General features: G+C 59.0%; 53 protein-coding genes and 1 other annotated feature. Of the genes, 28 read left to right on the forward strand and 25 right to left on the reverse strand.

Annotation, left to right across the window (positions count from 1 at the left end; translation table 11 throughout):
• The 6 genes from ribD to PL599_RS17245 all read right to left on the reverse strand — a co-directional run.
• Positions 1-507 (reverse strand): bifunctional diaminohydroxyphosphoribosylaminopyrimidine deaminase/5-amino-6-(5-phosphoribosylamino)uracil reductase RibD (gene ribD, locus PL599_RS17220; protein ID WP_271359392.1); only part of this gene is annotated, 507 nt, incomplete at its 3' end.
• A gap of 2 nt (positions 508-509) precedes the next feature.
• A complete protein-coding gene (gene nrdR / locus PL599_RS17225; RefSeq protein WP_003496675.1) occupies positions 510-989 on the reverse strand; it encodes a transcriptional regulator NrdR in 480 nt (159 codons plus the stop codon).
• Between the two features lie 12 nt (positions 990-1,001).
• Complete coding sequence (glyA, locus tag PL599_RS17230; RefSeq protein WP_269824218.1) at positions 1,002-2,291, reverse strand: serine hydroxymethyltransferase; 1,290 nt, start codon at positions 2,289-2,291, stop codon at positions 1,002-1,004.
• Positions 2,292-2,484: 193 nt separating this feature from the next.
• Positions 2,485-3,816 carry a L,D-transpeptidase family protein gene (locus PL599_RS17235; RefSeq protein ID WP_077982516.1) on the reverse strand — a complete coding sequence of 444 codons (1,332 nt, stop codon included), beginning with the start codon at positions 3,814-3,816 and terminating at the stop codon, positions 2,485-2,487.
• 366 nt (positions 3,817-4,182) lie between these two features.
• Positions 4,183-4,692 (reverse strand): transcriptional regulator LdtR, encoded by a 510-nt coding sequence (ldtR, locus tag PL599_RS17240; RefSeq protein ID WP_026363448.1) that lies wholly within the window; start codon positions 4,690-4,692, stop codon positions 4,183-4,185.
• Between the two features lie 234 nt (positions 4,693-4,926).
• Positions 4,927-5,364, reverse strand: a complete 438-nt coding sequence (locus PL599_RS17245) for a DUF6163 family protein (RefSeq protein ID WP_077982517.1) — start codon at positions 5,362-5,364, stop codon at positions 4,927-4,929.
• A 174-nt stretch (positions 5,365-5,538) separates the two neighbouring features.
• On the opposite strand from PL599_RS17245, the gene hemB reads away from it, so the two are divergent.
• The 5 genes from hemB to PL599_RS17270 all read left to right on the forward strand — a co-directional run bounded on the left by hemB (position 5,539) and on the right by PL599_RS17270 (position 8,748).
• Positions 5,539-6,552: a porphobilinogen synthase gene (hemB, locus tag PL599_RS17250; protein WP_077982518.1), complete on the forward strand. Its 1,014-nt coding sequence runs from the start codon at positions 5,539-5,541 to the stop codon at positions 6,550-6,552.
• 97 nt (positions 6,553-6,649) lie between these two features.
• Positions 6,650-7,108, forward strand: a complete 459-nt coding sequence (locus PL599_RS17255; protein ID WP_077982519.1) for an RDD family protein — start codon at positions 6,650-6,652, stop codon at positions 7,106-7,108.
• A gap of 177 nt (positions 7,109-7,285) precedes the next feature.
• A complete protein-coding gene (locus tag PL599_RS17260) occupies positions 7,286-8,044 on the forward strand; it encodes an arginyltransferase (protein ID WP_077982520.1) in 759 nt (252 codons plus the stop codon).
• A gap of 96 nt (positions 8,045-8,140) precedes the next feature.
• Positions 8,141-8,362 (forward strand): AbrB/MazE/SpoVT family DNA-binding domain-containing protein, encoded by a 222-nt coding sequence (locus PL599_RS17265; protein WP_059752528.1) that lies wholly within the window; start codon positions 8,141-8,143, stop codon positions 8,360-8,362.
• On the forward strand, positions 8,359-8,748 hold the full coding sequence (locus tag PL599_RS17270; protein WP_059752524.1) for a type II toxin-antitoxin system death-on-curing family toxin: 390 nt from the start codon (positions 8,359-8,361) through the stop codon (positions 8,746-8,748). The genes PL599_RS17265 and PL599_RS17270 overlap by 4 nt, the downstream gene beginning before the upstream one ends.
• Before the next feature lie 66 nt (positions 8,749-8,814).
• Here PL599_RS17270 and parC read toward each other — a convergent pair whose 3' ends face one another.
• Entirely contained in the window at positions 8,815-11,067 is a 2,253-nt protein-coding gene (parC, locus tag PL599_RS17275; protein WP_077982522.1) for a DNA topoisomerase IV subunit A, read from the reverse strand.
• Positions 11,068-11,296: 229 nt separating this feature from the next.
• Here parC and PL599_RS17280 point away from each other — a divergent pair, with 229 nt between their 5' ends.
• The gene (locus PL599_RS17280) at positions 11,297-12,487 is read left to right on the forward strand and encodes a hypothetical protein (RefSeq protein ID WP_137410085.1); all 1,191 of its coding nucleotides are present in this window, start codon (positions 11,297-11,299) and stop codon (positions 12,485-12,487) included.
• Positions 12,488-12,530: 43 nt separating this feature from the next.
• On the opposite strand, the gene PL599_RS17285 is transcribed toward PL599_RS17280, so the two are convergent.
• The 4 genes from PL599_RS17285 to aspS all read right to left on the reverse strand — a co-directional run bounded on the left by PL599_RS17285 (position 12,531) and on the right by aspS (position 18,194).
• Complete coding sequence (locus PL599_RS17285; RefSeq protein ID WP_077982524.1) at positions 12,531-14,012, reverse strand: SulP family inorganic anion transporter; 1,482 nt, start codon at positions 14,010-14,012, stop codon at positions 12,531-12,533.
• Between the two features lie 75 nt (positions 14,013-14,087).
• Positions 14,088-14,143: a sequence feature (sul1 is cis-regulatory element that is thought to sense ions involved in sulfur or methionine metabolism; They are found in Alphaproteobacteria), on the reverse strand.
• Positions 14,144-14,220: 77 nt separating this feature from the next.
• Entirely contained in the window at positions 14,221-15,672 is a 1,452-nt protein-coding gene (gene creD, locus PL599_RS17290; protein ID WP_170985475.1) for a cell envelope integrity protein CreD, read from the reverse strand.
• 255 nt (positions 15,673-15,927) lie between these two features.
• Positions 15,928-16,404: an FUSC family protein gene (locus PL599_RS17295; RefSeq protein ID WP_137410083.1), complete on the reverse strand. Its 477-nt coding sequence runs from the start codon at positions 16,402-16,404 to the stop codon at positions 15,928-15,930.
• Between the two features lie 2 nt (positions 16,405-16,406).
• Positions 16,407-18,194, reverse strand: a complete 1,788-nt coding sequence (aspS, locus tag PL599_RS17300; RefSeq protein ID WP_173988660.1) for an aspartate--tRNA ligase — start codon at positions 18,192-18,194, stop codon at positions 16,407-16,409.
• Positions 18,195-18,385: 191 nt separating this feature from the next.
• On the opposite strand from aspS, the gene PL599_RS17305 reads away from it, so the two are divergent.
• The 5 genes from PL599_RS17305 (at position 18,386) to PL599_RS17325 (ending at position 24,450) form a co-directional block, all read left to right on the forward strand.
• Positions 18,386-19,657: an MFS transporter gene (locus tag PL599_RS17305; protein WP_077982527.1), complete on the forward strand. Its 1,272-nt coding sequence runs from the start codon at positions 18,386-18,388 to the stop codon at positions 19,655-19,657.
• Between the two features lie 82 nt (positions 19,658-19,739).
• On the forward strand, positions 19,740-20,900 hold the full coding sequence (gene rnd, locus PL599_RS17310; RefSeq protein WP_077982528.1) for a ribonuclease D: 1,161 nt from the start codon (positions 19,740-19,742) through the stop codon (positions 20,898-20,900).
• Between the two features lie 479 nt (positions 20,901-21,379).
• Complete coding sequence (locus tag PL599_RS17315) at positions 21,380-22,408, forward strand: adenylate/guanylate cyclase domain-containing protein (protein WP_217004566.1); 1,029 nt, start codon at positions 21,380-21,382, stop codon at positions 22,406-22,408.
• Between the two features lie 96 nt (positions 22,409-22,504).
• On the forward strand, positions 22,505-23,863 hold the full coding sequence (locus PL599_RS17320; RefSeq protein ID WP_271359404.1) for an esterase-like activity of phytase family protein: 1,359 nt from the start codon (positions 22,505-22,507) through the stop codon (positions 23,861-23,863).
• A gap of 239 nt (positions 23,864-24,102) precedes the next feature.
• The gene (locus PL599_RS17325) at positions 24,103-24,450 is read left to right on the forward strand and encodes a YunG family protein (RefSeq protein WP_077982532.1); all 348 of its coding nucleotides are present in this window, start codon (positions 24,103-24,105) and stop codon (positions 24,448-24,450) included.
• Between the two features lie 58 nt (positions 24,451-24,508).
• Here the strand turns inward: PL599_RS17325 and PL599_RS17330 are convergent, their stop codons facing one another.
• The 5 genes from PL599_RS17330 to PL599_RS17350 all read right to left on the reverse strand — a co-directional run bounded on the left by PL599_RS17330 (position 24,509) and on the right by PL599_RS17350 (position 30,875).
• Positions 24,509-25,081 (reverse strand): histidine phosphatase family protein, encoded by a 573-nt coding sequence (locus PL599_RS17330; protein WP_269824216.1) that lies wholly within the window; start codon positions 25,079-25,081, stop codon positions 24,509-24,511.
• A gap of 85 nt (positions 25,082-25,166) precedes the next feature.
• Positions 25,167-26,690 carry an exopolyphosphatase gene (gene ppx / locus PL599_RS17335; RefSeq protein WP_077982535.1) on the reverse strand — a complete coding sequence of 508 codons (1,524 nt, stop codon included), beginning with the start codon at positions 26,688-26,690 and terminating at the stop codon, positions 25,167-25,169.
• Positions 26,687-28,990, reverse strand: coding sequence for an RNA degradosome polyphosphate kinase (locus PL599_RS17340; protein ID WP_416172492.1), 2,304 nt, complete (start codon positions 28,988-28,990; stop codon positions 26,687-26,689). Before PL599_RS17340 ends, ppx begins: the two co-directional genes overlap by 4 nt.
• Positions 28,987-29,715, reverse strand: coding sequence for a DnaA regulatory inactivator HdaA (hdaA, locus tag PL599_RS17345; RefSeq protein ID WP_191217764.1), 729 nt, complete (start codon positions 29,713-29,715; stop codon positions 28,987-28,989). The genes PL599_RS17340 and hdaA overlap by 4 nt, the downstream gene beginning before the upstream one ends.
• Positions 29,716-29,717: 2 nt before the next feature.
• The gene (locus PL599_RS17350; RefSeq protein WP_077982969.1) at positions 29,718-30,875 is read right to left on the reverse strand and encodes an AI-2E family transporter; all 1,158 of its coding nucleotides are present in this window, start codon (positions 30,873-30,875) and stop codon (positions 29,718-29,720) included.
• A gap of 240 nt (positions 30,876-31,115) precedes the next feature.
• Here PL599_RS17350 and PL599_RS17355 point away from each other — a divergent pair, with 240 nt between their 5' ends.
• From PL599_RS17355 to PL599_RS17375, 5 genes are all read left to right on the forward strand, one after another.
• On the forward strand, positions 31,116-31,910 hold the full coding sequence (locus PL599_RS17355; protein ID WP_077982537.1) for a class I SAM-dependent DNA methyltransferase: 795 nt from the start codon (positions 31,116-31,118) through the stop codon (positions 31,908-31,910).
• A 123-nt stretch (positions 31,911-32,033) separates the two neighbouring features.
• Positions 32,034-33,107: a phosphoribosylformylglycinamidine cyclo-ligase gene (gene purM / locus PL599_RS17360; RefSeq protein ID WP_173988653.1), complete on the forward strand. Its 1,074-nt coding sequence runs from the start codon at positions 32,034-32,036 to the stop codon at positions 33,105-33,107.
• Entirely contained in the window at positions 33,104-33,778 is a 675-nt protein-coding gene (gene purN / locus PL599_RS17365) for a phosphoribosylglycinamide formyltransferase (RefSeq protein ID WP_269824214.1), read from the forward strand. The genes purM and purN overlap by 4 nt, the downstream gene beginning before the upstream one ends.
• 131 nt (positions 33,779-33,909) lie before the next feature.
• Positions 33,910-34,845, forward strand: a complete 936-nt coding sequence (locus tag PL599_RS17370; RefSeq protein ID WP_269824213.1) for an omptin family outer membrane protease — start codon at positions 33,910-33,912, stop codon at positions 34,843-34,845.
• A 224-nt stretch (positions 34,846-35,069) separates the two neighbouring features.
• On the forward strand, positions 35,070-35,456 hold the full coding sequence (locus PL599_RS17375; protein ID WP_269824212.1) for a hypothetical protein: 387 nt from the start codon (positions 35,070-35,072) through the stop codon (positions 35,454-35,456).
• A gap of 35 nt (positions 35,457-35,491) precedes the next feature.
• Here PL599_RS17375 and PL599_RS17380 read toward each other — a convergent pair whose 3' ends face one another.
• Together PL599_RS17380 and PL599_RS17385 are read right to left on the reverse strand one after the other, a co-directional pair.
• Positions 35,492-36,118: an NUDIX domain-containing protein gene (locus tag PL599_RS17380; protein WP_269824211.1), complete on the reverse strand. Its 627-nt coding sequence runs from the start codon at positions 36,116-36,118 to the stop codon at positions 35,492-35,494.
• A gap of 55 nt (positions 36,119-36,173) precedes the next feature.
• Positions 36,174-38,393, reverse strand: coding sequence for a molybdopterin-containing oxidoreductase family protein (locus PL599_RS17385; RefSeq protein ID WP_269824210.1), 2,220 nt, complete (start codon positions 38,391-38,393; stop codon positions 36,174-36,176).
• A gap of 41 nt (positions 38,394-38,434) precedes the next feature.
• Between PL599_RS17385 and PL599_RS17390 the strand changes: the two genes are divergently transcribed.
• On the forward strand, positions 38,435-39,298 hold the full coding sequence (locus PL599_RS17390) for a 23S rRNA (adenine(2030)-N(6))-methyltransferase RlmJ (RefSeq protein ID WP_269824209.1): 864 nt from the start codon (positions 38,435-38,437) through the stop codon (positions 39,296-39,298).
• 5 nt (positions 39,299-39,303) lie between these two features.
• On the opposite strand, the gene PL599_RS17395 is transcribed toward PL599_RS17390, so the two are convergent.
• The gene (locus PL599_RS17395) at positions 39,304-40,251 is read right to left on the reverse strand and encodes a lysylphosphatidylglycerol synthase domain-containing protein (RefSeq protein WP_271359411.1); all 948 of its coding nucleotides are present in this window, start codon (positions 40,249-40,251) and stop codon (positions 39,304-39,306) included.
• 207 nt (positions 40,252-40,458) lie between these two features.
• On the opposite strand from PL599_RS17395, the gene PL599_RS17400 reads away from it, so the two are divergent.
• Together PL599_RS17400 and PL599_RS17405 are read left to right on the forward strand one after the other, a co-directional pair.
• Positions 40,459-41,232 carry a ribonuclease T2 family protein gene (locus PL599_RS17400; RefSeq protein ID WP_269824208.1) on the forward strand — a complete coding sequence of 258 codons (774 nt, stop codon included), beginning with the start codon at positions 40,459-40,461 and terminating at the stop codon, positions 41,230-41,232.
• Positions 41,233-41,344: 112 nt separating this feature from the next.
• The gene (locus PL599_RS17405; protein ID WP_269824207.1) at positions 41,345-41,941 is read left to right on the forward strand and encodes a glutathione S-transferase; all 597 of its coding nucleotides are present in this window, start codon (positions 41,345-41,347) and stop codon (positions 41,939-41,941) included.
• A 115-nt stretch (positions 41,942-42,056) separates the two neighbouring features.
• On the opposite strand, the gene PL599_RS17410 is transcribed toward PL599_RS17405, so the two are convergent.
• Positions 42,057-42,713: an outer membrane protein gene (locus tag PL599_RS17410; protein ID WP_077982547.1), complete on the reverse strand. Its 657-nt coding sequence runs from the start codon at positions 42,711-42,713 to the stop codon at positions 42,057-42,059.
• A gap of 349 nt (positions 42,714-43,062) precedes the next feature.
• Here PL599_RS17410 and PL599_RS17415 point away from each other — a divergent pair, with 349 nt between their 5' ends.
• From PL599_RS17415 to PL599_RS17435, 5 genes are all read left to right on the forward strand, one after another.
• Positions 43,063-43,851 (forward strand): SDR family oxidoreductase, encoded by a 789-nt coding sequence (locus PL599_RS17415; protein WP_269824206.1) that lies wholly within the window; start codon positions 43,063-43,065, stop codon positions 43,849-43,851.
• Positions 43,848-45,893 (forward strand): excinuclease ABC subunit UvrC, encoded by a 2,046-nt coding sequence (gene uvrC, locus PL599_RS17420; RefSeq protein ID WP_165691164.1) that lies wholly within the window; start codon positions 43,848-43,850, stop codon positions 45,891-45,893. The genes PL599_RS17415 and uvrC overlap by 4 nt, the downstream gene beginning before the upstream one ends.
• 103 nt (positions 45,894-45,996) lie before the next feature.
• Positions 45,997-46,584: a CDP-diacylglycerol--glycerol-3-phosphate 3-phosphatidyltransferase gene (gene pgsA / locus PL599_RS17425; RefSeq protein WP_077982549.1), complete on the forward strand. Its 588-nt coding sequence runs from the start codon at positions 45,997-45,999 to the stop codon at positions 46,582-46,584.
• Positions 46,584-46,838: a molybdopterin converting factor subunit 1 gene (moaD, locus tag PL599_RS17430; protein ID WP_269824205.1), complete on the forward strand. Its 255-nt coding sequence runs from the start codon at positions 46,584-46,586 to the stop codon at positions 46,836-46,838. The genes pgsA and moaD overlap by 1 nt, the downstream gene beginning before the upstream one ends.
• A 4-nt stretch (positions 46,839-46,842) precedes the next feature.
• Positions 46,843-47,298 (forward strand): molybdenum cofactor biosynthesis protein MoaE, encoded by a 456-nt coding sequence (locus PL599_RS17435; RefSeq protein WP_137410066.1) that lies wholly within the window; start codon positions 46,843-46,845, stop codon positions 47,296-47,298.
• Positions 47,299-47,409: 111 nt separating this feature from the next.
• On the opposite strand, the gene PL599_RS17440 is transcribed toward PL599_RS17435, so the two are convergent.
• Positions 47,410-48,306: a branched-chain amino acid ABC transporter permease gene (locus PL599_RS17440; RefSeq protein WP_269824204.1), complete on the reverse strand. Its 897-nt coding sequence runs from the start codon at positions 48,304-48,306 to the stop codon at positions 47,410-47,412.
• A gap of 61 nt (positions 48,307-48,367) precedes the next feature.
• Here PL599_RS17440 and PL599_RS17445 point away from each other — a divergent pair, with 61 nt between their 5' ends.
• Positions 48,368-48,919, forward strand: a complete 552-nt coding sequence (locus PL599_RS17445; RefSeq protein WP_077982553.1) for a CGNR zinc finger domain-containing protein — start codon at positions 48,368-48,370, stop codon at positions 48,917-48,919.
• Entirely contained in the window at positions 48,916-49,428 is a 513-nt protein-coding gene (locus tag PL599_RS17450) for a hypothetical protein (RefSeq protein ID WP_137410063.1), read from the forward strand. The genes PL599_RS17445 and PL599_RS17450 overlap by 4 nt, the downstream gene beginning before the upstream one ends.
• 297 nt (positions 49,429-49,725) lie before the next feature.
• Here PL599_RS17450 and ndk read toward each other — a convergent pair whose 3' ends face one another.
• Both ndk and PL599_RS17460 read right to left on the reverse strand, forming a co-directional pair.
• Complete coding sequence (gene ndk, locus PL599_RS17455; RefSeq protein ID WP_003496769.1) at positions 49,726-50,148, reverse strand: nucleoside-diphosphate kinase; 423 nt, start codon at positions 50,146-50,148, stop codon at positions 49,726-49,728.
• A 103-nt stretch (positions 50,149-50,251) separates the two neighbouring features.
• A complete protein-coding gene (locus tag PL599_RS17460) occupies positions 50,252-50,947 on the reverse strand; it encodes a glutathione S-transferase family protein (protein ID WP_137410061.1) in 696 nt (231 codons plus the stop codon).
• A 256-nt stretch (positions 50,948-51,203) separates the two neighbouring features.
• Here PL599_RS17460 and PL599_RS17465 point away from each other — a divergent pair, with 256 nt between their 5' ends.
• Together PL599_RS17465 and PL599_RS17470 are read left to right on the forward strand one after the other, a co-directional pair.
• Positions 51,204-52,250 carry a GGDEF domain-containing protein gene (locus PL599_RS17465; RefSeq protein WP_269824203.1) on the forward strand — a complete coding sequence of 349 codons (1,047 nt, stop codon included), beginning with the start codon at positions 51,204-51,206 and terminating at the stop codon, positions 52,248-52,250.
• A 69-nt stretch (positions 52,251-52,319) separates the two neighbouring features.
• Entirely contained in the window at positions 52,320-54,203 is a 1,884-nt protein-coding gene (locus PL599_RS17470; RefSeq protein WP_269824284.1) for an ABC-F family ATP-binding cassette domain-containing protein, read from the forward strand.
• Between the two features lie 221 nt (positions 54,204-54,424).
• Here the strand turns inward: PL599_RS17470 and PL599_RS17475 are convergent, their stop codons facing one another.
• Both PL599_RS17475 and PL599_RS17480 read right to left on the reverse strand, forming a co-directional pair.
• Positions 54,425-56,365, reverse strand: coding sequence for an EAL domain-containing protein (locus PL599_RS17475; RefSeq protein ID WP_137410060.1), 1,941 nt, complete (start codon positions 56,363-56,365; stop codon positions 54,425-54,427).
• Between the two features lie 112 nt (positions 56,366-56,477).
• Positions 56,478-57,554, reverse strand: a complete 1,077-nt coding sequence (locus PL599_RS17480; protein WP_269824202.1) for a GGDEF domain-containing protein — start codon at positions 57,552-57,554, stop codon at positions 56,478-56,480.
• Between the last annotated feature and the right edge of the window lie 117 nt (positions 57,555-57,671).

The raw sequence follows: 57,671 nt of genomic DNA on the forward strand, positions 1-57,671 counted from the left end.
GCCCTGCCTGCCGATCATGCCGTCAGCAGAAACCGCAAGCTTCAGAATCACATGCGGGCGTTTTTTTACCTGTCTTGTGAGGTAACCGGCGAGCGCCCTTTTACCTTCGTCCCGCAACAGGCCGGTTTCCACGACAATGCCGGCATCGCGCAATATCTGATAACCGCGGCCGGAAACGCGCTCATCGGGATCATCCACCGCCACCACGACACGGGCGACGCCGTATTCCACCAAGGCATTGGCGCAGGGCGGGGTTTTGCCCCAGTGGGAACAGGGTTCGAGCGTCACATAGGCGGTCGCGCCGCGCGCCGCCTCTCCGGCGATTGCCAGCGCCTGCCGTTCGGCATGCGGGCGGCCGCCAACGGCGGTCACGGCCTCGGCGATGATTCGCCCGTCTTTGACGAGAACACAGCCGACGGAGGGATTGGTGAGCGTTTGGCCCTGATGGCGAAGCGAAACCTCGATGGCGCGGGCCATGAACCTTTCGTCATCGACACGGGTGGTCACGGCTAGACCCCGGCGTCCGTATCGCGGGCGATCTTGGCGTTGATTTCGGCGATAACGTTCTCGAAATCCTCGGCATGGCTGAAATCGCGATAGACCGAAGCGTAACGCACGAAGGCTACATCATCGAGGCTTTTCAGTGCTTCAAGAACCTGTAGACCGATTTCTTCCGAGGGAATTTCCGTCTCACCCGAACTTTCCAGGCGGCGAACGATGCCGGAGACAGCGCGTTCGATCCGGTCGCGATCGACCGGGCGTTTGCGCAGCGCGATCTCGAAAGAACGCACCAGCTTTTCCCGGTCGAAGGGCAGCTTGCGGCCGCTTTTCTTGATGACCATCAACTCGCGCAGTTGCACGCGCTCATAGGTCGTGAAGCGGCCGCCGCAATCGGGGCAGATGCGCCGCCGGCGGATGGAGGTATTGTCCTCCGCCGGACGCGAGTCCTTGACCTGTGTGTCTTCGGAACCGCAAAATGGGCAGCGCATCGTCTTTTTTCCTTACATGTACGGGTACATCGGGAAACGGTCGGTCAGGCTGACGACCTTTTCACGCACCGCAGCCTCGACGGCGGCGTTGCCCTCGTCCGAATTGGCAACCTTCAGACCATCGAGAACCTCGACGATCAGCTTGCCGATTTCTCGGAATTCCGCTTCCTTGAAACCGCGCGTCGTGCCGGCCGGCGTGCCGAGACGGACACCCGAGGTGACGAAGGGCTTTTCCGGATCGAAAGGAATGCCGTTCTTGTTGCAGGTGATGTAAGCGCGGCCAAGAGCTGCTTCCGCGCGCTTGCCGGTGGCGTTCTTCTTGCGAAGGTCAACCAGCATCAGGTGGTTGTCCGTGCCGCCGGAGACGACATCCAGACCGCCTTCGATCAGGGTTTCGGCCAGCGCCTTGGCGTTCTTCACCACCTGTGCGGCATAATCCTTGAACTCCGGCTGCAAAGCTTCACCGAAGGCAACGGCCTTGGCGGCGATGACATGCATCAGCGGGCCGCCCTGCAGGCCGGGGAAGACGGCCGAGTTGAACTTCTTGGCCAGATCCTCGTCATTGGTGAGGATCATGCCGCCACGCGGGCCACGCAGAGACTTGTGCGTGGTGGTGGTGGCAACATGGCAATGCGGGAACGGCGACGGATGCTGGCCACCGGCAACGAGACCGGCGATGTGGGCCATGTCGACCATCAGATAAGCGCCGACTTCATCGGCGATCTCGCGGAAACGCTTCCAGTCCCAGACGCGAGAATAGGCGGTGCCACCGGCGAGGATGAGCTTCGGCCGGGTTTCCTTGGCCTTGCGCTCCACCTCGTCCATGTCGAGAAGGTTGTCGCCTTCGCGCACGCCGTAGGACACGACGTTAAACCATTTGCCGGACATGTTGACCGGCGAACCATGCGTCAGGTGACCGCCCGAATTCAGGTCGAGGCCCATGAAGGTATCGCCCGGCTGCAGGAGTGCGAGGAACACGGCCTGGTTCATCTGCGAACCGGAGTTCGGCTGGACGTTGGCGAAGTTGACGCCGAACAGCTTCTTGGCGCGCTCGATGGCGAGCTCTTCAGCGATGTCTACGAACTGGCAGCCGCCGTAATAACGCTTGCCCGGATAACCTTCCGCATATTTGTTGGTCATGATCGAACCCTGCGCTTCGAGCACGGCGCGGGAAACGATATTTTCCGATGCGATCAGTTCGATCTCGTGGCGCTGGCGACCCAGTTCCTTCTCGATCGCGCCGAAAATATCCGGATCGGCTTCGGCAAGCGGGCGGGAGAAGAAAGCATCTGTGTTCGACATGATGAAGGCTCCTGAAACAGTAATGCGATGGCGTCTTAGCGCCCTGCCCGGACAAGAGCAATACGGGCAGCGAGATTTGCCCGTCAAACTGCGACGTTGGGGCGAAAAGTGACGGTTGTTTTCGCCATCGACAAAGAAAAAGCCGCACCAGGATGGCGCGGCTCTCTCTCTATCCGAAAATGAGGGATGACCCTCAATTGCGCGGCAGCAGATCGTCGTCCACGGCACCTGCCGGCTGCTCCATGCCCGCGGTGGTGTTGAGCGCCAGTTCGGCATTGCCGTCCTTGCCGTAGATATCGTCGCGGAACTGAACCACGCCGTCCTTTGCCGACCATGCGGTGATATAGACGAAATAAACGGGAACTTCCTGAGCGAGCTTTATCGGCGTGTTGACGCGGGTGGCGATGACGCGTTCCATCTCCTGGCGCGACCAGCCGGGCGTGTCGCGCAGCAGCCAGCTCGTCAGGTCGCGCACGTTCTGCACGCGCACACAGCCGGAGGATTCGAAACGCATCAGCTTGTTGAACAGGCCCTGCTGCGGCGTGTCGTGCATATATTCGTTATTGGGATTGTGGAAGTTGATCTTCGTGGACGACATGGCGTTGATCTTGCCGGGGTCCTGACGGAACATCAGGTTCGGAGCCTTCGGCGCGAACCAGTCGACTGCGGTTGGCGACACTTCCTGTCCCTTACCGTCGATGAGGCGGATATTGTTCCGCTCCAGATAGGTCGGGTCCTTCTGCATCAACGGCACGATGTCCTTTTCGACGATCGAGCGCGGTGCGGTCCAGTAAGGGTTCAGGATGACTTCGTAAATCTTGGAGTTGATCACATGGGTCGGACGGCTGGCGCGACCGACGACGGCCGTGTTGCGCAACACGACGCGTTCATTCTCCACTGCCTCGATGGCGGCGGCCGGGATATTCACCATCAGGTGACGCTGGCCGAGATCGCCCGACATGGACTGGATGCGAACAAGGTTGGTCTGTAGCTGCGCCAGACGAATCTGCGCGGAAACATTGAGCGCCTTCGTGGTGTATTCGCCGATGACGCCATCCGCCGGAAGACCGTGACGGGCCTGAAAACGCTTCAGCGCGCCATCGACATAGGAATCGAAGGCGCTGGAGATGCCGGCTTCGCGCGGCAGGTCGCCGGACACCATCAGTCGCTGACGCAGCGCCTGCACGGAAGGATCGGAGACGCCGATCTGGAGACGCTGCTGCGACGCGGGCACTTCCGGCCAGCCGCCATTCTGCACTATCTGCTGATATTGCATGATCGCCTGCTGCATATAGACAGGCGCTTCGCGTCCAAGAACCGGATTGTTGGAAACGACACCCACGGCCGAACGCGAGGAATTGGCATCGAACTGGTCATCCCAATTGCCACGGCGCGACGAGCCCATGAGATCGTTCAGCGCGTTCTGCGCAAGAGCCGGCGCAGCGAGTGCTGCAACACCAACGGAAACGGCCGAACGCAGAAGCGTGCGGCGCGATACGGATTCGGAAACGGTTTTTTTTGTCATTCTACCTACCAGCCACTCTCTTCGGCATTATCAACAATGCCTAAATCAATATGATTAACAAACACGTACAACGTGTCTGCCGGCTGGTAGTACTCACCACCCATCTGTTGGGCGCTATTGTCTGGCAGAACAGTCGGCACTTGCCGCAACAGCAGGAGAAACAGCCGGCTCCTTCACCTTTGCCGGTCCCATATCAATATGGCCGATTCGTGTCACGGGCCTCACCTCACGAAGCTTTGTTCGCCTGAAAAACAGCGCGAAGGCCCGAACGAGGGTTATGCGTGACAGGGAAAACCGCGGAACGCGGAATCCGCAAGCCGGAAGCAAAATAATGCTCCCGGCTTAAACAGTGGAACCGTCTTGCGGTTACAGGCGGTAAGCGATCGAGTCGTTCCAGAAGCGATCGAGGCGCTGCAGCAGCTTGTTCATCTCGGAGAACTCGCCGGTGCCGATGCCGCCGACCTTTTCGATCGAGCCGACGTGGCGTTCATAAAGGCGGGCGACCGTTTCGGCGATTTCCTGGCCCTTTTCGGTCAGGCTGATGCGGACCGAGCGGCGGTCGACGCGCGAACGCTGGTGGTTGATGAGACCGAGATCGACCAGCTTCTTGACGTTGTACGAGACGTTCGAGCCGAGGTAATAACCACGCGAACGAAGCTCGCCGGCCGTCAGTTCGGAATTGCCGATGTTGAACAGCAGCAGGGCCTGAACGGCGTTGACGTCATCACGACCCTGACGGTCGAACTCGTCCTTGATGACATCGAGGAGGCGGCGGTGGAGGCGTTCCACCAGGTGCAGCGACTCCATGTAGAGCGAGCGGATGGTATCTTCATGTGCATCGGCAACAACGGCCTGCGGCTTAACTTTGCTATTGATCATGACTGCCTCACTGTTTTGTTTGGCGGTGTGTTTGTTTGTCTCCCGCCTTGAGTGAGAACCTAATCAATGCGCATAAAATTCTACTTAAAAGCTACGATTAACAAATGCTTACCTGCATTTTCCCCGGAGGGCCAAACTTGTGGCGAAGCGGGAACGCCCTGAGCGTGAACATTATAAATCAATGACTTAACGGGAAAAATTGGCGTGAAAACGGACCGAATTGCTTTATTCTTATGGTAAATCAATTCTTGCGCGTTCTTCATTCTGGCGGTGATCCAGCCAGAAAGCGACCAGGAATAGTATATAAATGGTTGCCACGAGACCGTGCATGACGGGCACCAGCGTGTTGGCACCGAAGATATGCGGCCACACCTTATACATGGCGATCTGCGCACCCGCGCCCATGACCCACATGACCGCACCCCAGGAGGCTCCGAGCCATAGACCGAGTGCTGCGACGGGGAAAATAACGGCCAGCGCGCTGCCAGCCACGCGCCAGGGCAGGTTCAGCATATCGAACCGCCCATGGCCGCCAAGCGAATAGCCTGTCAGCATCGCCCAATATTGCAGGCCGAACCAGAAACAGGAAACCGCAACCAGCCTCATGAAGACCAGAAAGAGGATTTCCGCGAGCGGGCGTTTCGGCAGAGGTTGAGAATCAGGTTCCATGGCCGGAAGATACGGTCTCGACGAACGGGCGACCAGCCCATATTGAATCTCGCCGCCCACCTTGTCAAAGCATCATCGTCGTCGCAGGACGCTGATGAGGGAAGATTGTCGCATTCGCATGGGCCACGCTTCATGATATGCAGCTTTCGAAATTTGATCGAAGGACATTCTGACATGCAGGACAAAACGCATCTGGTCGACGAGATCACCGGCCATCGCCGCATGCGGCGCAATCGCAAGGCGGATTGGACGCGCCGTCTGGTGCAGGAAAATCGCCTGACCGTTGACGATCTCATCTGGCCGGTCTTCATCGTGCCGGGCAGCAATATTGTCGAACCCATCCCCGCCATGCCCGGTGTCAACCGCATGAGCGTCGACCGGCTGGTGGAAGCAGCGAAGGAAGCCGCCGATCTCGGCATTCCCGCCATCGCCACCTTCCCGAATATCGAGATGGAGCTGCGCGACGAGACCGGCTCCAATGCCCTCGAGGCCAACAATCTCATCAATCAGGCAACGATCGCAGTTAAAAAAGCCGTTCCCAACATCGGCATGATCACCGATGTCGCGCTCGACCCTTTTACCAGCCACGGGCATGACGGTATTTTGCGTGGCGACGAGATCGTCAACGACGAGACTGTGGATCAGGTCGTCAGGGCGGCCATCCTTCAGGCGGAGGCAGGCTCGGACATTATCTCCCCTTCCGAGATGATGGATGGCCGCATCGGCGCCATTCGCCGTGGTCTCGACGCCGCCGGGCACCAGAATGTCGGCATCATGGCCTATGCGACGAAATTCTCGTCGGGCTATTACGGCCCCTATCGCGAGGCCATCTCGACGGCGGGCCTGCTGAAGGGCGACAAGAACAGCTATTACATCAGCCCCGCCAATGGCATGGAGGCTATCCGCGACGCAGCACTCGACGTGGAGGAAGGCGCCGATATGCTGATGGTCAAGCCCGGCCTGCCCTATCTCGATATCTGCTGGCGGCTGAAGGAGAATTTCGGCCTGCCGACATTCGCCTATCAGGTGTCCGGCGAATATACCCAGATCAAGGCGGCCGCCATGAACGGCTGGATCGACGGCGAGCGGGTGATGATGGAAACACTTCTCTGTTTCAAGCGTGCGGGCTGCGATGGCGTACTCACCTATTTCGCCATTGAGGCCGCACGCAAACTGGCAAAGGGCTAAAGCCCACGCTTATTGTATTCGGTCGTTTTCTTCCCATATTGTCTGCTGACACGGCACTCATGCCGCGCTGTCATGCCCTCTCAGGAGAAAACGACCGATGAGCCTCGACCAGAACCCCACCTATGCCGCACCGGATGACTGGCGCGCCTATAGCGGCGTCCTGAGCCGGCGGGTCTTCGCGTTTCTGATCGATTACGCGATCGTGCTCCTCTTGTGCATCCCGGCTGCCGTGATCGTCTTCTTCCTCGGCATTATCACGCTGGGTCTCGGCTTCTTCCTTTATCCGGCGCTGTTCGTGATCGTTGCGGTGCTCTATTTCGGCATGACACTCGGCGGCCCGTCGCAGGCCACCCCGGGGATGCGGGCGATGGGGATTGCGATGGCGCGCATGGACGGACGTCGAATCGATTTCCTGCTCTCGACCGTTCACATCGTGCTTTTCTGGGTCATCAACTCGGTTTTGACGCCGCTGATCCTGCTTGCAGGCCTGTTTACCGAGCGCTCGCGCCTCGTTCACGACTTCCTGCTTGGCACCGTTATCGTCAGAACGCGCTAATATGGCGGAAAGCCGCGTAAACGCGGCTTCCAACCCTTACAATACCTCATCCCGCAGTTGACGTTTTCCGTCATTTTGCCATTCTGTGGCATTATGCATGTCGCTTGAAGCGCCGCCGCCAGCCCCGTGAAATCGCGGCGCGCTTTCATAACAGACGCAGGAGGCGATCACGGTTCGATGAACACGCAGGCGACGCCCTCTCCCCAATTCTATCTTACGGCGCCGGCCACCTGCCCCTATCTGCCGAACCAGATGGAGCGGAAGGTCTTCACCCATCTGGTCGGCCCGCGCGCCGCGGAAATGAACGACCTTTTGACCCAGGGCGGTTTCAGGCGCTCGCAGAACATCGCCTATCGCCCGGCCTGCGAAACCTGTCGCGCCTGCGTGTCCGTGCGTATCCTCTCCGAGCAGTTCCAGCCGACCAAATCGATGCGACGCGTTCTTGCCGCCAACAGCGATGTCGTCGCAACAGTTCATGCCGCCGAACCCTCCACAGAACAATTCGCCCTCTTCCGCCGCTACCTCGACCACCGGCACCAGTCCGGCGGCATGTCCGACATGTCGGCGCTGGACTATGCGATCATGGTGGAAGACACGCATGTGAACACCCGCATCATCGAATACCGCGTGAGAGAACCCGGTTCCGGCATCGATTCCAGCAAGCGCGGCGAACTGCTGGCCGTGGCACTCAGCGACGTGATGAGCGACGGCCTGTCGATGGTCTATTCGTTCTTCAATCCGGAGCTGGAAAAACGCTCGCTCGGCACCTTCATGATCATCGATCACATCACCCGCACCCGCGCACTCGGCCTGCCGCATGTCTATCTCGGCTACTGGGTCGATGGTTCGGAAAAGATGGGCTACAAGACCCGCTACCATCCGCAGGAGCATCTGACGCCGCGCGGGTGGGAGGTTTATACGCCCGAAGAAAAGTAACCGGCATTTGGAAGTGTCACATCCAACCTCCGGAATTCGTACATTGTGTGCGAAGCTTAGCCATGTTATAACGCCGTTATAACAGGAGCTATCGTCATGAACATAACGATCCGCAAAATCGGCAATTCCGAAGGCATCATCATTCCGAAGGAAGTTCTGGATCGCATGGGTCTCAAGGCCGGCGACGCGCTGGAACTCAGAGAAACTGCCGGCAATATCGAACTCGTTCCCGAGCATGCGGAACTGAGAGAACAGCTTGAAGCCGCCCGGCGTGGTATGAAAAAATACCATACAGCTCTGAGAGAACTCGCCAAGTGAGCAATATAAAGTGGCTCTCCCGTGTCGCCATCGAAGTTATACATCAAGAGCAATTAGCCGAACACGGTGGCTTGCCGGGCCTCAAGGATGAAAACGCGCTCGAGGCAGCTTTGGCGCGTCCATTGCACAAAGCTGCCTATGGAGAAGAGGAACCACTGAAACTCGCCGCCGCTTATCTTTACGGTATAGCGCGCAACCATCCCTTTTCCGACGGTAACAAACGCACGGCTTTTCTTGCCGCCTACACTTTCCTTTTTATCAACGGACTTGAAGTCGTTGCCGAGCAAGCGGACATCGTGGCTTTTGTTCTCGATGTCGCTGCAGGTGAGATCGATGAGGACGGCGCATACCGTTTTCTCAAAGATCACACTATACCGCTCCATTGAACAGAAACGCCGCATATCGTTTCGATACGCGGCGCTTCATCGATAACCTGTCAATACCAGACGGCTTTACCCGCCAAACTTCCCGCTACGTGGAAAGCCCTTCGGCACAGTGCGGCCCGCCGTCGCGCGGTCGGCCAGCCATTCGCGCAGCTCTTCACCGACCTTGTTGAAGAGACGCCCGGCCGTGTCGGACCAGCTGAGGCCCTCGGCAAGCGCGAAACATTTCACGTCGACAACGCCGCCATCCTTGTAGCGCTGGAGGCGCACGCCCTTGCCACGCGACATTTCCGGTATCTGCGCCAGCGGGAAGGCCAGGAGTTTGCGGTTTTCGCCGACGACAGCGACGTGGTCGCCGGTAACGGGAACCGCGAGCTTGGCTTCGTCAGGCATGGATACGTTCATGATCTGCTTGCCCTTGCGGGTATTCGCGACCATTTCGCTTTCCGCAACGATGAAGCCGTTGCCGGCGGTGGAGACGAGCAGCAGTTTGCGTGATGGATCATGTACGAAGGCGGTCAGGATATCCTGATCGTTCTCCATGTCGACCATGATGCGGATCGGCTCGCCATGTCCGCGGCCGCCCGGCAGCTTGTCGGCCCCGAGCGTATAGGCCTTGCCGCCCGTCGTCAGCAGCAGCAGCTTGTCGGTCGTCTGCGCCGGGAAAGCAAGCTTCGGGCCATCACCCTCCTTGAAGGTGAGCGACGAGGTATCGGACATGTGCCCCTTCAGCGCCCGGATCCAGCCCTTCTGCGAGATGACGATGGTGACCGGTTCTTTCTCGATCATCGCCTGCTGGATGGCCTCGATATCGGCATCCGGCGCATCCGCGAACTGCGTGCGGCGGCGGCCAATCTCGGTCGCCTTGGCGTATTTCTTTTTGACCTCGCCGATTTCCCAGGCGACCGTCTGCCACTGCTTGTCGTCGGAGGCAATCAGCGCTTCGATTTCGGCCTTCTCATTGCTGAGGTCGTCGAACTCCTTGCGGATTTCGAATTCCTCGAGCTTGCGCAGATTGCGCAGCCGCATGTTGAGGATGGATTCGGCCTGCAGGTCCGTCAGCGACCATTTCGCCATCATCACCTGTTTCGGCTCATCCTCCTCGCGGATGATGCGGATGACTTCATCGATATTCAGGTAGGCGACAAGCAGGCCGCCCAGAATTTCCAGCCTGCGGTCGATGGCCGCCAGGCGGTGGCGGGAACGGCGGACAAGAACGTCCTTGCGGTGCGCCAGCCACTCGCTCAGCACCTCGTTCAGCGCCATCACCTTCGGCACCTTGCCGAGCGATAGCACATTCATGTTGAGCGGCAGTCGGCTTTCGAGATCAGACAGGCGGAACAGCGATTCCATCAAGAGCGTCGCATCGACCGTTCGGCTCTTCGGCACCAGCACGATTCGCACGTCTTCGGCGGATTCGTCGCGTATATCCTCAAGAAGCGGCAGCTTGCGGGCAATCAGCAGCTCGGCGATCTTCTCGATCAGGCGCGATTTCTGCACCTGGAAGGGTATTTCGGTGATGACGATCTGGTAACCGCCGCGGCCGAGATCTTCCGTCTCCCATTTGGCGCGCACGCGGAAACCGCCACGACCGGTCTTATAGGCATCGAGAATATTCTCGCGGCTTTCGACAATCACGCCGCCCGTCGGAAGATCGGGGCCGGGAATGAATTCCACCAGCTTCTCCACCGACGCATCGGGATGCTTGATAAGATAAAGCGCCGCATCGCATAATTCATGAGCATTGTGCGGCGGGATTGACGTGGCCATGCCGACAGCGATGCCGGATGCTCCGTTCGCCAGCAGGTTCGGGAACGCGCCCGGCAGAACAACCGGCTCTGAATTTGACTCGTCATAGGTGTCGCGGAAATCAACTGCATCCTCGCCGATACCCTCAAGCAGAAGCTCGGCCACCGCCGTCATCTTACTTTCGGTGTAACGCATGGCGGCGGGGCTATCGCCATCGATATTGCCGAAATTACCTTGGCCGTCCACCAACGGATAACGCAGCGAGAAATCCTGCGCCAGACGCGCCAGCGCATCATAGATCGCCTGATCGCCATGGGGGTGGTAGTTACCCATCACCTCGCCGACAATCTTCGCGCATTTGCGGAAGGCGGAATTGGGCCGCAGACCCATTTCGCTCATGGCGTAGACAATACGCCTGTGAACCGGCTTCAGGCCGTCGCGCACATCCGGCAGCGCACGATGCATGATCGTGGACAAGGCGTAAGCGAGGTAGCGCTCTTCAAGCGCTGCCTTCAAATCGACCGGATGGATGTTATCGTCTCCGCCGGACGGAGGTACAAGATTTTTTCCCATGGTGCTTGACTAGCGGAAATGCCGATTCCCGGCAAGAAATTCAGGGGTCGCAGCTGTGGATGAACGCAACCCTTTCATGCGATTTTTTGTTAACCGCGTTGCAAATGCCGCAATGCCGCCGTCATGGGAATCGATCTAAATCCTATAGACCTTTGAATAATCGCGAATATAAGTATCAGCATTCGAATTCGAACACGGTGCACAGCCGTACGTTGAGGGAAGAAACATCATGAGACTGAAATCCACCCGGCAGGTTCTTTTCGCGAGCGCCGCGCTTCTTACGCTTTCGGCGCCCGCTTTCGCGCTGGATGGCGGGGATGTTCTGAAGAAGATCAATGCGGCCTATGCCGCACAGGGCGGCGAGATCGCTGCCGGCTCCGTCGCCGTTAACGGCTCGACGGTGACCCTGAACAGCGTGACCTTCAACCCGGTCGCCGATCCGGCCAAGAAAATCCCGGTTGGCAATATCACGCTCGAAGGCGTCGAGGAAAACAACGGCGGCTACAAGATCGAGAACGCCCGTTTTGACGATATCGACTACCGGCAGGACAAGGTTGAGATCAAGGCGAGCGACATCTACATCTCCGGTCTCGTCATTCCCGCAGACTCCACCACTGGCACCATCGATGCGCTGATGTTTTATGACGAAGCGCATAGCGGCCCGATCTCCGTTTCTGTCGACGGCAAACAGGCTTTCTCGCTTGAGGAAACCAGCGCGACGATGTCGGTCAGCGATGACAAGAACTCCATTGGCTTCGACCTTGACGCTTCCGGTTTCAAGGCCGATCTCAGCGAAGTCACTGATCCCGCGACCAAGGACGCGATCGAAAAGCTGAAGCTGCAGGCGCTCTCCGGCGACATGACCATGAGCGGCAGCTGGGAAGTGGCCTCCGGTACCATCGATGTTGAAGAATACGCCATAGACCTCGATGATGTCGGCCGTCTCAACATGTCGTTCGGTTTCTCCGGCTACACGCTCGCCTTCATCAAGTCGATGCAGGAGACGGTGAAGGCGCAGGCCGCCAATCCGAACAAGGAACAGGCGGATCAGGCGGCGAGCCTCGCCATGCTGGGCCTGATGCAGCAGTTGTCCTTCATCAACGCGGAGATCAGCTTCGAAGACGCCAGCATCACCAAGCGCGCCATCGACTATGCCGCAAGCCAGCAGGGCATGACGGGCGATCAGCTTGCCCAGACCATCAAGGGCATGGCCCCGATCATGATGGCTTCGCTCAATGTTCCGGAATTGCAGAACATGGTGTCGGCGGCAATTAACACCTACATCGACAATCCGAAAAACTTCTCGATTACGGCGGAGCCGGAAAAGCCGGTTCCCTTTCCGATGATCATGGGCGCTGCGATGGGCGCGCCGAATACCCTGCCCAAAATGCTCGGCGTGACGGTGACGGCAAACGAATAGGACGACAAAGCCCCGGTTCAAAACCGGGGCTTTTCATTTTCACTCAATGCAATGGTGCGGCAGCGCCTTCCTGCTTGTCGTGCAGGGCGAAGCGGTCGATCATATGGGCGCTCGCCTCATTGACGCCGATCACCTCGACCCGCTTGCCGCCTCTGCGGAACTTCAGGACCACCTTGTCCAGCGCGCCGACCGCCGAAATATCCCACAGATGCGCCTCCGTGACATCAATCGTCACCGCCTCCACCTCTTCGGCAAAATCGAAGGCGGCGATAAAGCTTTCCGTCGAAGCGAAGAAAATCTGGCCGTCGACGCGATAGATCCGCTCTCGGCCATCGGCTGAAAGCTCCGGCCGGACATGGAAGAGTTTTGAAACCTTGCCCGCAAAAAACACGCCGGAGAGAAGGACGCCGGCCAGCACGCCCTTTGCAAGGTCATGCGTTGCGAGCACCGTGCCGACCGTCACCAGCATGACGATGCTGGAGGATGGCGGATTGCGGCGCAGATCAAGAATGGAGCGCCACGAGAATGTGCCGATGGAGACCATGATCATGACAGCCACCAGCGCGGCCATGGGAATGATGCGCACGAGATCATCCAGCACCAGGATGAGGAACAGCAGGAACGCGCCCGCGACGAAAGTGGACAAACGGCCCCTGCCGCCGGAACTGACATTGATGACGGACTGGCCGATCATGGCGCAGCCGCCCATGCCACCGATGAGGGCGGAGGCAATGTTGCTCGTCCCCTGCCCAATGCATTCCTGGCTCTTGTTGCTGCCCGTATCCGTCATGTCGTCGACGATCTGCGCCGTCAGCAGCGATTCCAGCAGGCCGACAGCGGCGAGCGCAACGGAATAGGGAAAGATTATCTGTAGCGTCTCGAAGGTCAGCGGCACCTGCGGCAGGGCCAATATCGGCAGCGTCGAGGGCAACTCGCCGAGATCGCCGACCGTGCGGATATCCATGCCGGAGAAAACCGCAACGCAGGTCAGGGCGACGATGGCGACCAGCGGTGACGGGATGATCTTCGTGACCAGCGGAAAGAGATAGATGATCGCAAGGCCAGCCGCGATCATGACATAGGTTTCGACCGGCACGCCGATCAGTTCCGGCAATTGCGCCATGAAGATCAGGATCGCCAGCGCGTTGACGAAACCAGTCATGACTGAACGCGAGACGAAGCGCATCACCCGACCGAGCTTTGCAAAGCCCGCCGCGATTTGCAGTACGCCCATGAGGATGGTGGCCGCGAAGAGATATTGCAGCCCGTGTTCCTTGACAAGCGTGACCATCAGGACGGCGGTGGCGGCGGTTGCCGCCGAGATCATACCCGGTCTGCCGCCTGTGAAGGCGGAAACGCAGGCGATGGCGAAGGAGGCGAACAATCCCACCTTCGGATCGACGCCGGCGATGACGGAAAAGCCGATGGCTTCGGGAATGAGGGCGAGTGCCACGACGATGCCGGAAAGGAGATCGCCGCGAATATTGGAAAACCACTCACGTCTGTAAGTCTGAAATCTGTTCATTTAATTTTTTTCGCAAAGAATGACGCACCGGCCGGAGCCATGTCCGGTAGATTAAGAAGGACTGTCGGTGCTTTGCGTTGTCTGGCGGATCGGCGGCCAGAAGAGCCACCCGGAATTTCACCGGGTCCGTGGTGAATGCCCCATCTATAAACGGCAAAAAAGCGGGCCGCAAGTTGTGCGCCCGCTTTTAAGATCAAGCTATCCCACCTCAGGTGGCGTTGGTCCGTGTGCTGTTTGCGACGTCGATCGAAACAGCCGCTCCAGACCAGTCCACTTTGCGTGTTGCAAACATGGTCGCCGCGATGGCGATGAACGATATGACCGCGCCGGCAAGCAACGCATACTCGTCCTCATTCAAGACCAGATACATCACGCCATAGGCCACCGCCAGAACGCTGAAAAGCGCAAGACCGTTGCTGCGACTACGGGTGGCACTGCCAAGATAAAAGGCAATCAGGGCCGCTGTGGAGAAGGAGGCCGCCGCATAGGCAACGGTGAAACCCGTATGTTCGGCGAGCGCGAGCAGCAGCACGTAGAAGACGATGAGTGCCAGACCCGTCAGCACATATTGTATCCAGTGCACAACGCTGCCGCCCTTGAGTTCCACAATGAAGACGGCGAGGAAGACAAGCGAGATGAAGCCGATGGAATATTTCAAAGTTCGGGCGATGACCTGATAGAACTTCACCGGCTCAACGAGATTGATCGTCATCAGGCTGTTGGAGAGCGGCAGCCGCGAACCCTCGACAACACGGTCTATGCCTCTTGCGAGATAGGGAATAGTCCAGCTGGCGTTGAAATCCGAAGCCGTGACCGTTTTGATTTCCGGCAGGAACAGGCCTTCGAAACCCGGATGCGGCCAATCGGCTTTTGCCGTAAAGCCCGTCGTCTGGCCGGCGGGTGCGACGGCGAAACTGCCCGACCCATTCAGCGAGAATGCGATATCGAAATCAAAGCCGCTCTCGATCAGGTTTCTGTCGATCGGCCTGTGCACGCCCGCATCTGATCTTATGGAACTGTTTTCACCGGCGCGGCTTGAGATGACAGAAATATCGCGCATACCGGGATCGAAGGGCAAAACTGCGCCGCCGTTTATCCGAACCCCGGCGCTCGACCTTATACCGGTAATATCCTCTATGCTGAGGACGAGAATGGCGTTGTCGAGGCGCGGTGTGCCGGCAAAACGGGCGAGATCTGTCAGGACTCCCTGCCCGAAGCGCCCCTTCAGCACGAGATCACCGTTATAGACGGGCAAGCTGTAGATCGAGAGCTTCTTTTCCTCGGTTTTGAGGTCGGCCGTCACCTGCAGCGTTTCCGGCATGACCAGCGCCCACTCCGTCACGCGATCCACGATGGTTCGGCCATCAACCTCGCGGCGGCGCTCCACGTCGAAGGGCACGGCAAGATAAGGGCCATTCACAACCTGATCGCCGCCCCACCCGTTCGCGATCCGTCCGGAAACCTCCCTCGCCCGGGAGGCGCGCTCTTCCGTCAGCCCCCAGACGAGCATGAGTGGAACCAGCAGGATCATCGAAATGAGACCGATCATCAGAAACTTCGCGCCGGGTGAACGCAGGCTGGCGGCAAAATTGCCGCGCGGCATGGCTGGAGGAATTGGCCCGACCGGCGGTGGCGGCTCTTTGTTCGTCTCGTGTACCATTCTGAAATCCTCATAAATATGATCGCGCCAGAACCGGAAAAATTTCGGCTGGCGCCGTCCCAGTTTTAAAATCAAGTGGCTTGCATCCCCGAATTGGACACAGCCCCATACTGGGGTTGGATTTCGGCCGTTTATTCGCGGAATTCGGTAAATCTCGCGGAAAAATTGTGGCGACGCCGGGATTGGTGTGCCAGCAATAGTTCCCATCGCGAGTGGTAGCTGGCTTTGGGGCGAAAGTGATGAGCGCAAGCGGAGCTAGAGCTTCAGCCGCTCGCGAAAGAAGACGAGCGCGACGGCCACACCGGTCGCGACGCCCACAATAACATCGACAAAACGGACAAGCCCGGCAACCTGCGGCCCCATCAGGAGCACCAGCATGGCTGAAGCGCCAGCCTGTATCGGCACGACCGGCGGCAGGCCGAATATGGAGGCGAGGATCATGGCGATGAAGGTCGCCGAGGCCAGCCGGATTTCAGCGAAATCATGTGGGACAAGGAGCGCGACCTCCCCGACGAGAATGCCGATGGTGACACCGACCATCAGCCCAAGGCCCTGACGGACATGGCTTGGAATTCCAGGAGCAAGGCAGATCAACGCGCTGATCGCAGCAAAGACGGGTTGTGGATGGCCAAGCCACCGATGCGCCACCCAGAACGCAAAAGCGGCCGCAAGTGCGGCCGCCAATGCACGGGTGAAGGCTGCGCGAACCCGGTCGAGCAGCGTCTTCAACACGATCAGTCTTTCTTGGACGGAACGACGCGCAGCGCCAGTTCGCGAAGCTGCGTCGGCGTTGCCGGCGACGGCGCGTTCATCAGGAGATCCTGCGCCTGCTGGTTCATCGGGAATAGCGTGATTTCGCGCAGGTTCTTCGCGCCGACCAGCAGCATGACGACACGGTCGATGCCGAATGCGCAACCGCCATGCGGAGGCGCGCCGTACTGGAACGCGCGGTAGAGGCCGCCGAAGCGCTCTTCCACGTCGGCCTGGCTGAGGCCAACCTTTTCGAAGGCCTTGACCATCAACTCCGGCGACTGGTTACGGATCGAACCGGAGGCGATTTCGAAGCCGTTGCAGACCGCGTCATACTGGAAAGCCTTGATGGAGAGCGGGTCCTGCCCTTCCAGCGCTTCCATTCCGCCCTGCGGCATCGAGAAGGGGTTGTGGGCGAAATCGATCTTCTTTTCTTCCTCGTTGTATTCGAAGAAGGGGAAATCGACGATCCAGCACATTTCGAAACGGTCGCGGTCGATCAGGTTCAGTTCGTCGGCGGCGCGGGTGCGCGCTTCACCGGCGAACTTGTAGAACTTGGCGGGATCACCGGCGACGAAGAAGCAGGCGTCGCCCGCCTCAAGGCCGAGCTGCTGGCGAAGCGCCTCGGTGCGTTCCTCGCCAATGTTCTTGGCGAGCGGGCCGGAGCCGCCGACCTTGCCGTCTTCTTCCTTCCAGAAGATGTAACCGAGGCCGGGCTGGCCCTGGGACTGCGCCCAGGCGTTCATGCGGTCGCAGAATGCGCGCGAACCGCCGGTCTTGGCCGGAATTGCCCAGACCTGAACCTTCGGGTTGGAGGCGATCATGTTCGCGAAGACCTTGAAACCCGAACCATCGAAGTGCTCGGTCACGGCCTGCATGACGATGGGGTTGCGCAGGTCCGGCTTGTCGGAGCCGTATTTGCGGATCGCTTCATCATAAGGAATGCGCGGCCATTCTTTGGTGACAGGCTTGCCTTCGGCGAATTTCTCGAAGACGGCCGTCATCATCGGCTCCATCGTGGTCCAGACATCTTCCTGGGTCACGAAGCTCATTTCGACGTCGAGCTGGTAGAATTCGCCCGGCAGGCGGTCGGCGCGCGGGTCTTCGTCGCGGAAGCACGGCGCGATCTGGAAATAACGGTCGAAACCGGCCACCATCAGAAGCTGCTTGTACTGCTGCGGCGCCTGCGGCAGAGCGAAGAACTTGCCTTCATGAATACGCGACGGCACGAGGAAGTCGCGCGCGCCTTCCGGCGAGGAGGCCGTAAGGATCGGCGTCGTATATTCAGCAAAGCCGGCATCGGCCATGCCTGTGCGCATGGCGGAGATGATCTGCGTGCGCTTGACGATGTTCTTGTGCAGCGTTTCGCGGCGCAGGTCGAGGAAGCGGTATTTCAGGCGAACGTCTTCGGGGTAGTCAGGCTCACCGAAGACCGGCAGCGGCAATTCCTTGGCCACGCCGAGAACCTCGATCTCCTGGGCGTAAAGCTCGATCTCGCCGGTCGCCATGCCCTTGTTGACGGTGTCTTCCGAACGCGCCTTGACGAGGCCGTCGATGCGGATGACCCATTCGCCGCGCACGGTTTCGGCAACCTTGAAGGCCGGGCTGTCAGGATCGGCAACCACCTGAGTAATGCCGTAATGGTCGCGAAGGTCGATGAAGAGAACGCCGCCATGATCTCGCACGCGGTGAACCCAACCGGAAAGGCGAACGGTTTCGCCGACGTCGGACTTGCGGAGAGCGGCACAGGTGTGGCTGCGGTAACGATGCATTTTTATATCCTGGAACGTGTCGTGCGCCCGTTGGAGGCCAGATGGGCGGCACTGTCGAAATTTGCCGGAAAAGCGCATGGCCAGCCTGATTTGTCAAGGCAAAGCGCAACAATGTCGCCTTCAGCCTGTCCTTTCCTCTGCCTTCGCTTTAGATAGGACTAATCCAGCCCGCCAAACCGAGTCGGCCCGCAATGAGCCAGATCAGACCTCTTATCCCGCTTCTCGTGACTGCCGGTATCCTCATCGGCGGCAACGGCCTGCAGGGAACCTATATAGCGCTGCGCGGTCTCTCCGAAGGTTTTTCCGCCAGCACCATCGGCCTCATCAGCGCCGCCTATAGCATCGGATTTGCACTCGGCTGTATTTCCGTAACGCGGCTTTTGCGCAAGATCGGGCATATCCGAACCTTTGCGACCATGGCCGCGGTCGCCTCCGCCGCTTCCATAGCCATGCCGCTCATCATCCACCCGCTATTCTGGATGCTGATGCGTTTCGTCATCGGCATTGCGGTCGCCTGTCTTTTCGCGGCTATCGAAAGCTGGATCAACGCGCAGGTCACGAATTCAAATCGGGCGCGCACGCTCTCCATCTATCGTTTCGTCGATCTCGGCTCCGTGACGCTGGCGCAATATGTCATTGCCGTGATGGGTGTCGAAGGTCCGGTGGTGTTTTCGTTAATTGCGATAGCGCTGGTGTTGTCTCTGGTGCCGATCTCGCTTGCCGACAAGTCCAACCCTGCCCCGCCGAAACAGATTCCCTTCGATCTTTTCGCCGTCTGGCGCATCTCCCCGCTTGCGGTCGTCGGTTGCGTGGCGGTTGGCCTCAGCATGGCAGCCTTCCGCAATATCGGGCCGATCTATGCCGAGCAGATCGGCTTTTCCGTTACCGCCATTGCCACCTTCATGAGTGCGGGCATTATCGGCGGGGTCGTGTTGCAATATCCGCTCGGCGTTTATTCCGACCGTTACGACCGGCGCATCATCATTCTCGCCACAACGGCGGGCTCGGTCATCGTCGGCCTGTTTCTCGCATTCTTTGCCGGCACGAATGAATGGAGCAACATCATCGGAGTCTTCATCTTCGGCGCTTTCGCCCTGCCGCTTTATTCATTGAGTTCCGCCCACGGCAACGACCACGCCAAGGAAGGCGAACATGCGATGATGTCGGCTGGACTGTTGTTTTTCTGGTCTGTCGGAGCGACGGTCGGGCCGCTTCTTGCCTCCGTCCTGATCGATCATTTCGGCCCGAAGGCGCTGTTCAGCTATACGGCCGCAATACAGATTGTTTTCATTGCTTACACGATTTACCGGCTGCAGGTGCGCGAAGGCGTACCACTTGAGGAACGGAACTGGCGGTTCAGCTCGCTGTTGCGCACCTCGGCCTATTTCCAGAAGCTCGCCGCCCCCAACCCACCCAAAAAGGATGGGCCGGAGCCCAATCCGCCTGAGAAAAACGATCCTTGAGCCTTGAAAAGCGGGCTTTGTATTGACATGCGCGCGGCAAAGGGAAAGTAAGACGGATAATTTTCACGAGTGGCCATTTGCAATGATTGAAACGACTGCCGCCCTCGCCGAGGCCTGCACGGAACTGGCGAAATCGGAATTCATTACCATCGACACCGAATTTTTGCGGGAAACGACCTTCTGGCCAGAGCTTTGTCTCGTCCAGATGGCGAGCCCTACCCTTGAGGTGCTGGTCGACCCACTCGCCAAGGGCATTGACCTTACGCCGTTGTTCGAACTGATGGCCAATCCAAACGTCGTGAAGGTTTTCCATGCGGCGCGTCAGGATATCGAAATCATCTATCATCTGGGCGGGCTGATACCGCATCCGATCTTCGATACGCAGGTCGCCGCCATGGTCTGCGGTTTCGGCGATTCGATCTCTTACGACCAGCTGGTCCAGAGAATCAAGAATGTGCAGATTGACAAATCCTCACGTTTCACGGACTGGAGTCGCCGCCCGCTGACGGAAAAGCAGCTGGATTATGCGCTGGCCGACGTGACCCATCTGCGCGATGTTTATCTGGCGCTGAAAGCCCAGCTGGAGCGCGAAGGCCGCTCGCTGTGGCTGACCGAAGAGATGGATATTTTGGAATCGCGCGACACCTATGACATGCACCCCGACGATGCATGGCTGCGGTTGAAATCGCGTCTGCGAAAGCCGACGGAACTTGCGATCCTCAAATTCATCGCCGCCTGGCGCGAGCGTGAGGCGCGCTCCCGCAACGTGCCGCGGTCGCGTGTCCTCAAGGACGATGCGATCTTCGAAATCGCCCAGCAACAGCCGAAGGACGCCGAGGCGCTGTCGCGGCTTCGCACCATTCCCAAGGGTTGGGAACGGTCCGCCTCCGGCACCGCCATCATCGAAACGGTGAATGCGGCGCTGGCACTGCCGAAAGAAGAGATGCCGAAGGCGCCGCGTCACAGCCACGCACCGGAAGGCTCCGGCGCTGCCGTGGAACTTTTGAAGGTTCTGCTGAAGCTGACGGCAGACAAGCACGGCGTCGCCGCCAAGGTTATCGCCAATAGCGACGATCTGGACAAGATCGCCGCTGAGGGCGAAAAAGCGACCGTGGCGGCGCTGACCGGCTGGCGGCGGGAACTCTTCGGCGATGTGGCCCTGAAGCTCATCAATGGCGAAGTCGCGCTGCGCTTTGCCGGCAAGAAGGTCGAGGCGGTGGAGGTTGCGGCAAGCGAGCCATAACGGCCCGCCGCTTTCCACCCCGACGACGACCTCCTCGACCGCTATAATCGCGGCCCGAAAGGCATGGGCTGCGGCTGGAGAGGCTGGAAGGAGAACGTTCCCTTCATTGACTGCGCCACCTGCACCCGCACGGGAGAACGCTGTTCGACCGGGCCTGGGTCGACGGCGACCGGCTGCGTTTCGCCGCCTTCCCCGTCAAATGGTCGAAACGCTCGCCGGATGACTGGCCGCAATCCCCGCTTGAAACCGCCTATCACAGAACATTCTATCAGGCGTATAAGAGCGGCAACGCCGATTTTGCGGCAACGGCGCAACAGCCTTACCAATCCTTCATGCAACCTTACCGATTGCTCACTTTTTGCGGCGCTTTTTCCACATTAATGTCGCATATGACCTCAACAGAAGCTTCGCACGAAGGGAGCGGCCTGCCCTTCTTTCCCAAGACCAAAGCCTTCCCTTCCCGAGACCCAAGAACCGACATGAGAAAATTGCTGCCCATTCTGGATTACGTGGTGCTCTTCGTTGCCGTGGCCGGCAGCGGCGTGGCATACGCCTTTCTGGAATATGGCGGCGGTGCATTGATCGGCGCGACCTATGCGCTGTTTGCCTGCGCACCCATCCTCGCTTTCGAGCGCGGTTACATCATGCCTGGCCTGTCGCGGCAGGTGAGCGCCCTGCCGACGCCGGCCTATATCGCCGTCGGCCTCGTCATTTATGCCATCCTCGTCTTTTGCGGCTTCGGGCTTGGCGGCACGATCCTGTGGTTGAGCGGGATATTTCCAGGTACCTGGAAACGCGCCGTCCATGCCGAGCTGCAGACGCTGATCTTCACCCTCATTGTCTGCGGCATCATCGTCTTCATCATGAGGGTGCGCGAGCTTCTCGGCCGCGATATCTTCATCGACCTCATCCTGGGGCGTTATCGCCGGCCGGTCAGCGAAGACCGCGTCTTCATCTTCATCGATCTCGTCGGCTCCACCTCCTTCGCCGAGACCCATGGCGACCTGAAGGCCCAGGAATTTCTCGGGGAAATCTTTGCAAGCTATGCCGCACCTGTCAGAAAACACGGCGGCGTCATCGACGACTATATCGGCGACGCCGCCATCATCACCTGGCCCTATCACATGGCGATAAGGCGGGCGGCCTGCGTGCGCTGCGTCTTCGATATTCAGGCGACCATTGAAAATTCCCGCGACGTGTGGCTTTCCCGCTTCGGCGAGGTGCCGCGCCTGCGCTTCGCCATTCATGGCGGGCCGGTCATTACAGCGGAAATCGGCGTCGACCATCACAAGATCACCTATTTCGGCGATACGGTGAACACGACCTCGCGGCTCGAATCGCTAAGCAAGATGCTCGGCCATCCGGTGCTGATTTCCGCCGACCTCGCCCATCAACTGGTGCTTCCCAAGGGCGTGCGCAGCGAATATCTCGGCGAACATGCCGTCAAGGGCCGTGGCCAGACGCTGGGCGTTTGCACGCTCAGCCAATATCAGGCGCCCGCCGTATAATTTCATCAAAGCTTCAAACGGCAATCACCCGCCTGTCATGTGGCGACCCTATCGCGTCAATCCTGTCTTCAACAGGTATTGAGAGGGGTCTCCATCATGAAGCACATTCTTTTTGCGTCCTGCGCCATCCTTGCACTCGCCTCCATCTCGCAAGCCGCCGAACAGGAGTTCCCGGCAAAGCTGGTCTCTCACGCCATCCTGCCGGCAAACACCATCATCCCGGCGCCCACGGACGCGCCTGAGCACCTCAAGACCTCCGCCAAGTTCACCACCGCCGACCGCAAGCGCGCGGAAGGTCTCGGCACCGTACCCGGCAAGGACGGCGTGCGCCTGACCGGCCTTTCCATGCCGTTCAACGGCCAGCCGATGCACGGTTTTTCCGGCATCAAGGCGATGCCGGACGGCAGCTTCTGGAGCCTTTCCGACAACGGTTTCGGTTCCAAGTTGAATTCCAGCGACGCCATGCTGATGCTTCACCATCTGAAGTTCGACTGGGACGCCGGAAAGGTCAATGCGCTTGAAACCGTGTTCCTTTCCGATCCTGACATGAAGGCGCCCTTTCCCATCGTTCTGGAAGGCTCGAGTACGCGTTACCTGACGGGCGCGGATTTCGACGTTGAATCCATTCAGCCGGTTGCCGATGGTTTCTGGGTCGGCGAGGAATTCGGTCCCTACATCCTGAAATTCACCCGCGACGGTAAGCTGACCGACGTCATCTCTACCAAGGCCGGCGACATCGAGGTGAAGTCTCCCGACCATCCGGCTCTTGCCCTGCCTGGCAACCCGACGCAGAAAATGCCCGCTTTCAACCTGAAGCGTTCAGGCGGTTATGAGGGCATGGCGCTCTCCAAGGACGGCTCGAAGCTCTACGGCCTGCTGGAAGGCCCGCTTTACACAGCCGACGGCCAGGTGGAAAAAACCGACGACGGCGCGACCGCGCTGCGCATCGTCGAACTCGACACCGCCAAGAAGGAATGGACCGGCCGCAGCTGGCTTTATCCCCTGGCGGAAGGCGGCGAGGCAATCGGCGACTTCAACATGCTGGATGACGCGACCGCCCTCGTCATCGAGCGCGACAACGGCGCCGGCACCGCCGACAAGGCCTGCGCCGACCCTAAGGCTCCAGCTGCGGACTGCTTCGCCCGCCCTGCCAAGCTGAAGCGCATCTACAAGATCGAATTCAACGACGCCAATGTCGGCAAGTCCGCCCGCAAGATCGGCTATATAGACCTGATGAAGATCTCCGACCCGGACAACAAGAAGCGTCAGGGCGGCGGCAACGGCTATTACGACATGCCTTTCGTCACCATCGAGAATGTCGACCGTGTCGATGCCAACCATATCATCGTCGGCAACGACAACAACCTGCCCTTCTCGGCCGGTCGGGCTCTGGACAAGGCTGACGACAACGAATTCGTCCTGCTGGAGGTCAAGGACCTGCTGGACGCAAAGTAAGACGAAGGCTGCTGTCACTTGCTTTGACGGCTGCGAATGATCCCGACGGAGCGCCCGGCAGACACAAATGTCTGCATGGTGCTCCGTTGCTATTTTCCAGAGCTAGAGCAACTCCGGTGAACGCCGGCTCACCTCCATGGCTCTAACTCTTTGTTTTTGCGCATTTTCAGACGTAAACCGAGCGCACTTCTGCTGAAAATGCTTTAACCGAAACATACGTGTGGAAAAGAAGACGTTTCATGCAGGACCATGCAGAAAGACTTTATTACGCCCTGAAGAAGAGTTGGTCGGGCGAGACGAGCGGCTTCTGGTCGCGGGAAAACCCCGCCAAGGGCCAAGGCAGCGTCACCGCGCTGGTGGTGCAGGATATTCTTGGCGGCGAACTCGCCAAAACCGCCGTCAGCGGCACCGAGCATTTTTACAATATCGTTGAAGGCACGCGCTGGGATTTCACCTTTAGCCAGTTCGATGTTCCGGTCGGCTATCAGGACAGGCTTGCCAGCCGCACCGAAGCCATGGCGACAATAACGCCGTTGCAATATGCCTATCTCAGCGCCTGCATCCGCAAGGCGCTCGGGCACGGGTAAACCCCTGATCACATGATATTTTAAGGGGTGAAACAGTCGCGCCATGTTTCAGGGGTCTCTAACTGCAAACAGCTCTGACGCATCCCTTGTCGAGAACAAAAAATCCATCTTGAGGAACCTCGAGTTCAAGCATTTCCGGTATTGAGATATCAAGATATACACCCCGCAAAATTCTCCCGAAAAGACCGTGAGAGACTGCAATCGTCGGCGTGCGCACCGTTGCCAGCCATGCCCTTGCCCGATTGCAGACTTGATCGAGTTTCTCTCCGTCCGGTGATTTGAAGTACCAGTCGTAAGCAGTCGATCCGCAGAGCGCTCTCGGAAATTCATGTTCGATCTCAAATTTCGTCAAGCCGTCCCACGAACCCACCGAAACCTCCATCAGCCGTTCGTCGTCATTTTTATGGAGCGGTAAGATCGACTGTAAAATAGCGGCCGTCTGCTGCGTTCTGCCGAGCGGGCTGACACAAAATTCTAAGGATTGTTCGCTGCCGGCAATCTCGCGTTTGAGCAACGTCGCGACGATATTCGCCTGCCTTACGCCATGGGAGGTCAGGGGTGAATCCTTGATCCCCTGATACCGACCGAGCGTATTCCACACGGTCTCACCGTGACGCACCAAATAGATCATGACGATCCGCTGCCGTTTCTTAGCGCTTTAATCATTCGTCGGGGCGACGAAAGCCACAATAAGCTTGCCGTACCGCTTTCTCGGTTCACTCGAACACGAAGGCCAGCCGCTTGCCCGTCAGCTTCGCCAATTGCTGCAGGCGGCCATCCAGTCGCTCGCCGGCGAAATCGCAATAATCGTGCGGCACGACGAATTCCAGATCGAGATCGGGGTTGCCGGATTTGCGAAATTTCAGGTGGTCGACGACGCCCGGCATCGAGGCCGAGAAGAGGTAAACGACGCGGAGCAGGCCGCCCAGCAGCTTGCCGAGTTCCTGCAACCGGTCTCCCGCCATGGCGGCGAGCGGCTGCGTGGTGCCGTTGTCGTTCAGACCTTCGAAGCGATAATAATTGGCGAGCGCAATATAGGCGCGGCCGGGATGGGTGATCGCCACGAAGGAGGAATGGGCGATGATGTTGAGCGCCTGCAACCCGCGATAATCGGGATGGGCGCGCCAGCTGATATCGGCCAGCAGGCAGGCCGCCTGCCGGTAGCGGCTTTCTTCTTCCGTCTCGTCAACACCGAAGACAGGAAAGGTGCGACCGCTCCAATCCGCCAGTTCGCGCGCATGTTCGGGAGAACGGGCACGCAAAATGGCAAGCTCATCCGCCGCGACAAGCAGCGGATCAGAATTCCGCTCTTCTTCCGTCAGCAGCGAATAAAGATACCCTTCACGCACGCCCTGCGCGGAGAAGGCGATCTTGGCCGGCTTCATCGCTCTCAGAACTTCCCGCATGGCGATGGCACCGAAGGGAAGAAGCGAGCGGCGGTTCTTGGAAACCGCCTGCCAGGCCGGATCCTTGCTATCCCGGGAGACGATGACTTCTTCCAGAAAATTCAGCATTTCCGCCAGCGGCAATTCATATCCCTGCATCATGTGCAGCGGATAGCCCGATATCTCCATGTGCAGCTTGGCGATGTTTCGCCACGTGCCGCCCACCGCGTAAAAGGTGCGCCCCTCACCCGCCGCCAGAAGTTTGGCGAAGGATTTGACGTGTTTTCTGGCAATCGTCGCCGCTTTTTCCAACGAACCGTCCGACTGCTCCGACAGCCGCAGACCGCCGAGCGGCAGGGTGATGCCCTCGCCGCAGTTCTTACCCTTGATGTCGATGAGTTCGAGCGAACCGCCGCCGAGGTCGCCGGCGATACCGTCTGGATCATGGAAACCGCTGATCACGCCATAGGCGGAATAAAGCGCTTCCTTTTCACCCGACAGGACCTCAATCTCGCAGCCGAGGATGGCTTCAGCCTCACGGATAAAATCTGGACCATTTTCCGCCTCACGCGCGGCCGCCGTCGCCAGCACATAAAGCTGTTGCGCCTGGGCCTGCTCGGAAAGCGCATGGAAGCGCCTCAGCGCCATCAAAGCGCGGGTGACGCCCTCCTCATGCATGCGCCCCGTCAGCGCCAGTCCTTTGCCAAGGCCGCACAGGACCTTTTCGTTGAACAGCACGGCGGGCGCGCGGGAAAGACCTTCATATACGACGAGACGAACGGAGTTCGAACCAATATCTATGACGGAAACGGGGGCGAGGCCGGTCAGCCGCCCCTGTGCTTCTGATCGAGTCATTCAGCCTGTTTCTTGCGGGACGAAATCAACCCGGCAATCAATTTGGGCGCACTGGATTTCAAGGCTTCACCACGTCCGGAAAGGCTGGGATTGGTCATGAAATAGTGCTGCGCGTTGAACGGTTCTTCGCCTTTACGCACCTCGATGCGCCTCGACGTTCCGTCCGCAAGTATCTCGTAGCTCTGCTGGTTGTCAATGAGATTGCCCAGCATAATCTGTGAAAGAACCTGCTCATGCACGGTGGGGTTGGTGAGCGGAACCAGCGTTTCCACACGGCGGTCAAGGTTGCGCGGCATCATGTCGGCCGAGCCGATATAGACCAGCGCCTTGTCGGACGGCAGGCCAAAACCATTGCCGAAGCAGAAAATGCGGCTGTGCTCGAGGAAGCGGCCGACGATGGATTTGACGCGGATATTGTCCGACAGGCCCGACACCTGCGGGCGCAGGCAGCAGATGCCGCGCACGACGAGGTCGATCTCCACGCCAGCCGCGCTGGCGCGGTAAAGCGCATCGATGATTTCAGGATCGACCAGCGAATTCATCTTCATCCAGATCGCCGCCGGCGCGCCGCGCTTGGCATGCTCGATCTCTTCGTTGATGTGCTTCACGATGCGGGCGCGCAGCGTATAGGGCGAAACGGCCAGCTTCATGCCCTCTTCCGGTTCGCCGTAACCCGTGATGAAGTTGAAGATGTTCGCCATGTCATGGGCGATCTTCGGGTTGCATGTGAAGAAGGACAGGTCGGTGTAGATCTTGGCGGTGATCGGGTGATAATTGCCGGTGCCGAGATGGCAATACGTTCTCAGCTTGCCGTCCTCGCGGCGCACAACCATCGACATCTTGGCATGGGTCTTGAGTTCGATGAAACCGAACACCACCTGCACGCCAGCGCGCTCCAGGTCGCGCGCCCAGCGAATATTTGCTTCTTCGTCGAAACGCGCCTTCAGCTCGACCAGCGCAGTGACAGATTTGCCGGCTTCGGCCGCGTCGATCAGCGCGCGAACGATCGGGCTGTCGTTGGAGGTGCGGTAGAGCGTCTGCTTGATGGCAAGCACTTCGGGGTCGCGCGCCGCTTGCAGCAGAAACTGGACGACGACGTCGAAGCTCTCATAGGGATGGTGAACCACCATGTCCTTTTCGCGGATGGCGGCAAGGCAATCGCCGGCATGTTCGCGCACGCGCTCCGGGAAACGCGCGTTGTAAGGTTCGAATTTCAGGTCGTCGCGCGGCGCGCGCACGATTTCCGAAATGGTGTTGAGCGCGAGAAGACCCGGCAGAACGGCGACGCGATTATCCGGCACGCCAAGCTCATGCACCACGAACTGGCGCAGCGACTGCGGCATTTCGCTATCGGTCTCGATGCGGATGACGGAACCGCGGCGGCGGCGCTTCAGCGCGCTTTCGAAAAAGCGGACCAGATCTTCCGCCTCTTCCTCCACCTCGATATCGCTGTCACGGATGATACGGAACGTGCCAAAGCCCCGGACGCTATAGCCGGGATAAAGCCGGTGGATGAACAGGCCGACCACATCTTCAAGCGTGATGTAGCGGATGGCGTTCTTGTCGTCCGGCAGGCGCACGAAACGGTCGAGCGCGGGCGGCAGACGCAGGAGCGCCGTCATCGGCTCGCGGCCGTTGACGCTGTCAAGCTGCAGGCCCATGGAAAAGCCGAGATTGGGAATGAAGGGGAACGGGTGCGCCGGGTCGATGGAGAGCGGCGTCAGAACGGGGAACATGCGTTCCTCGAACTCCGTTTCCAGCCAGATGCGGTCGGCGTCCGAAAGTGCGGCGGGGCGCACGATGAAAATTTCTTCTTTGGCGAGATATTGCTGCAAAACAGCGAGCGATGCCTGCTGCTCCATTTGCAGATTATCGATTTCCTTCAGAATATCTTCGAGCTGCTCGGCCGGCGTCTTGCCGTCAGGCGTCCTGACGGTGATCTTCTGGCGTACCTGCCCTTCAAGGCCGGCGACGCGGACCATGAAAAATTCATCGAGGTTGGCGGCCGAGATGGACAGGAAACGCAGCCGCTCAAGCAGCGGATGATCCGTGTTCAGCGTTTCCTCGAGAACGCGGCGATTGAACTGGAGCCAGGAGAATTCGCGGTTGATGAAACGCGCCGGGCTGTCCCACAGGCTCTCGCCTTCGGCAACGGGCTGAACCTTGTTGAAGTCTTCGTGCGCGATAGCGTCCATGCCCTGTTCCGTCCCCTGACCTATTTCCGTCCCGTGATCTTGCTGCATCGCGCGATCGTCCTTCTTGCCCGTATAACAGTTTGACGACGGAACTGTGACAGTCAATCGACGTCCAGTCCGCTGCCCGCCGTTGCGTTGTCCATCGCATTGAGGACCTCCGCCACCAGCGGACGGGTAATTCTCGTTCCACGCGCGAGCGCCAGACGGTCGATCCGATCCACGATCGTCTGCGCCGTATCGAGCGAACGCTCCATTCTATTGACGATGTAACCTATGAGTTTGTCATCCATGTAAAGCTGCCGGTCGGCAAAGAGTTTTACCAGCACCTGCGCCAGCAGCCCTTCGTCCGGCTCGCCGGTTTCCACCACCGTTACCGCTTTGAGGCGCGAGCGCAGATCCGGCAGCGTCACCGGCCATGCGGCGGGCCATTGCCGGCTGGTCATCAAAAGCGTCGTGCCGTGCTGGCGAACGCTGTTGATGACATGGAAAAGTTCGGTCTCGTTAAAACCGCGCCGGTCGGCGTCCTCGAAAAGAACCGGTCCCGTTTCGGCAGCACGCGCGGCATCGGAGCCAGCTTCAGGGTGAATGTCGCGCGCGTCGCTGATATTTTTCCAGATATTGGCAAGATGGGATTTGCCCGAACCCGGCGGCCCGGCCAGCACCACGACGGGCGAGCGCCAGTTCGGCCATTCATCAATAAGGCTGACGGCAGCCGCGAGCGAGGCGGAGACGAGGAGATCATCCCTGCCGGAGGCGGACTGGTGCGAGAATGCGAGCGGCAGCTGCTCGGCCTTCGACCGGGCGTTGTCGGTTTTGATTTGGTCAGTCATCGTCAGCTCTGAGAGTCAACCTTGCCGGAGGACGTTTCCCCTTCTTCAAGGGCGGGGTTTGTGTCCCAGGGAAGGTTGGCGGCATGCCCGTGGTAAAGATCGCTTTCAAGATACCGCGACAAGGCGAAGCGGACAAGGACACCGACCGCCGCCGCCGCCGGCACCGCCACGAGAAGCCCGACGAAACCGAAAAGCGCACCGAAGGCGAAAAGGGCGAACATGAGCCAGACCGGATGCAGGCCAACGCTTTTGCCGACAAGCTTCGGTTGCAGGATATTGCCTTCGATAAACTGCCCGGAAAAGAACACGACGAGCGTCAGAAACACATAGATGTAATCCGGCCAGAACTGCACGATGGCGACGCCGACGGCAAGGATGAGGCCGACCATGGAGCCGATATAGGGAATGAAGCTGATGAGGCCGGAGAAAAGGCCGATCAGCAGGCCGAAATTCAAGCCCACCAGCGACAGGCCGACGGCATAATAAACGCCGAGAATGATGCAGAGCGACCCCTGCCCGCGCACGAAACCGGCAATGGTCTTATCCATGTCGCGGGCGATCTGGCGGACGGTATGGACATAATCGCGCGGTATCCAGCTATCGACCTTATCGATCATCCGGTCCCAGTCGAGCAGCAGATAGAAGGCGACCACGGGCGTGACGACCAGAAGCGACACGACATCGACCAGCGATTTGCCTGAATTCCATATCTGCGTCAAAAGCGTGCCGATGAAACCCGCGCCTTCGGTCAAAAGCTTTGAAAAATTCTCCTTCACGGCGTCGATCTGGCTGCTGACCCAATCCGGCAGGAGATTGGTGTCGGCGCCGGCGATCAGTTGCTGCAGCGAGGAGATATATTGCGGGATGCGCGTGATGAATTCCGAGGCCTGGGCGGCGATCAGGGGAATGATGATGATGAGCGACAGCGCGAAGATCAGCACGAAGGAGACGAGAATGACGACGGTGGCCATCAGCCGGCTCAAGCCGCGCCGCTCCAGCCAGTCGGCAACCGGGTCGAGGAAATAGGCGAGCGCCATGCCCGCCACGAAAGGCAGGAGAATGGAGCTGAAGACCATCAGGAAAAGGATAAAGACGGCAAGCACGCCGATCCAGAAAAACACCTGCCGGCGCAGGCTCGTCCCGCTTACATGTGGTTGCATCCGTTCATCCTTTATCGCCGCACCGTCACCGCCCATGATGGAGATAGGATGCGCATATGCACATGGTCAAGACGGCGCTTTCACGCGCCGACAGAAGGAGACTGCCCGTACAGCAGCAAAATCCCTCATTTCCGGCCATCCCTCGCAACGGCAGGTTGACCGGCGGTAAATATTAGACAACTATCAAATATTGCCGGGAGAGCCAGCGGCGCTCTTTCGTATCCGGCGACCGGGGGCACGATGCAGAACAGCAGCGAAAATGGCATCGCGGAATATAATGCCGGTCTCTTCGATAATCCCGAAGTTGCCGAATGGTATGACAACCAGCAGCTTTACCCGGCCGAACGCATCATTCTCGATCAGTTCCGCCATGCCTATGCGGGCAAGCGGCTGCTTGACCTCGGCGTCGGCACCGGAAGAACCACGAAGCCGCTTCTGCCGCTGGTGGAAGATTATATCGGCATTGACCGTTCGCAGCCGATGCTTGCGCTGGCGCGGCGCAATTTTCCCGCCGCCACGTTTCTCGACATGGATGTGCGGGCGATCGGCCAGTTCGGCGCGGAGCGTTTCGATTGCGTGCTCGGCGCGCTCGCAATTTTAAGCGCCTTCGACCATGAGGACCGGCTTGCCATCATCCATGCCGTGCGAAGCATTCTCGCACCCGGCGGATATTTCATCTTTTCGTTTCACAATCGCGAATGGAAGCGGGCCGGCGGCATGCCGCTGCACCGACGTTCCTGGCACCCGCGTGAGGTGGTGAATTCGCTGCATCCGCAAAGCTGGATCAACTATCTGCGCCTGCAACCTTCGACACGGCGAACACCGGAATACGCCATTCTCGCGGATCAGGCGCACCGCTGGAGCGGCTTGTTTTATTTCATCGACCTTGCCGCCCAGACCCGCCAGTTGCAGGATGCGGGCTTCGAGGTGGTCGCCCGTTATGGCGAGAACGGACGGCAGATCGAGAAAAATTCCGATACGTCCAATGACGGCCTGCTCAATCTCGTCTGTCGCGTCGCGCCGCAGCCATCGTGAGCACCCAATCCGGCTAGCCCCGCCAAAGCCGTTAAAAACCGGAGCTTTTGCCACTGAAACCCTTGCATCAGGCCCCGTCCCGTGCGAATGGCGACGCCAAAGGAACCAGCGGAGACGAGAGTCATGAGCCAGTCGGGCAAGAACGGTCTTACCTATAGCGATGCGGGTGTGGATATCGACGCCGGCAACCTGATGGTCGAGAAGATCAAACCGGCGGTGCGTTCCACGCGGCGTCCCGGTGCGGATGGCGAAATCGGCGGCTTCGGCGGCTTGTTCGATCTGAAGGCGGCTGGTTTCACCGATCCGGTTCTGGTGGCCGCCAATGACGGCGTCGGCACCAAGCTGAAGATCGCCATCGATGCTGACTACCACGACACCGTCGGTATCGACCTCGTCGCCATGTGCGTCAACGATCTCGTCGTTCAGGGCGCGGAGCCGCTGTTCTTCCTCGATTATTTCGCCACCGGCAAACTCGACCCTGACCAGGGTGCGGCCATCGTTTCCGGCATTGCCGCGGGCTGCCGCGAATCCGGCTGCGCGCTGATCGGCGGCGAAACCGCTGAAATGCCCGGCATGTATTCCGATGGCGACTACGACCTTGCTGGCTTTGCCGTGGGTGCGGCCGAACGCGGCCAGCTTCTGCCGGCCGGCGACATTTCCGAAGGCGACGTCATTCTCGGCCTCTCCTCTTCCGGCGTTCACTCCAACGGCTTTTCGCTGGTGCGCAAGATCGTATCGATCTCCGGTCTCGACTGGAGCGCTCCCGCTCCCTTTGCCGACGGCAAGAAGCTTGGCGAAGCGCTGCTGACACCGACCCGCATATATGTGAAGCCGCTTTTGAAGGCGATCCGCGAAACCGGCGCACTGAAGGCGCTGGCGCACATTACCGGCGGCGGTTTTCCGGAGAATATTCCGCGCGTTCTGCCAAAGCATCTCGCCGCCGAAATCGATCTCGGCGCGATCAAGCTTCCCGCTGTCTTCTCCTGGCTCGCGAAAACCGGCGGTGTTGAAGCCAATGAAATGCTGCGCACCTTCAATTGCGGCGTCGGCATGATCGTCGTCGTTTCGGCTGAAAATGCCGAAAAGGTCACAGAGGTTCTGACCGCCGAAGGCGAAACCGTCTTCCCGCTCGGCCGCATGGTCGCCCGCGAAGAAGGCGCGCATGGCACCATCTACAAGGGCGCTCTCGGCCTATGATGAGCGCCGCCTTCCCGTCCGGCCGCAAACGCGTCGTCGTTTTCATTTCCGGCAGCGGCTCCAATATGGTGTCGTTGGCCAAGGCCTGTCAGGCGGCGGATTTTCCGGCGGAAATCGTCTGCGTGATCTCGGACAAGGCGTCTGCGGGCGGGCTGCAAAAGGCACGCGATCTCGGTATTCCGACGCTGGTCTTCGAGCGCAAGACTTATCCCAGCAAGGCCGAGCACGAAGGCGCCATTCTGGCGGCACTTGGCGAGATTGCGCCTGATATCATCTGCCTTGCCGGTTACATGCGGCTGATATCTGGGGATTTCATTGCCCCCTATGAAGGCCGCATCATCAATATCCACCCTTCCCTGCTGCCGCTTTTCCCCGGCCTGCACACCCATCAGCGTGCCATCGACAGCGGTATGAAAATTTCCGGCTGCACCGTGCATTTCGTCACCGAAGGCATGGATGAAGGCCCGACCATCGCGCAAGGCGCGGTGCCGGTGCTTTCCGACGATACGGCCGATACGCTTGCGGCACGCATTCTAACCGTCGAGCACCAGCTCTACCCACTGGCGTTGAAGCGGCTTGCCGAAGGCAAGGTTCGAATGGAAGACAGCAAGACTATATTCGCTGACGACGAGATTAAATCCGAACCTCAAAGCCTGATATCCGTCTTTTAACTTATTTATTACTAAATTACAAAATTCTTAATATTGTAATTTATGCCGAATAAACCGATTATTTACCATAATCATCTTTAATGGCATCAACGGCCTTTCATTTCAGGCTCTCCGGTCATTCAGGAGCGATTATGCCATTTTCGAGATTTTCACTGCCGCTCTCGGCCGCCTTGGCCATCAGCACGACCGTGCCAGCAATGGCGGAACCGGGCGGCATTACCGCCTCGCTAGATGCAGGCGTTCTTAACATCAAGGCCACCGAGACTCTCTACAGCGGAAGCCATAAAAACAGTCAACTCGACTGGAAAACGACGAATGCTATGGCCCTGCGCGGATCGCTCGGCCTGGAGCTCTCGCCCGACTGGCGGATCAAGACGGAAGGGCGAATCGGCTTTGCCGGTGACGGCTACATGACCGATTATGACTGGCTGTATCCTTATTATAAAGATACGTCCAAGGAAGGATGGAGCCACCGCTCGCAGCATGGTGACACCCGACTTGATCACTACCTGACCGGAAGCATCGAACTGAACAGAACTCTCCTGGAGGACCCGCTGCAACATCTCAGCGCAGGTATAGGCTTTCGTTACACAGACGTACAATGGTCGTCATATGGCGGGAGTTACATCTATAGCTCGCGCGGCTTTCGAAATTACGTCGGGGATTTTGGCAACGGTGAAAAGGCGATTACCTACCGGCAGCAAATCCCCGTATTTTACGGCAACCTGACCGGCGGACGCAAATTCGGCAACTGGTCGCTGAACGCCGGAGTGGAAGGGGGCGCAATGGTCTATGCCAAGGCAACCGACGACCATTGGATGCGCTCCATCCGCTTCACCGATAAATTCGATATTGGCGGCATGTTCGGGGCAAAAGCTGGCATCGCTTATAACCTGACCGAGAATGCCTCAATCTATCTGGATGGCGCTTACGAATATACGAGCTTCGGCAGGGGTGACAAAACCGCGACATCCTTCGGAAGCGGCAGCGGTACGGTTTACAGCAATGCCGGCGGCGGCGACATGCAGTCGCTTTTCGTGGGAATGGGCGTCAAGGGACGGTTCTAGCATGCGGTAACTTTGAGACGGAAGCGCAGCATAGAGCGCTCGCTGATGGTCAGCGGACATCACCGCATATTGGTGAGACGCACACCGTATCGTCGCTCCCATGAAAAGCCGCGTTCGGGCGATGATTGACTTCTTATTTTCATCGGCGTTACTTTATAGTTGTTAAGCAATCTGTTTCAGAAATTATTATTCAAGTTATTCTCACTAAAAAAATTTGGATATTTATGATGAAATCAATTTGTATTGTTTCCGCTTTTTACGTGACAGCATTCTCCATCTCCTCCGCGATGCTGGCTCCGGTATTTGCAGCCGAGAAATTTGCGACCAAGGCTGAATTCATCACAGCCACCGCCGGAAAGACGCTCACAACGAAGACCAAGAAAGGTGATACTTTTACTGCTACTTATGACGCCAATGGCAAGGGCAAGTTTTCCATCGAAGGCAAAACCTCGGGCGACCTCAGTTGGACGTTCAAGAACGATACCTTGTGTTCCGAATTCAAGTCGATGAAATTCAAGGAATGCAACAAAGTCGTCGTGGGCAGTGGAACGGAACTGAAATTTCTGGACGCGAAGACCGGTAGCCTCAACAATACTTACAGCGTTAAATAGGCTAACTTGTCCGCATCTTTAAGGGTCGGCGCTGATCAGCTCTTGTTTAGGAGGCAGCGATTTAACATCGCCCATTGCAGCAGAATGATCGTCTTGGAGTCGGTGATTTCGCCCGAGGCGATCATTCCGAAGGCCTCGTCTAGACCATAGGTCAGAACCTCCAGATCCTCGCCTTCGTCCTCCAGCCCGCCGCCGTTGCCGGCCTGCACGTCGAGGTCGATGCGCGCGACGAAGAGGCTGACCTTCTCCGTCAGCGTGCCGGGGCTCGCATACATATCAAACAGATAATCGACCTTTTCGACAGCGTAGCCGGATTCCTCCATCGCCTCGCGGCGAATGGCATCGGAGGCATCGTCGTCATCGAGAAGCCCTGCCGGCACCTCGATCATGAAGCTCGGATCGCCGTTCACGAAAGCGGCAGGGCGGAACTGGCGCACCATCACCACGCTGTCGCGCTTCGGGTCATAAAGGAGAATGGCAGCCGCGCTGCCGTGGTCGTGGACTTCCCGGACGATGCGGATGGTTTTGCCATCCGGCATGCGCTGGTCGAAAACGAGCTTCTGCATGTGCACAAAGCCCTTCCAGACGGTTTCCTTTTCCACCAGCCGGATTCTGCCGGCATCCGCGTCTGCCGGAATGTTTTTCGCCTGCGTCTGTGTCACCGGATATGTCCTTGCCTGTCGTGAGAGTTCAGCCTGCCCGTGTTGCGGCGCAATATCAAGCCTCGCGGCTCTCATCGTCGCGGTGGAGCCAAACCTTGTTGTCGTGGAATGCCGCGCCGCCATAAGGTGCAACGGCATCGGCGCCGGTCAGAACATTGATGCCCTCGCCGTCCAGATGCGCCTTGTTCGGCCACAGCCCTTCGGCAATCAGCACACCCGGCCTTGCGCCCTCCACGATCTTCGCATGGAGGCGGACCTCGCCGCGTGTATTGCCGATGCGGACGATATCGCCATCCGCAATATCGTTGCGGGCTGCATCCTCGGGACAGACCATCAATTCCGGACGACCTTCCTTCTGCACGGAAGTTTTGGTTTCCGCGAAAGTGGAATTCAGAAAGTTGCGCGCCGGTGACGTCGCCAGCCGGAAGGGATAGTCCGCATCCGCAACCTCGATGACATCGACCTGATCCGGAAATTTCGGAAACTCGGACACCGGTCCCATGACACCGATGTTTTTCGGGGGCTTGTTGGGAGAAGGCCCCGTTGCCCAGTCGGGACTGAAACGGAATTTGCCGTCGCCATAACCAAAGCCCTCCAGATAATGCGCGACCTCGAAAGGCGGCTGCGCATCGATCCACTTCTCTTCGGCCAAAGTTTCGAAATCGCCCCAGCCGCTGATTTTCAGCATACGGTCCACATGGTCGCGAGCCGAAAGGCCGAAGCCCGGCATATGGTCGACACCGAGGCGTTTTGCCAGTTCTTCGATGACGAAGAGATTGGTGCGCACCGTTTCCGGCGGCTCCACCAGCTTCGGGCCGAGTAGGATATGGTTCTGGCCGCCAGCGCGGTAGATGTCGTCATGTTCGAGAAACATGGTGGCGGGAAGCACGATATCGGCCAGATCGGCCGTCTCCGTCATGAACTGCTCGTGCACGGCAACGAAGAGATCGTCACGCAGAAAGCCCTGCTTCACCAGCCGCTGTTCGGGCGCGACATTGACGGGATTGGTGTTCTGGATGAGCAGCGCCGTTACCGGGCCGCCATGGCGCAGCGCTTCTGCGTCCCCTGTCAGTACGCGGCCGATCTGCGACTGGTCGAGCTGGCGCACGTCGGGGTCAGCATAGGCCGTTCCCATCAGCTCCGCCTTGTTGAGACGGAAGATATCACCATTATTGTGGAACGCACCGCCGCCCTCATATTGCCAGGAGCCGAGAACCGTGGCGATGGAAAGCGCCGCATGCATGGCGACCGCACCGTTGCGCTGGCGGGCAAAACCGTAGCCCAGCCGGAAGAAGGTCTTTTTCGTTGTACCGACGAGCCGCGCGAAAGCCTCGATCTCTTCCACGGAAAGACCGGTGATCTCGGATGCCCATTGTGGCGTCTTCGAGGTCAGATGTGCTTCGAGCCCGGCCGGATCGTCGGCGAAACGCGCCATGTAATCACGGTCGGCATAACCGTCGCGGAAGGCGATGTGCATGACGGCGCAGGCAAGAGCTGCATCCGTGCCAGGGCGAACGACCAGGCGCATATCCGCCTGTTTCATGGTCGGATTGTCATAGATATCGACAACGACGATCTTTGCGCCACGTTCCTTGCGGGCTTTCACCGCATGGGTCATGACATTGACCTGGGTGGCCACCGCATTGGTGCCCCAGATGACGACGACATCGGCCTTGGCGATTTCTCGCGGATCGGGGCCGCGCAAGGCGCCGGTGCCCATCACGTAACCGGTCCAGGCCATGTTGGTGCAGATCGAACCGAAAAAGCCGGAATATTTCTTGGCGTGGCGCAGGCGTTCGATGGAATCGCGCTGCACCTGCCCCATCGTGCCGGCGTAAAAATAGGGCCAGATGGCCTCGGCACCGTGCCGGGCTTCGGCTTTGACGAAAGCGTCGGCCACCTCGTCCAGCGCCGCTTCCCAGGAAATCTCCTGCCAGTCGCCGGCCCCTTTTGCACCCTTGCGGCGCTTCGGCGTCAGTAGACGGCCGGGATGGTAGATGCGCTCGGAATAACGCGCCACCTTGGCGCAGATGACGCCGGCGGTATATGTATTGGCATTGGCGCCGCGCACACGGCCGATGCGGCCGGCATTGATATCGACCTCCAGCGCGCAGGCGCTCGGACAGTCATGCGGGCAGACCGTGTGTCCAATACGGACTTCGGTCTTCGGGGCGGCTTTTTCAGCGGAAATCGGGGTCGCAACGTTCATGGCTTTTGTATATTGCATCAACGATGCGGCAAAAAGGCCGAAGTGACGTCCATCAAGAATATTCATCCTGGCCATCCGTCCGGGTAAACGGCAAGCGAGACACATCCATGAACTACCGCCACATCTATCACGCCGGCAATTTCGCGGATGTCCTCAAACATGCCGTTCTCGCCCGCCTCGTGCGTTATCTCCAGAACAAGGAAAAGGCGTTTCGGGTGTTGGACACCCATGCCGGCATCGGCCTTTACGACCTCACCTCCGAAGAGGCGCAGAAGACGGGCGAATGGCAGACCGGCATCGGCAAGCTGATGGAAGCCGACCTGCCCGCACCCATCGCCGAATTGCTGGAACCCTATCTTGCCGCCGTGAAGGAATTGAACCCGGAAGGCGGCATCCAATATTATCCCGGCTCACCGAAACTCGCGCGCATGCTGTTCCGTCCGCAGGACCGGCTTTCGGCCATGGAACTGCACCCGGATGACAGCCGGGCGCTCGCGCGTCTTTTCGAGGGGGACTATCAGGTGCGTGTCACCGAGCTGGACGGCTGGCTGTCGCTCGGCGCGCATCTGCCGCCGAAGGAAAAGCGAGGCCTGATCCTCGTCGATCCGCCCTTCGAGCTTGAGAATGAATATCAGCGTCTAGCCGACGGTTTGAACAAGGCCTATCGGCGTTTTTCCACCGGCACCTATTGCCTGTGGTATCCCTTAAAGAAAGGCGCGCCGATCAAGGATTTCCACGAGCGGCTGCAATCCTTCGATATTCCCAAGATGCTGTGCGCGGAACTTTCCGTCAAAAGCGACCGCCTGGATGGCCTCAGCGGCTCCGGCCTCATCATCGTCAACCCGCCCTATACGCTGAAGGAAGAGCTGCACACGTTGCTGCCCTACCTGAAGACGACGCTGGCGCAGGACAGGTTCGCTTCGCAGCGCGCCTTCTGGCTGCGCGGCGAAGAAAAAGCGGAAGATAATTGAGAGGGCTACCTCAGCCCTTCCCGCTTCTGCGCCTGCGCAAGCTGTGACCGTTCGAAGAACAGGATCACAAACAGGGCCATGATGAAGGGAATAATGAGGTAGAACAGGCGGAAGACCAGAAGCGCCGCGATGACGTCCGCGGGGTTCATGTCCGGCAGGCCGGTGACGAAGACCAGTTCCAGCACCCCCAGTCCGCCCGGGGCGTGCGAGATGAGCGCCGCCGAGAAGGAAACCAGAAATATGCCGAGAATAACCATATAACCGGGATTTCCGGCTTCCGGCAGCGCGAAATAGATGATGCCGGCCGCGCCGATCAGTTCGATCGGGCCAATGACGAGCTGCTGCGCAACAAGCTTCGGTGCGGGGTAAGGCAGCACGAAGGAGCCGATTTTAAGAGGCTTCAGCCTGAGCAGGCTGCCGAGAACATAAAGGCTGACGAATAGCAGCAGCACGACGCCTGTCGTGGTGGAGGCTTCGACCGGCAAAATGCCGGTGAACCGTTCGGTGATGTCAGGCTCGTAAAGCAGCACCAGCCCGATCAGCATGATCGTGCCGATGAGAAAGGTGAACGAGCAGAGGCCGACGAGCACGCCCACTTCCGCCACACTCAGCCCCTTGGACGTATAGGCCCGATATCGCACCACGGCACCCGAGAATACCGAGGCCCCGACATTGTGGGAAAGCGCATAGGTGGTGAAAGAGGTAAGCGTGATGAAGAACCAGTTCACCTTGCGGCCAAGATGCTGCAACGCGATACGGTCGTAACCGGCGAGCGCGGCATAGGCCAGCAGGGTTGCAAGGCCCGAACACAGCCAGTCCCGCACGCGAATGGCTTTCAGGCTGTCCCAGAGATCATCGAGCGACAGCCCGCGCAGTTCGTGAAAAAGCAACCATGCGGAAAAACCGATCGTCGTAAAGCCAACGACGGGCCAGATATATTTCTTGAATTTCATGCGGTCATGCCCGCCAATTTCCCCCAGCTTCACCCCGCCCCGTTCCGTCTTTTGCGGAAGATTCGTTTGACTTTATTCGTTATGCGGCAAAGCTTTCAACCTTTTCATCAAAGATTGGCGGTTTGCCCCGTTCACAAGTTGATGTAAGACCGGATCGTCGCCCGCCGGCGATGTGAGGTCGTCCACTTTCCGGAGAACGTACACGGAATGAAGCGTTATGCCGGTTTCATCGCCCTGGGCCTTCTATCGCTCGCCGCGTTGTGGTTCGCGCGGGGAAATCCGGTGCCGACCAGCCCCGCCAGCAACCGGCAGACACAATCCCAATCGCAAACCGCCGGCAATTCCCGGCCGGACGCTCAAGGGCGGGAAGTTTTCCAACAGGCGACAGGTAAAAACCCTGCGCCCCGTGGAGACGGGTTCGATTTTTACGTGCTGTCGCTCTCCTGGTCACCGGCATTCTGCGCCAGCTCCGAAGGCTCGGGCAACCGCCAGCAATGCGGCAGCGACAGGCGTTACGGTTTCGTGGTGCATGGGCTGTGGCCACAGAACGAAAACGGCTACCCTGAATTCTGTCGAAGCGGCGAACCCGACCGTGTTCCGGACGCTATCGGCCGCCCGCTGTTCGACATCATGCCGTCCATGGGCCTGATCGGCCACCAGTGGCGCAAGCACGGCTCCTGCTCCGGCCTGTCGCAGCGAGACTATTTTTCGGCGACACGAGCCGCCTTCGAAGCCATCCGGCTGCCGAAAAAGATCGCCTCGGGCGCCGAGGCCACCACTCTCTCCGCCGACGCCATAGAAACCGCCTTCACCGACGCCAATCCCGGCCTGTCGAAACGCGGCATCTCCATCAGTTGCGACGGCAGGCGCCTTGAGGAAGTGCGCATCTGCCTTAACAGAGACATGACATTCCGCGACTGCCCCGAGCTTGACCGCAAGGGCTGCCGCGCCAACACCACGGAAATCATCCCCATTCGCTAGCGCGCATCGGATATTCCCTGTTGCGTTCTTCTACATATTTTCCAGACATAAAACCGCTATGCAGTCTTATAGACTAATCCAGTCCACAGACGACAACCCACAGGACCCGACCATGGAACTGCTCTACTCGCCCGCCTCCCCCTACTCCGCCAAGGTACGTATGGCCGCGCGCCACCTTGGCATCGACATTACCTCCGTGCGTGTCGATACCAGTGCCGAGCCGGCAACGCTGATGGACAACAATCCGCTCGGCAAGATTCCGGTCCTGCTTCTGGATGAAGGCGGCTCGGTCTATGACAGTGTGGCGATCATGCATTATCTCGACCGTCTTTCGGGCGGCAAGCTCTACCCGAAAAAGAACGGCAAGCGTACGGATGTGGAAATTCTAGAAGCGCTGTGCGACGGCATCATGGATTGCCTGCTGGCCATCGTTTACGAGCGTCGTTTTCGCCCGGAAGATAAGATCCACCAGCCATGGATCGACAAGCAGTGGAGCAAGGTGGTTCGCGGACTTGATTATCTCAATGCAAACCTGCCGAAAACCGGCAAGAAGCTGCATGGCGGCCATTTCGCCCTTGCCGCGATGATCGGTTATCTCGACCTGCGTTTCGCCGGGGAATGGGCCGAAGGACGCGATGCTCTGGCGGCTTGGCCTGAAACCTTCGGCAAGCGTTTCGAGGCCTATGCGGAAATGAAGGCCGCCGCTTGAGGCTTTGACTCGAACAACGCCCGGCCTGATCGCCGGACGTTATTCTGGCCCTATGCCAAAAAACAAAAAAGCCGAGGCGTAAACCCCGGCTTTTCTTTGACCGATCCGAAAAGGATCAGAATTTGACGCCGATACCGGCCTTGACGGAGTGATCGTCGAAACCACGCGAGAAGGCGCCGGAGTCGAGACCGTAGTCCTTTTTCTGGTAGTCGCTATAGCGATATTCCAGACGGGCGGTGATGTTATCGGTCACCATGGCTTCCACACCGGCACCAACAGTGTAACCGAGAGCGGTGGCGCTGTCCTTGGAGGTCGCGTCACGCACCTTGTTATCGGAAACTGCCAGACCGGCCGTGCCGTAGAGCAGGAACGGGTTCATGTCGTAACCGACGCGGGCACGCAGCGAGCCGTTGACGCCCTGCTTGCCTTCGATGGCGTTACCGGCAACCGTACCGGCAGAGCCCTTCTCGTCACCGAGATTGATGTCGGCTTCACCACCGTAAACGATCTGGCCGTTCTGCATGTTGTAACCGCCGTACAGGCCGCCGCCGAAGCCCTTGGCGTCACGGCCGTCATTGCTGGAGCTGAAACGGCCCCAGTCATAGTTGACCGTACCACCGAGGTAGGCGCCGGACCAATCCTTGACCGGTGCTGGCTGGTCGTAGGACACCGGTGCCTGTGGCACTTCATTTACGGCGTCAGCGGCGTGAGCAGCCGAAAAGCCGGCCACTGCCATGGTCGAAGCCATAAGGGTTGCTACGAAAATACGCATGCTATTCTCCTTTCAGGACCGCTCTGTACTCAAAACATTGTTCTCAGACGCGGTGTAAACTCGTCGGGTTAATCGCCCCTCTGGAAACTGAATTTGATAGGAGAATGCGGAGATCAAAGAGCCAAAATGTGAATTGTTTGGGGCAGCGGCGTGACTAGAATTAGACGTTGCCCAATTGCCACAAGGAGTTTATTAACCCTAACAGAAACCTAACCAGCAATAGATCGCCTTTAAACTTAGTTATATTCAAATTAAACCGAAATTGCATTGCGAATAAAAAATCGCCCAATTCTTTTGGGGATGCGTGACAGCTTGCGATTTGCATCTATATCCAGCACATAGGGAATATATGAGCAAATGCAGGTCCGTCGTGAAAGAACATATACCGAAGACAGTCTTGATAACGGGGGCCGCCCGCCGGCTGGGGCGGGCAATCGCCACCGATCTCGCAGCCCACGGCTTTGCGATTGCCGTCCACGCCAATGAATCGATGGCACAGGCGGAGGAATTCGCTAACGAAATAAGGCGGAAAGGTGGCAAGGCCGTAGCCGTTCAGGCGGACCTGACACAATCTGCGTCAACAATGACGCTTGTCGAAAAGGCCGCCTCAGCCCTCGGGCCGATTGGTGTCGTCGTCAACAATGCCTCGGTTTTTCTGAAGGATTCGGCGGAAACGCCCGATCCTGATGTGTTCGATGCGCATTTTGCGGTTCATGTGCGGGCCCCTTCCCTCATCGCCGCCGCCTTCGTCGAGCAATTGCCTGCGGATACATCCGGGCTGATCGTCAATATAATCGACCAGCGCGTGCTTGCGCTGACCCCGCGTTTTTATTCCTATACGCTTTCGAAATCGGCCCTTTGGACCGCAACACAAACCATGGCACAAAGCTTCGCGCCACGGGTGCGGGTCAATGCCATCGGGCCGGGTCCCACCTTCAAAAGCGAAAGACAGGCGCCCGAGGACTTTCAGGCGCAGATCGACGGCCTTATATTAAAGCGTGGTCCTGCGCCGGACGAGTTCGGGCAGACGATTCGCTTTCTTTACGACACGCCGTCGGTCACCGGACAAATGATCGCGCTCGATGGCGGCCAGCACCTCGGCTGGGAAACCCCTGACGTGGCGGAGATAAATGAATGAACGGAAAGAAGCTGCCTGACGGCGGTATTCTCTTCGATGAAACCGACGACGAAGACGACGATGCAAACCTTGCCGTGACCGATGCGGCCGAGGCATCGAGCGACGTTGCCGGCATGGACTGGAATGCGGGCTGGAAGAATGAATCCGGCCTGAAGGGCATGGATCTGATCGGCGAATTCGTCAAACACCTGCCGAATGCGCCGGGCGTCTATCGCATGTTCAACGAGGCGAACGACGTTCTTTATGTCGGCAAGGCGCGCTCGTTGAAGAAGCGTGTCGGCAATTACGCGCAGGGCCGCGTGCATTCCAACCGCATTGCCCAGATGGTGCGGCTGACCGCGCATATGGAATTCGTCACCACCCGCACGGAAACAGAGGCGCTTCTTCTGGAAGCGAATCTGATCAAGCGCTTGCGGCCGCGCTTTAATGTGCTTTTGCGCGACGACAAGTCGTTTCCTTACATTCTCATCACCGCCGACAATCGTGCCCCGGCGATCTTCAAGCATCGCGGTGCGCGGGCGCGCAAGGGCGATTATTTCGGCCCCTTTGCGTCCGCCGGCGCTGTCGGCCGTACGATCAATTCGCTGCAGCGCGCCTTCCTGATCCGTACCTGTACGGACAGCGTGTTCGAAACCCGCACGCGTCCCTGTCTTCTTTACCAGATCAAGCGCTGTTCCGGCCCCTGCACGCATGAGATCAGCGATCAGGGGTATGAAGAACTTGTCAAGGAAGCCAAGGATTTCCTGTCCGGCAAGAGCCAGAGCGTCAAGACCGCGATTGCGCGGCAGATGAACGAGGCGGCCGAGGATCTCGATTTCGAGCGCGCCGCCGTCTATCGCGACCGGCTGGCCGCACTTTCCCATGTCCAGAGCCATCAGGGCATCAATCCCGCCGGCATCGAGGAGGCGGATGTCTTCGCCATCCATCACGAAGGCGGCATCTCCTGCATTCAGGTGTTCTTTTTCCGCACCGGCCAGAACTGGGGCAACCGCGCCTATTTCCCCAAGGCCGACCCTTCCCTGCCCGGCTCGGAAATCCTCAACGCCTTTTTGGCGCAGTTCTACGACGACAAGCCTGTGCCGAAGCAGATCCTGCTGTCGGAGGCTGTCGAAGAACAGGAACTCCTGGCGGCTGCCCTCGGTGAAAAAGCCGGGCACAAGGTGACGATCAACGTGCCCCAGCGCGGCGAGAAGAAGGACATTACCGACCATGTTCTGGCCAATGCCCGTGAGGCGCATGGCCGCAAGCTGGCGGAAACCTCGTCTCAGGCGCGGTTGCTGAAAGGCATGGCCGAGACGTTCAACCTTCCCTATGTGCCGCGCCGCATCGAGATTTACGATAACTCCCACATCATGGGCACCAATGCCGTGGGCGGCATGGTGGTGGCGGGGCCGGAAGGTTTCGTGAAGAACCAGTACCGCAAATTCAACATCAAATCGACCGACATCACCCCCGGTGACGACTTCGGCATGATGCGCGAAGTGATGACCCGTCGCTTCTCGCGCCTGCTGAAAGAAGAAGGCAAGCCGGATCGCGAACGCGTCCCGACCCCGGAGGAAGCGGCCGACCTGCCCTTCCCCGCCTGGCCGGATGTGATCCTGATCGACGGTGGCCAGGGCCAGATGACCGCGGTGCGGGCCATCCTCGATGAACTCGGCATTCGCGACTGCGTGACCGCCATCGGCGTCGCAAAGGGCGTTGACCGCGAGGCGGGCCGCGAACGCTTCTTTGCGGATGGGCGCGCCGATTTCTCTCTGCCGCCGCGCGACCCCGTGCTTTATTTCATCCAGCGCATGCGCGACGAGGCGCACCGCTTCGCCATCGGCTCGCACCGGGCACGACGCAAAAAGGAAATGGTGCGCAATCCATTGGATGAAATTTCGGGAATCGGTCCGGGACGGAAACGCTCCCTGCTGCAGCATTTCGGCACGGCAAAGGCGGTTTCCCGCGCCGGCCTCAACGATCTGATGGCTGTTACCGGCATTTCGGAGACGGTGGCGCGACAAATTTACAATCACTTCCACGAGAGCGGCAGCGATTGACGCAGAACGGTGGGACCGAACTGCTAAAAAAACATAATCACGTGTTGACGCTATGCCTTGGCGGCGGCATCAAGACAGTTGATCTCAGACTGACAGGTTTCCCATGGCTTCGCGCGCATACAGCATTCCCAACCTTCTCACCTATGGCCGCATCTTCGCGGTTCCTGTCATTGTCCTGTGTTTTTACGTCGAAGGGAAACTGGAAAGCTCGGATTTCGCGCGCTGGACGGCTCTGTGGCTGTTCATCATCGCTTCGCTGACCGATTTCCTCGATGGTTATCTGGCGCGTATCTGGAACCAGACCTCCAATATCGGCCGCATGCTGGACCCGATCGCCGACAAGCTTCTGGTCGCCTCCGTGCTCCTTTTGATGGCGGCGGATGGCACCATTGCCGGCTGGTCGCTCTGGGCGGCCATCACCATTCTCTGCCGCGAAATTCTGGTCTCGGGCCTGCGCGAATATCTGGCGGCGTTGAAGGTCAGCGTTCCCGTCACCCGCATCGCCAAATGGAAGACGACCATCCAGATGGTCGCCATCGCCTTTCTTCTTGCCGGTCCGGCCGGCGACAAGGTTCTGCCCTACACGACCGAAATGGGTATTACCCTGCTGTGGCTCGCGGCGGCGTTGACCATGTATACCGGCTATGATTACTTCAAGGCCGGCCTGAAACACATCGTGGACGAAGACTGATGACGCGGATCGTTTATTTCGCCTGGGTTCGCGAGAAGATCGGCACGGATGAAGAGGAGCTGGACATCCCCCCCTCCATCACCACCGCCGGCGAGCTGATCGCGTGGCTTGCGACGCGCGGTGAAAATTACGAAGCGGCCTTCGAATTCCCCAATGTAATCCGCGTCGCCGTCAATCAGGAACATGTCGAGCACGATGAAAGCATCGTCGGTGCGCGCGAGATCGGCATCTTCCCGCCGATGACGGGGGGATGAGCGGGTGCAGCCGACAGTCCGCGTGCAGGCAAAGGATTTCGACGCTGCGGAAGAAACCCGCCGGCTGACGGAAGGGGACAGGAGCATCGGCGCGGTCGTGGCCTTCACCGGGCTCTGCCGGGATGATGGCGGCACGCTTGCGGCGCTGGAACTGGAACACTATCCCGGCATGGCAGAGGCGGAAATAACCCGCATCGCCAAGATTGCCATGGAGCGCTTCGGCCTTCTCGGCCTCACCGCCATCCACCGCCACGGCAAGATCGCTACCGGCGAAAATATTGTCCTCGTCATCGCAGCTTCATCGCATCGACAGGCGGCCTTCGATGGCGCGAATTTCGTGATGGACTATTTGAAGACATCCGCCCCGTTCTGGAAAAAGGAACATGGCAAGGATGGCTCGGCGGGCGACTGGGTGGCGGCAAAGACGACCGACGATACGGCGAAGGACAAGTGGCGATAGAGCATTTCCAGGAAAAGTGGAGCCCGGTTTTCCGTCCGGAAATGCGACGAAACAAAGAGTTAGAGCGCTTTCGCGATTCGAAGAAACGCGAAAGCGCTCTAGGGGCCAGACTCAGGGTGCTTCCACCCTGCTGCGCATGACAATCAGCCAGCCGACCAGCATCGCCAGAACCACCGCATCGCGCCAGGCGGCCGGTCCGTAACCGACCCAGAACGTTTCCGCAAAGCCGACGGCGGCGGCCCCAAGGCCGCAGATGAGCGGACTGGCATAACCGCCCGCCGCTGAAATCAGCACCACCTTCAGCCCAAAAACCAGACCGGCCCCGAAATCCATGGTGCCGTAATAAAATGTGGCTAGCACACCGGCGATCGCGGCGACCAGACCCGCCGCGCAATAGGACAGCAGAAATATCCTGCCCGCATTCACCCCGCATAAAGCGGCGGCAAAAGCATCGTCCGAGACCGCCTTCCAACGCCTGCCGAAAGCGGAACGGTCAAGATAAAACGACCCTGCGAGAATGAGCAGGCAGAAGGCCGCCGTGTTCAGTATCTGCATCGGTGTCAGGGTCACGGCAAAGCCGCCATCGGCCCAGAAGCGCACCGGCTGAGATAACAGCGGCGGCAGCCATAATTGCCTTGTATCGGCGGCGAGCCTTGCGCTTTCGGTCAGCGCGATCAGCACGCCGACGGAGGCGACGATCACGGCATTGGGAGAGGCTTGCGCCAGCGGCCGCATCACCGCCCTGCCGACAAACCCCGCCACCCACAGCCCGCCGAACAGGCCTGCCCCCGCCCCGAGCGCCAATGTTGCCGGCAGAACCAGCCACAGCCGGTTCCAGCCGAAATCCGCAAATAACAGGCAGGTCTGGCCGGCAAAGGCGAATATGGCGCCATAGGTTAAATCGGCGCGTTTGGTCACCGAAAAGGCGACGGCATAACCGAAGGCCAGAACCGCATAAAGCGAGGCGACCGGCACGGCATTCAGCAATTGTTGCAGGAAATAGGCCAAGCGCTTCCTCCCTCGATTATTATAACTGTTAAAACTCATTTTGACAGTTATAATACGTGGCATGACCTTTCGCTGGACAGAACATCGTTTCGCAGGCGGCGCATTGGCGCTGGATGTCGCCAACAGCGTGATCCTGCGCTCGGATGCGGCAAAAACAGTCGACCGTTTTGCCGTGCCGGCGCAGATCGCGGCCTTTGCCGAAGCGGCCACAAAGCTCGGCGCGGAACGTGACAGGTTTCCCACACTCATCGCGCCCGAGGCGGAAAAGCAGGCGGTTTTTCTCGATCTTCGCGAGGCTGTCGACGATTATTTCCGCGCCGCCATTGCCGGCGACGACGATGGTGACGACAGGCTGGCCGGGCTTCTCTTCGCCTGCGGCACGGCGCTGCGGACGTTTCCGCTTGCCGAGAACCTCGGCAACGCCACCGCCCATTCCGCCCTCTCGCTGCTTGCCGGCGAGACACGGGAACGGCTGCGCATCTGTGGCAATTGCGGCTGGCTTTTCATCGACCGCAGCAAGAACAGAAGCCGTATCTGGTGCGATATGGCGGTGTGCGGCAACCGACGGAAGGCCAGCCGGCACTATCATCGGAAAAAGGAGGCGCAAACATGAAAGGAATCGCCCTTCCATTGCTGACGATTGCAGGGATGCTCGCCCTTTCCGGCTGCCAGCGGGACGAACCGCGTGAGGTGGCGAAGATCTCCGGCCGGATGTTTGTGTTTAACTACCGCGTCGCCATCGCCACCTATCTGGTGACGCTTCAGCGCATCGCCCCCGTTCGTGACGGCAGCACCATTGAGGCGACGTTCGAAAACCCGCGCGGTGGTCCAGACCTCGCCAGCCGCGAGAAGATTTTTCCGAAAGACGAAAAGATCACGGTTCAGAGCCCACCCGTGGAATGTGTGAAGCAGGACCGGCCCTATAAGGTCACCATCCGCATCAAGGGGCCGGAAGGCGATATTCTGCAGACCATAGAGACCACGATCCGCTCCGACACTGACCAGTCGCTTCTTCCCGCCAAGCCGCTGGTGGTCGGCCCACTCTATACGCCCAATCCGGAGGTGTTCAAACCGGATGGCACGACGGATATGCGGCCAGTTCAGGGATGCCCGGCATCGTAGGCCCGACGGAATGAATGACGTGAAGACTTTTCCTTTCTCATTCCTGTGCTCGTCACAGGAATCTAGTCAGCCCAAGTCCTTGGGCCGAAAGGACTCCTCTCGCCGCGCAGACGCGCGTTGGCTGGATTCCTGTGACAAGCAAAGGAATGAGAAAGGTGGAATGACTGCGGCTGCAGCCTAGTCCTTTCCCGCCTATCCAAACAAAAAAACGGAGCCTCTCGGCCCCGCTTCTTCGAGTCTTTTCAGCAGCTTCGTGCAATCGCCTGCAACGACGATTCAAGCCGTTGAGATTTTGAATCAGCCGACGATTTCGGTTTCGGCGAACCAGTAGGCGATTTCCTGAGCGGCGGTTTCCGGAGCGTCGGAGCCGTGAACGGAGTTTTCGCCGATGGAGAGCGCGAAGGTCTTGCGGATGGTGCCTTCAGCGGCCTGGGCCGGGTTGGTGGCGCCCATGATCTCGCGGTTCTTCAAGATAGCGTTTTCGCCTTCCAGAACCTGAACGATGGTCGGGCCGGAGGTCATGCCTTCAACGAGTTCGCCGAAGAAGGGACGCTCTTTGTGAACCGCGTAGAAGCCTTCGGCTTCGCGCTTGCTCATCCAGACGCGCTTGGAGGCGACGACGCGCAGGCCGTTGTCTTCAAATACCTTGGTGATCGCGCCCGTCAGGTTACGCTTGGTTGCGTCCGGCTTGATCATCGAAAATGTGCGTTCAATCGCCATATGTCCGTTTCCTTTTCCTTCAGAGAAAGTGGGCGGTCTTTACCCGCCCAAAGGCCCGAAAACAAGGGGGATCGACGAGATTGCGACGATCATGCCAGACATTTCACGCCGCTGTCACACTGCGGCCTCTCGCATCGTAGAGATCGAGACAACCTTCGAACCAGTCCCGCACGGGGTCGTTTTCGGCGAACAAATCCGCCCCGGTGGTAATGCGCGCCCATTGCAGGGCGCCGAAGACGATATAATCCGCAAAGAGAGGCGATGCGCCGCCGATGAAAGGCTGGAAGCTCAGCATACGCCGGATCGGCGCAAGCAATGCCGGGAAGGCTGCGATTTCCGCCTCGCGGTTCGCCACCACATCCTCGAGCGGGCGGCCGAGGGCTTTCGTGCGGCTGTCGCGGAAATAACGGCGGTCCGGCTCGTCCAGCATATTGTGGATATCGAGCACGGCAATACGGACAATGGCCGGGTGAAGCATCGTCTGCGACCAGCTTTCGACGAAACGGGCCATGGCCTTGCCGCCCTCGCCGTTGAACAGCGACGGGCGCTCCGGGTAAGTCTCGTCCAGATAAAGCGCGATCTCAAAACTGTCACTCACCAGCTCGTCACCGTCTCGCAGGATCGGCACGGTCTTCGAAAAACCATCCTCCACCGTCGGGATCACGGTGAAGGGTAAAGGCCGCTCCTCGAAATCCAGCCCCTTATGCGCCAGCGAAAGCACGGTTTTCCAGCAATGGGGAGAAAATGGCCGGGAAGTATCGCTTCCGCATAGCGAATAAAGCGTTCTGGAAGTCGTCATGGGCTGCCCTCTTCTGCAATATCGATAAAACGATATAAGAACGGCCGGGCGATGAAATCAAATCAGGATTTGTCATTCAATCGATCACAAGCGCATGTGATCCGTGAGTCTGTGCGAAGTGAAATTTTTCACTTCGCAGCGCAACAATTTTTCCCTGATTCAATCAATTTTAAAGCGTTGCTTGTAAGAATAACACCATTCAACAATCGGTTATTGCCGGTCTATTCATAATAATCTCTCGGTATTGGGGCTGTCAGTGACGACATCGGCGGGCGATAAAAAACGTGATCAGGCGCGAAGTTCTCTTGTCGTCACCAAAATTACGCAGTTCATCGCCAAGATGAACATTGCGCCTCTGCCGCGCAATTATGAATTGATCTACGAAATATTGTCCGGACACAATCCTGCCATGGGTCGCGACATTCTTGCGCTCGGCAATGCGCCGCAGCAGCATGAAATCGACCTCATCGGCCAGCGGCACAATCTGCCCGGCTTTTCGCGCATCGAAGCCGAACAGATGGCAAGCGAGGCCCTCGATACACTGACGCAGATTTCCGCGCGGCTTGATGCAAGCCTTCGACGCACAGAGACTTTCCTGGCCAGCCTTGAGCAGGATGAGGATGGCGAGCGGTCCGCAGCGGAGCGCTTGGTCGATTTGCTGGGCGACATCCACGAAGAGCAGACGAGCCTTCGGAATTTCATCGCCATGGGACTGGTGAAAATCCGCGAGGTTGAAAGAAACCGGGGCGAGCTTCAGGTCGCCTCGTTGCGCGACGCGCTGACGGCTCTACCAAACCGGGCCGCCTTTCTCGAAAAGCTGGACCTTCTTTTTTCAAAGGACCGGGCTGCATCCGCCACCTCGCTCGTGCTGCTGGATATCGATCATTTCCGGGAGATCAACGGCAAATACGGCTCGTCCGCCGGCAACAAGGCATTACGACGTCTCGCCGCCCTGTTTCGCAAAACCATCAAGAAAGACGATTTCGTCGCCCGTATCGGCGGTGATGAATTCGCATTTCTGTTTGCCGGCGTATCGCAAAACACGGCCGAGGCCATTGCCGAGCGGCTGCGGCAGAGCGTGGAGGCGTTGCGCTTTGCGACCGCTGGCGGCGATGGCGAACATCTGACGGTGTCGATCGGCGTCGCAGAAGTGGATGGCACCGCCACGCCCGCCGAATTTTTCGGCCATGCCGAACTCGCGCTGCTTTCGGCCCGCTGCGGCGCACGCAATTGCGTCGTCGGTTATTCGCGGGAGGTGGCGCAGCATAGCCGCAACAGCTATCTGGTGCAGCTCGGCGATTGACCGTTTAATCTCGCGCGATGTGGCGCGGGCGCTCTTGCCTTGGCCAAACAGTTCGGCCAAAACGGCGCCATGATTACGATTACCGATCTTTCCGCCCGCATCGCCGGGCGTCTGCTTCTCGACCATGCCAGCGTGACGCTTCCCGCCGGTGTGAAGGCGGGCCTTGTCGGCCGCAACGGCGCCGGCAAATCCACCCTGTTCCGGGTCATCACCGGCGACTTCTCGGCGGAAAGCGGTTCGGTGACGATCCCGAAGCAGGCGCGCATCGGCCAGGTGGCGCAGGAAGCTCCAGGCACCGAAGACTCGCTGATTTCCATCGTGCTTGCCGCCGACAAGGAGCGCAGCGCACTTCTGGCGGAAGCAGAGACCGCAACCGATCCACACCGGATCGCCGAAATCCAGATGCGGCTTGTCGACATCGACGCCCATTCGGCCGAAGCGCGCGCCTCCAGCATTCTTGCCGGCCTCGGTTTCGATCACGAGGCGCAGCTTCGCCCCGCCTCCTCCTTCTCCGGCGGCTGGCGCATGCGCGTTGCGCTCGCCTCCGTGCTGTTTGCCGAACCCGACCTGCTGCTCCTCGATGAGCCGACCAACTATCTCGACCTCGAAGGCACGCTCTGGCTGGAGGATTATATCCGGCGGTATCCACACACTGTCATCATCATCAGCCACGACCGCGATCTTCTCAACAACGCCGTCAATTCCATCGTGCATCTGGACCAGAAGAAGCTGACCTTCTATCGCGGCGGTTACGACCAGTTCGAGCGGCAGAAGGCCGAGGCCGACGAATTGCAGATGAAAGCGAAGGCGAAGAACGACGCCGCGCGCAAGCATCTGCAAAGCTTCATCGATCGTTTTCGTGCCAAGGCCACCAAGGCGCGCCAGGCGCAGAGCCGCATCAAGGCGCTGGAGCGCATGGGCACCGTGGCCGCCGTGATCGAGGATCATGTCCAGCCGATCACATTTCCCGAGCCGGAAAAGCAGCCCGCCTCCCCCATCGTCGCCATCAATGGCGGTGCTGTGGGTTATGAGCCGGGCAAATCGATCCTGAAGCAGCTCAATCTGCGGATCGACAATGACGACCGCATCGCGCTGCTCGGCTCGAACGGCAACGGTAAATCCACCTTCGCGAAATTCATCTCCGGCCGGCTTGCCCCCCAGGCGGGCGATCTTCGCGTTGCTCCCGGGCTCAAGATCGGTTTCTTCGCGCAGCACCAGCTGGATGACCTCGTGCCGGATGAAACGCCGGTCGAACATGTGCGCAAACTGATGCCGCTGGCGCCCGAAGCGCAGGTGCGCGCCCGTGTCGCCCAGATGGGGCTTGCGACGGAGAAAATGGCGACAGCGGCGAAGGACTTGTCCGGGGGCGAAAAAGCCCGCCTGCTGATGGGGCTTGCGGCCTTCCATGCGCCGAACCTGCTGATCCTCGACGAACCGACCAACCACCTCGACATCGACAGCCGTCGGGCGCTGATCGAGGCGCTGAACGATTATAGCGGCGCAGTCATCCTCATCTCGCACGACCGCCACCTGATCGAGGCGACGGTCGACCGGCTGTGGCTGGTGGCCGACGGCACGGTCAAGACCTTCGAAGGCGACATGGAGGAATATCGCGATATCGTCGTTTCCTCTGGCAGGAAGAAGGAAGACAAGACCGACGCCGTCCCCGATCAGGCATCCAAGGCCGATCAACGAAAGGCCAACGCGGAAAAGCGCGCCCAGCTCGCGCCGCTCAAGAAAAAGATCAATGAAATCGAATCCCTGACGGCAAAGCTTGAGAAAGTGATTCAGTCGCTCGACAAGGAGCTGTCGGACCCGGCCCTTTATGAAAAGGCCCCTGCGAAGGCTGCCCAGAAAGTGAAGGAACGTGGTGAGGCGGCTGCAAAGCTCTCCGATGCGGAAGAGCAATGGCTGCTGCTTTCCAGCGAATATGAGGATGCGATGGCGGGCTGACGAGGCCGGGTTTGCAGTGCATCCCCTCTCCGTCCGGCGACCTCCGAGGAAGCCGCCGAACCTATTGTCGATCTTACTTCGCGTCGATCGTATTGAGGCCTTCACGCGCGCATTCGACAGCGTTTGCGCCGTTGCGACCGAAGGAGTTTCCCAGCACAGACCGGGAAAACATTCAATGCAGCGGTCACCGAATTCACCCCTGACCGCCATTGGCCTCCGCGCTAAGCGCAAGCCCTGCGCGGCTGCAATCGCGCAAGCGGTACGGCTGGGGAATAAAGATAACCCTGCCCGAAGCGAATGCCCATCTGCATGAGGAGCCGGCTCTGTTCCTCGGTTTCTATGCCTTCCGTCACCAGCTTCGCACCATAGCGCTCGGCGCTCTCGAAAGCGAGCGCGATGGCCTCCCTGAACCGCGACTGGTCGAGCCTCGACGTCATCCAGTGATCGATCTTCACCTCTTCGAAAGGGAACCGCGCGAGCAAAGTGAGTGCGGCATAACCGGTGCCGAAATCATCGAGCGCCAGCCGGACGCCCGCGGCAATCAGCGTGTCGAAATTCTGCTGTACGACGTCAGTGGTCGGTATTCTGCTCATCTCCGTCACTTCGATTGAGAGGCGATGCGCCGGCACCGCCATTTCGTGCAGCAGCGCCACGACCCGGTCTGCGAAATGCGCGCTCGCAAAAGACGATGCGGAGATATTCACCGCCAGATGAAAATCCGCCTCAAGGCCCTGCAGGTCTCGAAGGTCACGCACGACGGCTTCTATCGTCGACCATTCGAATTCCACCAGCAGCCGATGGCGTTCGGCGATCTCCAGCACATAATAAGGCGATAGCGCCTGCCCCCGCGCATCGACCGCGCGCAGGAGCGCTTCAGCGCCGATCATGCGACGATTGCGCAGTTCGAATTTCGGCTGATAACAAATGGGCGGCGTGCCGGATTTGATCCAGTTGACCAGCATCTGCCGCACCGCCTCGTCCCGTGTCGCTTTCTCGGCAAAGGAGAAGGGAAAAATCTGCACCGGATGATCGCTTCCCTTCAGCGCCAGGCTGAGGTGCCTGAGGAACGAGGCCGTGTTCTGCCGGGAAAGCCTGTCCAGATTCGCCGCACCGATTTTGAGATGCGGCACCGGCCCCGCCTCCGCCAAGCGGCAAAACGTGCTCAACCCGTCATGCAGATGCATCATGAGTTTTGTGCTTTCGGACTTCTCCAGCGAAATCCCCCGCATGACGACCGCAAGCGTCGTATCGCCGAACATGAAGCTGCACGGCGTATCGGAGCTGCATAGCAGGCCGTCCTCCCTGTCGCAGATTTCACGCGCCAGCCTCGGCCAGAAAAGATCGCTCCAGTCCTCGCCCGCGCAGGCGGCGACATCGGCAATATTGACGATCTCGATCAGAATGAGGGCATGCGAAACCGCCGGCTCCTGCCGCATCATCGCTTCTATATGGTCCCTTAGGGCGCGCCTGTTGGGCAGGCCGGTCAACGAATCCGTGCGTGCCGCCGATTCGCGTTGCCTTGTCTCTTCCCGCGCTCGCGCCTCGTTGCGCAGAAGGATGAACAGGCAGAAGATCATCGGCAGGCCGACGGCAACGGCGCCCAAGGTTCGGCGGCCTATTGCACTTAAAAACAGCGACTGGTCGACCAGCCCAAGGACGAACGAGACCGAGACGGCAAGCAGCACGGCAATGAACCTGACCGCGAAGACGGTGAGGATATCCCGAATTCCCAGATCGGCGAGGCGGCGCTTGCGCATCCAGCCATACATGATGATGCCGCTGGCCGAAATGACAACCATGTCCTGCAGGGCCGCAAAAAACAGCACGGGACCACCGAACACGAAACGCCCCGCCGCCACGAGGGACAGGCTGATCAGCCCGCCCTGCCAGGAGCCAAGCACCCCAGCCAGAAACAGCAGGTCGGAGCGGATATAGGGTTTGGAGGGCAGCTTGATGAATTCGGACACCAGCAGCGTCAGCAGAAAGCCCGCCATTCCAAAGATGATGCCGTAATAGATTTTATAGCGCGGGTCCTCGAGTGCTATATTTCGCCGCACAAGAATGAGCACAGACACCATGCCAATCACGGCGGCGGCCTGAAGCAGCAGGAATGGAAGCTCGGCAGCCGATGCTGCCGCTTGTGCGGCGATCAATTCCATCATCTGCGTTCCCCGGTTATATTTTGTTCTGGCGCCCGCATTCCGACACCTGGCCTTCACAAATCCTGCTTCTGGCAGGGCAGACTTTACAACACATCGCCAGACCTTCGCCGCCCTATGCCGAGATCGCGGATTCGACGTCGTAAATCTCCGCTGGCTCGACAATCGTTCCAATATTCCCGGAGGCGAGTACCAGCCGATCGCGGCCTTGACGCTTCGCCTCGTAAAGCGCCACATCGGCCCGGTTCACCATCTCGTATATGATTTCCCTGCCGTCACCGGAAACGGCAATGCCGAGGCTGACCGTTACGATCTCTCGTCCGTCGGGGCGGTTAAGATGGGGTATGGCCTCGTCGATCACGGCCAATCTGAGCCTTTCGCCAATGGCGAGCGCGGCGGAAACAACGCAATTATCGAGCAGAACCACAAATTCCTCGCCACCGTAACGCGCGACAAAACTTCTGTCGCCATCGTCCCTACAAAGGGCGTTGCGCAGTCTGCCGGCGACCCTGCGCAGGCAGTCGTCGCCGGCCACATGCCCCTCTGAGTCATTATATTTCTTGAAATAATCGACATCGAGAAGGATGAGCGCCCGGGGCCGGCCGCTGCCGCCCGAGGCGTGGCTCGCCGCTTCGTCAAAGCTGCGGCGGTTGCGAATGCCGGTGAGCTGGTCGGTTTTGGAAAGCTGCTGAAGCTCGTGATTTGCCCTCTGGATCCTCTGCAGCAAAGTCTTTTCACGCAGCGAGGCCAGATAATCCCGCCTTTCCACCTGTTCGATACGATAGGCCGCAAACAGCGAGACGGCGCTGATGCCGACGGAACACATGATCGCCGGCAGCTTGGCCACCTCACTCGTCACGGTGACATATTCCATGCCGACGATGAAAACCGCCATGCAGCCGACCGTTCCCATGACCGCAACCGGAAACGGTTTTCGGTGTATCGTGTTCATATAGAGGACAACGGTGACGATACCCATGTAATATTCGCTCGCCGACGAGGTCCGAGCATTGGCGTAGATGAACATGATCGATGCGACGACCAACATGCAGCCCAGCCCGTGAAGGACCTCATGCGCCACCGCATCCGCCCGCTCCCTGAGCGCATAGTATCGTGCCGGAAAATAAAGAAAAAGAAGCGGCGTGATGATAAGCAGACGGACCGTCAGATCCAGCCAGATGATATCCGGCACCAGACTTAGGTCCACAAACACGTAGAGATTGTAAAGGATGACACCGAAAATCAATCCATATGTATTGAATTTCCGACTGCTTTCGTTGACTTTCCGAAGAAAGCCAGACAAACGATC

Source organism: Agrobacterium sp. ST15.16.055 (genome assembly GCF_027956555.1).
Taxonomy (GTDB): Bacteria; Pseudomonadota; Alphaproteobacteria; order Rhizobiales; family Rhizobiaceae; genus Agrobacterium; species Agrobacterium salinitolerans.

Coding starts and splice junctions, on each gene's coding strand:
- nrdR (WP_003496675.1), bottom strand. CDS start 989: ATGCGCTGCCCATTTTGCGGTTCCGAAGACACACAGGTCAAGGACTCG.
- glyA (WP_269824218.1), bottom strand. CDS start 2,291: ATGTCGAACACAGATGCTTTCTTCTCCCGCCCGCTTGCCGAAGCCGAT.
- PL599_RS17235 (WP_077982516.1), bottom strand. CDS start 3,816: ATGACAAAAAAAACCGTTTCCGAATCCGTATCGCGCCGCACGCTTCTG.
- PL599_RS17245 (WP_077982517.1), bottom strand. CDS start 5,364: ATGGAACCTGATTCTCAACCTCTGCCGAAACGCCCGCTCGCGGAAATC.
- hemB (WP_077982518.1), top strand. CDS start 5,539: ATGCAGGACAAAACGCATCTGGTCGACGAGATCACCGGCCATCGCCGC.
- PL599_RS17255 (WP_077982519.1), top strand. CDS start 6,650: ATGAGCCTCGACCAGAACCCCACCTATGCCGCACCGGATGACTGGCGC.
- PL599_RS17260 (WP_077982520.1), top strand. CDS start 7,286: ATGAACACGCAGGCGACGCCCTCTCCCCAATTCTATCTTACGGCGCCG.
- PL599_RS17265 (WP_059752528.1), top strand. CDS start 8,141: ATGAACATAACGATCCGCAAAATCGGCAATTCCGAAGGCATCATCATT.
- parC (WP_077982522.1), bottom strand. CDS start 11,067: ATGGGAAAAAATCTTGTACCTCCGTCCGGCGGAGACGATAACATCCAT.
- PL599_RS17280 (WP_137410085.1), top strand. CDS start 11,297: ATGAGACTGAAATCCACCCGGCAGGTTCTTTTCGCGAGCGCCGCGCTT.
- PL599_RS17285 (WP_077982524.1), bottom strand. CDS start 14,012: ATGAACAGATTTCAGACTTACAGACGTGAGTGGTTTTCCAATATTCGC.
- creD (WP_170985475.1), bottom strand. CDS start 15,672: ATGGTACACGAGACGAACAAAGAGCCGCCACCGCCGGTCGGGCCAATT.
- aspS (WP_173988660.1), bottom strand. CDS start 18,194: ATGCATCGTTACCGCAGCCACACCTGTGCCGCTCTCCGCAAGTCCGAC.
- PL599_RS17305 (WP_077982527.1), top strand. CDS start 18,386: ATGAGCCAGATCAGACCTCTTATCCCGCTTCTCGTGACTGCCGGTATC.
- rnd (WP_077982528.1), top strand. CDS start 19,740: ATGATTGAAACGACTGCCGCCCTCGCCGAGGCCTGCACGGAACTGGCG.
- PL599_RS17315 (WP_217004566.1), top strand. CDS start 21,380: ATGAGAAAATTGCTGCCCATTCTGGATTACGTGGTGCTCTTCGTTGCC.
- PL599_RS17320 (WP_271359404.1), top strand. CDS start 22,505: ATGAAGCACATTCTTTTTGCGTCCTGCGCCATCCTTGCACTCGCCTCC.
- PL599_RS17325 (WP_077982532.1), top strand. CDS start 24,103: ATGCAGGACCATGCAGAAAGACTTTATTACGCCCTGAAGAAGAGTTGG.
- PL599_RS17330 (WP_269824216.1), bottom strand. CDS start 25,081: ATGATCTATTTGGTGCGTCACGGTGAGACCGTGTGGAATACGCTCGGT.
- ppx (WP_077982535.1), bottom strand. CDS start 26,690: ATGACTCGATCAGAAGCACAGGGGCGGCTGACCGGCCTCGCCCCCGTT.
- hdaA (WP_191217764.1), bottom strand. CDS start 29,715: ATGACTGACCAAATCAAAACCGACAACGCCCGGTCGAAGGCCGAGCAG.
- PL599_RS17350 (WP_077982969.1), bottom strand. CDS start 30,875: ATGCAACCACATGTAAGCGGGACGAGCCTGCGCCGGCAGGTGTTTTTC.
- PL599_RS17355 (WP_077982537.1), top strand. CDS start 31,116: ATGCAGAACAGCAGCGAAAATGGCATCGCGGAATATAATGCCGGTCTC.
- purM (WP_173988653.1), top strand. CDS start 32,034: ATGAGCCAGTCGGGCAAGAACGGTCTTACCTATAGCGATGCGGGTGTG.
- purN (WP_269824214.1), top strand. CDS start 33,104: ATGATGAGCGCCGCCTTCCCGTCCGGCCGCAAACGCGTCGTCGTTTTC.
- PL599_RS17370 (WP_269824213.1), top strand. CDS start 33,910: ATGCCATTTTCGAGATTTTCACTGCCGCTCTCGGCCGCCTTGGCCATC.
- PL599_RS17375 (WP_269824212.1), top strand. CDS start 35,070: ATGATGAAATCAATTTGTATTGTTTCCGCTTTTTACGTGACAGCATTC.
- PL599_RS17385 (WP_269824210.1), bottom strand. CDS start 38,393: ATGAATATTCTTGATGGACGTCACTTCGGCCTTTTTGCCGCATCGTTG.
- PL599_RS17390 (WP_269824209.1), top strand. CDS start 38,435: ATGAACTACCGCCACATCTATCACGCCGGCAATTTCGCGGATGTCCTC.
- PL599_RS17395 (WP_271359411.1), bottom strand. CDS start 40,251: ATGAAATTCAAGAAATATATCTGGCCCGTCGTTGGCTTTACGACGATC.
- PL599_RS17400 (WP_269824208.1), top strand. CDS start 40,459: ATGAAGCGTTATGCCGGTTTCATCGCCCTGGGCCTTCTATCGCTCGCC.
- PL599_RS17405 (WP_269824207.1), top strand. CDS start 41,345: ATGGAACTGCTCTACTCGCCCGCCTCCCCCTACTCCGCCAAGGTACGT.
- PL599_RS17410 (WP_077982547.1), bottom strand. CDS start 42,713: ATGCGTATTTTCGTAGCAACCCTTATGGCTTCGACCATGGCAGTGGCC.
- PL599_RS17415 (WP_269824206.1), top strand. CDS start 43,063: ATGAGCAAATGCAGGTCCGTCGTGAAAGAACATATACCGAAGACAGTC.
- uvrC (WP_165691164.1), top strand. CDS start 43,848: ATGAACGGAAAGAAGCTGCCTGACGGCGGTATTCTCTTCGATGAAACC.
- pgsA (WP_077982549.1), top strand. CDS start 45,997: ATGGCTTCGCGCGCATACAGCATTCCCAACCTTCTCACCTATGGCCGC.
- moaD (WP_269824205.1), top strand. CDS start 46,584: ATGACGCGGATCGTTTATTTCGCCTGGGTTCGCGAGAAGATCGGCACG.
- PL599_RS17445 (WP_077982553.1), top strand. CDS start 48,368: ATGACCTTTCGCTGGACAGAACATCGTTTCGCAGGCGGCGCATTGGCG.
- PL599_RS17450 (WP_137410063.1), top strand. CDS start 48,916: ATGAAAGGAATCGCCCTTCCATTGCTGACGATTGCAGGGATGCTCGCC.
- ndk (WP_003496769.1), bottom strand. CDS start 50,148: ATGGCGATTGAACGCACATTTTCGATGATCAAGCCGGACGCAACCAAG.
- PL599_RS17460 (WP_137410061.1), bottom strand. CDS start 50,947: ATGACGACTTCCAGAACGCTTTATTCGCTATGCGGAAGCGATACTTCC.
- PL599_RS17470 (WP_269824284.1), top strand. CDS start 52,320: ATGATTACGATTACCGATCTTTCCGCCCGCATCGCCGGGCGTCTGCTT.
- PL599_RS17475 (WP_137410060.1), bottom strand. CDS start 56,365: ATGATGGAATTGATCGCCGCACAAGCGGCAGCATCGGCTGCCGAGCTT.